The organism is Thalassospira lucentensis (genome assembly GCF_011806425.1).
Classification (GTDB): Bacteria; Pseudomonadota; Alphaproteobacteria; order Rhodospirillales; family Thalassospiraceae; genus Thalassospira; species Thalassospira lucentensis_B.
In genome coordinates this window covers 1-57,671 of the sequence record NZ_JAATOV010000008.1, presented here as the reverse complement: position 1 = coordinate 57,671, position 57,671 = coordinate 1, and the positions used below count along the sequence as shown (strand labels likewise).

58 protein-coding genes (1 of these 58 running past the window's edge) are annotated in these 57,671 nt (G+C 51.2%); 38 read left to right on the top strand and 20 right to left on the bottom strand.

The features are described from left to right. On the bottom strand, positions 1-1,242 hold the 5' portion of the coding sequence (locus HCZ99_RS19650; RefSeq protein WP_167448736.1) for a BCCT family transporter. Its footprint begins 429 nt before the window's first position; only the first 1,242 of its 1,671 coding nucleotides appear in the window; it begins with the start codon at positions 1,240-1,242; the stop codon falls past the left edge of the window. A gap of 63 nt (positions 1,243-1,305) precedes the next feature. Next, positions 1,306-1,719, bottom strand: coding sequence for a universal stress protein (locus tag HCZ99_RS19645; RefSeq protein ID WP_167448735.1), 414 nt, complete (start codon positions 1,717-1,719; stop codon positions 1,306-1,308). Between the two features lie 848 nt (positions 1,720-2,567). Between HCZ99_RS19645 and HCZ99_RS19640 the strand changes: the two genes are divergently transcribed. From HCZ99_RS19640 to HCZ99_RS19620, 5 genes are all read left to right on the top strand, one after another. After that, positions 2,568-4,157 carry an ABC transporter substrate-binding protein gene (locus tag HCZ99_RS19640; RefSeq protein ID WP_167448734.1) on the top strand — a complete coding sequence of 530 codons (1,590 nt, stop codon included), beginning with the start codon at positions 2,568-2,570 and terminating at the stop codon, positions 4,155-4,157. Between the two features lie 188 nt (positions 4,158-4,345). After that, positions 4,346-5,353: an ABC transporter permease gene (locus HCZ99_RS19635; protein WP_167448733.1), complete on the top strand. Its 1,008-nt coding sequence runs from the start codon at positions 4,346-4,348 to the stop codon at positions 5,351-5,353. After that, positions 5,350-6,177, top strand: coding sequence for an ABC transporter permease (locus tag HCZ99_RS19630; RefSeq protein ID WP_167448732.1), 828 nt, complete (start codon positions 5,350-5,352; stop codon positions 6,175-6,177). The genes HCZ99_RS19635 and HCZ99_RS19630 overlap by 4 nt, the downstream gene beginning before the upstream one ends. Continuing rightward, a complete protein-coding gene (locus HCZ99_RS19625; RefSeq protein WP_167448731.1) occupies positions 6,170-7,801 on the top strand; it encodes an ABC transporter ATP-binding protein in 1,632 nt (543 codons plus the stop codon). Before HCZ99_RS19630 ends, HCZ99_RS19625 begins: the two co-directional genes overlap by 8 nt. A 106-nt stretch (positions 7,802-7,907) precedes the next feature. Beyond that, complete coding sequence (locus HCZ99_RS19620; RefSeq protein WP_167448730.1) at positions 7,908-9,914, top strand: CocE/NonD family hydrolase; 2,007 nt, start codon at positions 7,908-7,910, stop codon at positions 9,912-9,914. Between the two features lie 88 nt (positions 9,915-10,002). Here the strand turns inward: HCZ99_RS19620 and HCZ99_RS19615 are convergent, their stop codons facing one another. The 4 genes from HCZ99_RS19615 to HCZ99_RS19600 form a co-directional block, all read right to left on the bottom strand. After that, the gene (locus HCZ99_RS19615; protein ID WP_167448729.1) at positions 10,003-11,829 is read right to left on the bottom strand and encodes an autotransporter outer membrane beta-barrel domain-containing protein; all 1,827 of its coding nucleotides are present in this window, start codon (positions 11,827-11,829) and stop codon (positions 10,003-10,005) included. A 220-nt stretch (positions 11,830-12,049) separates the two neighbouring features. Beyond that, a complete protein-coding gene (locus HCZ99_RS19610) occupies positions 12,050-12,985 on the bottom strand; it encodes an alpha/beta hydrolase (RefSeq protein ID WP_175581594.1) in 936 nt (311 codons plus the stop codon). 108 nt (positions 12,986-13,093) lie between these two features. Further along, positions 13,094-14,551, bottom strand: coding sequence for a carnitine 3-dehydrogenase (locus tag HCZ99_RS19605; protein WP_167448728.1), 1,458 nt, complete (start codon positions 14,549-14,551; stop codon positions 13,094-13,096). Then, on the bottom strand, positions 14,548-15,462 hold the full coding sequence (locus HCZ99_RS19600) for a 3-keto-5-aminohexanoate cleavage protein (protein WP_167448727.1): 915 nt from the start codon (positions 15,460-15,462) through the stop codon (positions 14,548-14,550). Before HCZ99_RS19600 ends, HCZ99_RS19605 begins: the two co-directional genes overlap by 4 nt. Positions 15,463-15,555: 93 nt before the next feature. Between HCZ99_RS19600 and HCZ99_RS19595 the strand changes: the two genes are divergently transcribed. Then, positions 15,556-16,518 (top strand): GlxA family transcriptional regulator, encoded by a 963-nt coding sequence (locus HCZ99_RS19595; protein ID WP_303047873.1) that lies wholly within the window; start codon positions 15,556-15,558, stop codon positions 16,516-16,518. Positions 16,519-16,549: 31 nt separating this feature from the next. Here HCZ99_RS19595 and HCZ99_RS19590 read toward each other — a convergent pair whose 3' ends face one another. Beyond that, on the bottom strand, positions 16,550-17,482 hold the full coding sequence (locus HCZ99_RS19590) for an L-lactate dehydrogenase (RefSeq protein ID WP_167448725.1): 933 nt from the start codon (positions 17,480-17,482) through the stop codon (positions 16,550-16,552). Between the two features lie 460 nt (positions 17,483-17,942). Here HCZ99_RS19590 and HCZ99_RS19585 point away from each other — a divergent pair, with 460 nt between their 5' ends. The 3 genes from HCZ99_RS19585 (at position 17,943) to HCZ99_RS19575 (ending at position 20,883) form a co-directional block, all read left to right on the top strand. Then, positions 17,943-18,434 (top strand): hypothetical protein, encoded by a 492-nt coding sequence (locus tag HCZ99_RS19585; RefSeq protein WP_167448724.1) that lies wholly within the window; start codon positions 17,943-17,945, stop codon positions 18,432-18,434. 526 nt (positions 18,435-18,960) lie between these two features. Next, positions 18,961-19,893 carry a helix-turn-helix transcriptional regulator gene (locus tag HCZ99_RS19580; RefSeq protein WP_167448723.1) on the top strand — a complete coding sequence of 311 codons (933 nt, stop codon included), beginning with the start codon at positions 18,961-18,963 and terminating at the stop codon, positions 19,891-19,893. A gap of 411 nt (positions 19,894-20,304) precedes the next feature. Further along, positions 20,305-20,883 carry an RNA polymerase sigma factor gene (locus HCZ99_RS19575; protein ID WP_167448722.1) on the top strand — a complete coding sequence of 193 codons (579 nt, stop codon included), beginning with the start codon at positions 20,305-20,307 and terminating at the stop codon, positions 20,881-20,883. Positions 20,884-20,955: 72 nt separating this feature from the next. On the opposite strand, the gene HCZ99_RS19570 is transcribed toward HCZ99_RS19575, so the two are convergent. The 6 genes from HCZ99_RS19570 to HCZ99_RS19545 form a co-directional block, all read right to left on the bottom strand. Then, a complete protein-coding gene (locus tag HCZ99_RS19570) occupies positions 20,956-21,291 on the bottom strand; it encodes an STAS domain-containing protein (RefSeq protein WP_167448721.1) in 336 nt (111 codons plus the stop codon). A gap of 71 nt (positions 21,292-21,362) precedes the next feature. Next, on the bottom strand, positions 21,363-23,750 hold the full coding sequence (locus HCZ99_RS19565) for a hypothetical protein (protein ID WP_217701533.1): 2,388 nt from the start codon (positions 23,748-23,750) through the stop codon (positions 21,363-21,365). Between the two features lie 47 nt (positions 23,751-23,797). Next, entirely contained in the window at positions 23,798-24,625 is an 828-nt protein-coding gene (locus tag HCZ99_RS19560; protein WP_167448719.1) for a hypothetical protein, read from the bottom strand. Between the two features lie 45 nt (positions 24,626-24,670). Beyond that, positions 24,671-24,895, bottom strand: a complete 225-nt coding sequence (locus HCZ99_RS19555; RefSeq protein WP_167448718.1) for an EscF/YscF/HrpA family type III secretion system needle major subunit — start codon at positions 24,893-24,895, stop codon at positions 24,671-24,673. 87 nt (positions 24,896-24,982) lie between these two features. Continuing rightward, entirely contained in the window at positions 24,983-25,219 is a 237-nt protein-coding gene (locus HCZ99_RS19550) for an EscE/YscE/SsaE family type III secretion system needle protein co-chaperone (RefSeq protein ID WP_167448717.1), read from the bottom strand. Continuing rightward, positions 25,216-26,661 (bottom strand): AIR synthase related protein, encoded by a 1,446-nt coding sequence (locus HCZ99_RS19545; RefSeq protein ID WP_167448716.1) that lies wholly within the window; start codon positions 26,659-26,661, stop codon positions 25,216-25,218. Before HCZ99_RS19545 ends, HCZ99_RS19550 begins: the two co-directional genes overlap by 4 nt. Positions 26,662-26,847: 186 nt before the next feature. Between HCZ99_RS19545 and HCZ99_RS19540 the strand changes: the two genes are divergently transcribed. From HCZ99_RS19540 to HCZ99_RS19520, 5 genes are all read left to right on the top strand, one after another. After that, positions 26,848-27,327 (top strand): CesT family type III secretion system chaperone, encoded by a 480-nt coding sequence (locus HCZ99_RS19540; protein ID WP_167448715.1) that lies wholly within the window; start codon positions 26,848-26,850, stop codon positions 27,325-27,327. 96 nt (positions 27,328-27,423) lie between these two features. After that, positions 27,424-29,073, top strand: coding sequence for a type III secretion system outer membrane ring subunit SctC (gene sctC / locus HCZ99_RS19535; RefSeq protein WP_254869784.1), 1,650 nt, complete (start codon positions 27,424-27,426; stop codon positions 29,071-29,073). A gap of 2 nt (positions 29,074-29,075) precedes the next feature. After that, positions 29,076-29,537: a type III secretion system chaperone gene (locus HCZ99_RS19530; protein ID WP_167448713.1), complete on the top strand. Its 462-nt coding sequence runs from the start codon at positions 29,076-29,078 to the stop codon at positions 29,535-29,537. 61 nt (positions 29,538-29,598) lie between these two features. Beyond that, positions 29,599-30,180, top strand: a complete 582-nt coding sequence (locus HCZ99_RS19525) for a hypothetical protein (protein ID WP_167448712.1) — start codon at positions 29,599-29,601, stop codon at positions 30,178-30,180. A gap of 12 nt (positions 30,181-30,192) precedes the next feature. After that, on the top strand, positions 30,193-30,816 hold the full coding sequence (locus tag HCZ99_RS19520; RefSeq protein WP_167448711.1) for a hypothetical protein: 624 nt from the start codon (positions 30,193-30,195) through the stop codon (positions 30,814-30,816). A 142-nt stretch (positions 30,817-30,958) separates the two neighbouring features. On the opposite strand, the gene sctV is transcribed toward HCZ99_RS19520, so the two are convergent. Genes sctV through sctW form a run of 5 tightly spaced genes read right to left on the bottom strand, consistent with a single transcriptional unit; the run spans position 30,959 to position 35,496 of the window. Continuing rightward, positions 30,959-33,064: a type III secretion system export apparatus subunit SctV gene (gene sctV, locus HCZ99_RS19515; RefSeq protein WP_167448710.1), complete on the bottom strand. Its 2,106-nt coding sequence runs from the start codon at positions 33,062-33,064 to the stop codon at positions 30,959-30,961. A gap of 20 nt (positions 33,065-33,084) precedes the next feature. Further along, on the bottom strand, positions 33,085-33,558 hold the full coding sequence (locus HCZ99_RS19510) for a hypothetical protein (protein ID WP_167448709.1): 474 nt from the start codon (positions 33,556-33,558) through the stop codon (positions 33,085-33,087). A 12-nt stretch (positions 33,559-33,570) separates the two neighbouring features. Then, positions 33,571-33,963, bottom strand: coding sequence for a hypothetical protein (locus tag HCZ99_RS19505; RefSeq protein ID WP_167448708.1), 393 nt, complete (start codon positions 33,961-33,963; stop codon positions 33,571-33,573). Positions 33,964-34,006: 43 nt separating this feature from the next. Next, positions 34,007-34,393 carry a hypothetical protein gene (locus HCZ99_RS19500; protein ID WP_167448707.1) on the bottom strand — a complete coding sequence of 129 codons (387 nt, stop codon included), beginning with the start codon at positions 34,391-34,393 and terminating at the stop codon, positions 34,007-34,009. Then, positions 34,390-35,496, bottom strand: coding sequence for a type III secretion system gatekeeper subunit SctW (sctW, locus tag HCZ99_RS19495; protein ID WP_167448706.1), 1,107 nt, complete (start codon positions 35,494-35,496; stop codon positions 34,390-34,392). Before sctW ends, HCZ99_RS19500 begins: the two co-directional genes overlap by 4 nt. 224 nt (positions 35,497-35,720) lie before the next feature. Between sctW and HCZ99_RS19490 the strand changes: the two genes are divergently transcribed. The 24 genes from HCZ99_RS19490 (at position 35,721) to HCZ99_RS19375 (ending at position 56,677) form a co-directional block, all read left to right on the top strand. Then, the gene (locus tag HCZ99_RS19490; RefSeq protein ID WP_167448705.1) at positions 35,721-36,020 is read left to right on the top strand and encodes a hypothetical protein; all 300 of its coding nucleotides are present in this window, start codon (positions 35,721-35,723) and stop codon (positions 36,018-36,020) included. An 80-nt stretch (positions 36,021-36,100) separates the two neighbouring features. Further along, positions 36,101-36,604 carry a hypothetical protein gene (locus HCZ99_RS19485; RefSeq protein ID WP_167448704.1) on the top strand — a complete coding sequence of 168 codons (504 nt, stop codon included), beginning with the start codon at positions 36,101-36,103 and terminating at the stop codon, positions 36,602-36,604. A 29-nt stretch (positions 36,605-36,633) separates the two neighbouring features. Further along, positions 36,634-37,248, top strand: coding sequence for a hypothetical protein (locus HCZ99_RS19480; protein ID WP_167448703.1), 615 nt, complete (start codon positions 36,634-36,636; stop codon positions 37,246-37,248). A gap of 21 nt (positions 37,249-37,269) precedes the next feature. Then, complete coding sequence (locus tag HCZ99_RS19475; RefSeq protein WP_167448702.1) at positions 37,270-37,752, top strand: SycD/LcrH family type III secretion system chaperone; 483 nt, start codon at positions 37,270-37,272, stop codon at positions 37,750-37,752. Between the two features lie 36 nt (positions 37,753-37,788). After that, the gene (gene sctE, locus HCZ99_RS19470) at positions 37,789-38,796 is read left to right on the top strand and encodes a type III secretion system translocon subunit SctE (RefSeq protein WP_167448701.1); all 1,008 of its coding nucleotides are present in this window, start codon (positions 37,789-37,791) and stop codon (positions 38,794-38,796) included. Positions 38,797-38,839: 43 nt separating this feature from the next. Next, positions 38,840-39,826: a type III secretion system translocon subunit SctB gene (gene sctB, locus HCZ99_RS19465; RefSeq protein WP_167448700.1), complete on the top strand. Its 987-nt coding sequence runs from the start codon at positions 38,840-38,842 to the stop codon at positions 39,824-39,826. A gap of 20 nt (positions 39,827-39,846) precedes the next feature. After that, a complete protein-coding gene (locus HCZ99_RS19460) occupies positions 39,847-40,224 on the top strand; it encodes a hypothetical protein (RefSeq protein WP_167448699.1) in 378 nt (125 codons plus the stop codon). A gap of 14 nt (positions 40,225-40,238) precedes the next feature. Next, on the top strand, positions 40,239-40,715 hold the full coding sequence (locus HCZ99_RS19455; protein ID WP_167448698.1) for an EscI/YscI/HrpB family type III secretion system inner rod protein: 477 nt from the start codon (positions 40,239-40,241) through the stop codon (positions 40,713-40,715). Positions 40,716-40,722: 7 nt separating this feature from the next. Continuing rightward, positions 40,723-41,517, top strand: coding sequence for a type III secretion system inner membrane ring lipoprotein SctJ (gene sctJ / locus HCZ99_RS19450; RefSeq protein WP_254869783.1), 795 nt, complete (start codon positions 40,723-40,725; stop codon positions 41,515-41,517). Then, positions 41,507-42,193: a SctK family type III secretion system sorting platform protein gene (locus HCZ99_RS19445; protein ID WP_167448696.1), complete on the top strand. Its 687-nt coding sequence runs from the start codon at positions 41,507-41,509 to the stop codon at positions 42,191-42,193. The genes sctJ and HCZ99_RS19445 overlap by 11 nt, the downstream gene beginning before the upstream one ends. Further along, the gene (locus HCZ99_RS19440) at positions 42,178-42,837 is read left to right on the top strand and encodes an HrpE/YscL family type III secretion apparatus protein (protein ID WP_167448695.1); all 660 of its coding nucleotides are present in this window, start codon (positions 42,178-42,180) and stop codon (positions 42,835-42,837) included. The genes HCZ99_RS19445 and HCZ99_RS19440 overlap by 16 nt, the downstream gene beginning before the upstream one ends. Next, a complete protein-coding gene (gene sctN, locus HCZ99_RS19435; protein WP_167448694.1) occupies positions 42,837-44,162 on the top strand; it encodes a type III secretion system ATPase SctN in 1,326 nt (441 codons plus the stop codon). The genes HCZ99_RS19440 and sctN overlap by 1 nt, the downstream gene beginning before the upstream one ends. Continuing rightward, on the top strand, positions 44,162-44,662 hold the full coding sequence (gene sctO / locus HCZ99_RS19430) for a type III secretion system stalk subunit SctO (RefSeq protein WP_167448693.1): 501 nt from the start codon (positions 44,162-44,164) through the stop codon (positions 44,660-44,662). Before sctN ends, sctO begins: the two co-directional genes overlap by 1 nt. Then, entirely contained in the window at positions 44,656-45,381 is a 726-nt protein-coding gene (locus HCZ99_RS19425) for a type III secretion HpaP family protein (protein WP_167448692.1), read from the top strand. Before sctO ends, HCZ99_RS19425 begins: the two co-directional genes overlap by 7 nt. Then, the gene (sctQ, locus tag HCZ99_RS19420) at positions 45,378-46,490 is read left to right on the top strand and encodes a type III secretion system cytoplasmic ring protein SctQ (protein ID WP_167448691.1); all 1,113 of its coding nucleotides are present in this window, start codon (positions 45,378-45,380) and stop codon (positions 46,488-46,490) included. Before HCZ99_RS19425 ends, sctQ begins: the two co-directional genes overlap by 4 nt. Positions 46,491-46,499: 9 nt before the next feature. Beyond that, positions 46,500-47,153 (top strand): type III secretion system export apparatus subunit SctR, encoded by a 654-nt coding sequence (gene sctR, locus HCZ99_RS19415; protein WP_167448690.1) that lies wholly within the window; start codon positions 46,500-46,502, stop codon positions 47,151-47,153. 16 nt (positions 47,154-47,169) lie between these two features. Continuing rightward, positions 47,170-47,439 carry a type III secretion system export apparatus subunit SctS gene (gene sctS, locus HCZ99_RS19410; RefSeq protein WP_167448689.1) on the top strand — a complete coding sequence of 90 codons (270 nt, stop codon included), beginning with the start codon at positions 47,170-47,172 and terminating at the stop codon, positions 47,437-47,439. Between the two features lie 27 nt (positions 47,440-47,466). After that, positions 47,467-48,273 carry a type III secretion system export apparatus subunit SctT gene (gene sctT, locus HCZ99_RS19405; RefSeq protein WP_167448688.1) on the top strand — a complete coding sequence of 269 codons (807 nt, stop codon included), beginning with the start codon at positions 47,467-47,469 and terminating at the stop codon, positions 48,271-48,273. A gap of 5 nt (positions 48,274-48,278) precedes the next feature. Then, positions 48,279-49,322, top strand: a complete 1,044-nt coding sequence (sctU, locus tag HCZ99_RS19400; RefSeq protein WP_167448687.1) for a type III secretion system export apparatus subunit SctU — start codon at positions 48,279-48,281, stop codon at positions 49,320-49,322. Between the two features lie 368 nt (positions 49,323-49,690). Beyond that, positions 49,691-50,548 (top strand): GNAT family N-acetyltransferase, encoded by an 858-nt coding sequence (locus tag HCZ99_RS19395; RefSeq protein WP_167448686.1) that lies wholly within the window; start codon positions 49,691-49,693, stop codon positions 50,546-50,548. Then, the gene (locus HCZ99_RS19390) at positions 50,545-51,690 is read left to right on the top strand and encodes an ABC transporter substrate-binding protein (protein ID WP_167448685.1); all 1,146 of its coding nucleotides are present in this window, start codon (positions 50,545-50,547) and stop codon (positions 51,688-51,690) included. Before HCZ99_RS19395 ends, HCZ99_RS19390 begins: the two co-directional genes overlap by 4 nt. Positions 51,691-51,693: 3 nt before the next feature. After that, entirely contained in the window at positions 51,694-52,509 is an 816-nt protein-coding gene (locus HCZ99_RS19385; protein ID WP_167448684.1) for a hypothetical protein, read from the top strand. Then, positions 52,506-54,584 (top strand): MFS transporter, encoded by a 2,079-nt coding sequence (locus HCZ99_RS19380; protein ID WP_167448683.1) that lies wholly within the window; start codon positions 52,506-52,508, stop codon positions 54,582-54,584. The genes HCZ99_RS19385 and HCZ99_RS19380 overlap by 4 nt, the downstream gene beginning before the upstream one ends. Continuing rightward, the gene (locus tag HCZ99_RS19375; RefSeq protein ID WP_167448682.1) at positions 54,584-56,677 is read left to right on the top strand and encodes a SpoIIE family protein phosphatase; all 2,094 of its coding nucleotides are present in this window, start codon (positions 54,584-54,586) and stop codon (positions 56,675-56,677) included. The genes HCZ99_RS19380 and HCZ99_RS19375 overlap by 1 nt, the downstream gene beginning before the upstream one ends. Positions 56,678-56,766: 89 nt before the next feature. Here HCZ99_RS19375 and HCZ99_RS19370 read toward each other — a convergent pair whose 3' ends face one another. Both HCZ99_RS19370 and HCZ99_RS20565 read right to left on the bottom strand, forming a co-directional pair. Next, positions 56,767-57,195: an ATP-binding protein gene (locus tag HCZ99_RS19370; RefSeq protein WP_167448681.1), complete on the bottom strand. Its 429-nt coding sequence runs from the start codon at positions 57,193-57,195 to the stop codon at positions 56,767-56,769. Positions 57,196-57,391: 196 nt separating this feature from the next. Beyond that, positions 57,392-57,671, bottom strand: a 280-nt coding sequence (locus HCZ99_RS20565; RefSeq protein ID WP_217701532.1) for a hypothetical protein, incomplete at its 5' end; no start/stop codon positions are given.

The window sequence follows — 57,671 nt, the reverse complement described above, 5'->3', positions numbered from 1 at the left end:
ACCAAATGTCGTCATCCAAAGGACACAGACGAGTGACGGAATGATCAGCACACAGGTAATGAATTCACGGACCGTACGCCCACGCGAAACGCGCGCGATGAACATGCCGACAAACGGTGACCAAGAAATCCACCACGCCCAATAGAATGACGTCCAGCCCTGACGGAAGTTGTCGTCCACACGTCCAACTGGGTTGGACAATGCCGGAAGATATTCAACATACGCCACCAAACTGGTGAAGAAGCCCTTGATAATGTCCATTGTCGGACCAACGAGCACAACAAACAGCAACAGCAATGCCGCCAGAACCATGTTGATTTCCGACAACCGTTTAACACCGGCATCAAGCCCGGCCAAAACGGAAATCAGTGCAATCCCGGTGATGCCAATAATCAGCAAGACTTTCGAGACATCACTGACAGGAATACCAAACAGGAAATTCAGACCTGCATTGGCTTGCTCCGCACCAAACCCAAGCGACGTTGCCAAACCAAACAAGGTTGCAAACACAGCCAAGATATCAATGACGTGGCCGGTCCAGCCCCAAACGCGCTCACCAAAAATCGGATAAAAAACCGACCGCATGGTCAGTGGCAGACCCTTGTTAAACGAAAACAGCGCAAGGGCCAGTGCAACCGTGGCATAGATTGCCCACGGATGAAGACCCCAGTGGAAAATGGTCGCAGCCATACCAAGATCAAAGGCCGCGCCCTCGCTCCCGCCGGCTGCGCCAAGCGGCGCCCAGTCGGTTCGAAGACCATCATCACCAAATGTCATCCCACCAAACGAAGACGAGTAGTGCGAGATCGGCTCAGATACGCCGTAAAACATCAAGCCAATGCCCATGCCTGCGGCAAACAGCATCGCAAACCAACCGGAATATGAATAATCCGGAGTGGCATCCGCACCACCAAGGCGCACCCGGCCAAGCGGCGAAACGATCAAAAACAGGCACAATACAACAAAGACATTGGCAACGGATAAGAAGAACCAATCAAACGTTGATGTCAGCCAATTACGCAAATCGTTAAACATCGGCCCGACGCTTTCCTGAAAGGCCAGTGTCAAAAAGACGAATGCAACGATCGACAAACCGGAAATCAAAAAGACCGGATTGTGCACATCAAGGCCAAACGGCCCAATTTCTTTTTGGATGTTGTCTTGCCCGATCTCATAATCTGTATCGATCGGGTTTGCCGCACCATCCGGGCTTTCAATGCCCGTGTCAGCTTCTGACCCCATAAAAAACTCCCTAGGTTATAAAATGCACAGCTACCCCTAGCCGAACAGTCATAAGGCGTGTCTCTAACGCACAAGCATCACAGAAAGATCCGAGTGCGACGCAACATATCCACCATGCGAGGTGAAAATGTGATCTGCGATCCCCGGAACATGTGTTGCCATCACGATCAGATCAGCTTCAAGATCGTCGGCTTTGGCAACAAGTGCCTTGCTTAGATCAACTGAAGGATCGTGCGTAATGTGTGCACACGCTTTGGCAACAACGCCAGATTTCTCACTCTGTTCCTTTGCGAAGGCGGATAACTTTTGTTCAAATTCTTTGGGTGTGTGTGCCACTTGCGACGGCGTGTTACTCCCCACACTCAGAAAACAAATTTCCGCCTTATAATGCGACGCTAGATCGACAGCCGTTTGAATTGCTTTTTCCAATTTCTCAGCGTGGGCCAAATCGATAGGCACGAGTATCTTTTGATACATACATTCCTCCGTTATTTATAGCACCAACATACACAATGAATTGCGGTCACTAAGCCAATTTTCGCAGGGTAACATCGCGCGGAAAATAAAGCAAAATTCCAAAGATCCAAGTCCAATGATGATTAAGCCGAAATATTTTGAAAATTATCTTCGCGCATTCATTGAAGTCGTTTCACAGCGACAATTGATGAGCGAAAACATTTAGTTTGGCGGGTGGTCCGAATCGCATCATCGATTATTTTTTCGACCGTACTGCTGACTTTTGTCAGGAGGCTGAGCAGTTCATGTATACAAAATACGAAAATACGAAAAATTTTTAGCGCTTCTTGTTTCAATGATTTTTAAGCCGGGCGTAAAACGCGACAACACCTTGTAGCACAAGGAATAACGGTAAAAATTATATCGGCTTTCGATACTCTTTTTTAAAGATAAAAATATCCATGAAACTATTTTAAGATGCAAAAACCTATTGGCAGGTGCCGCCACCGGGTTGATGAATAATAAGCACTCATGTCAATATGCACGCGATTTACGCACTATCGGTTTCACATCTTATGACGCTTGCGCGGAAACTTTTATTGTTTCGCCGCGTTTAAGGTGCCCGATGATCTGACCGCGTTGGTCAGCGTCGACGATTGGTACGTATGCCCATCAGGGATTAATTTTGTGGCCAAAAAATGGGGGGTTATCACCGGCTGCACACCAGCAGCGGCATGACACGGTATCGCAGATTTAAAACTGCACCATGCTCCATACGCCTGCTTTCATAAGCAACACAAACGATCAGGGCAGGCAGCCACACCATCACATAAATTCAGCAAGACAAAAGCATCAGAGAAGGAACTGGGATGACTGATCCTATTAAGTATTTTTCGTCACGCGTTAGCGCCCATGAAATGAACCGCCGTGAATTTATCGGTCGTTCGATGGCTGCGGGTCTGACCCTTGCCGCCGCAACCAGCCTTTATGGCAAATCCGCCATGGCGCAGGAGCCAAAGCGCGGCGGACATCTGAAGCTTGGCCTTGAAGGCGGTTCTTCAACCGATGTCATTGATCCGGCGAAATCGTCTTCGCAGTTTACCTTTGCGATGAACAGAAACTGGGGCGATACCCTGGTTGAATCCCATCCCTCAAGCGGCCTTGCTGTTCCTGCACTTGCTGAATCGTGGGAACCAAATGCCGACGCATCCGTATGGACCTTTAAAATCCGCAAAGGTGTGGAATTCCATGACGGCGCGGAACTGACGATTGATGACGTTGTCAAAACCCTTCAACGTCACACCGATGAAAAATCAGAATCTGGTGCCTTGGGCGTTCTTGGCTCGATCAAAGGTATTGAGAACAAGGGCGGCGATCTTGTCATCACCCTTTCCGAAGGCAACGCTGATCTTCCGCTGCTTCTGAGCGATTATCACCTTGTAATCCAGCCGGGCGGCGGTTTTGATGATCCGAATGCCGGTATCGGTACCGGGCCGTTCAAGATTGACAATTTCGAAGCCGGTGTTCGTGCGACCTTCGTTAAAAACGAAAACGACTGGCGCAGCGACCGTGGCTATGTTGATTCTGTTGAAATGATCGTGATGAACGATGCCACCGCCCGTATGGCAGCCCTTTCATCGGGTCAGGTTCACTTTATCAATCGCGTTGATCCGAAAACCGTGAACCTTCTTAAGCGTGCACCGAATGTTGAAATTCAGACCACGTCTGGCCGTGGTCACTATGTCTTCATCATGCATTGCAATACCGCACCGTTTGATAATAACGACCTGCGTCTTGCGCTGAAATATGCGATGGACCGTGAAACGATGGTCGAAAAAATTCTCGGTGGTTACGGTAAAGTCGGTAACGACTTCCCGATCAACGAAACCTATGCCCTGTTCCCAGAAGGCATCGAACAGCGCACCTACGATCCCGACAAAGCTGCGTTCCACTTTAAGAAATCCGGCCATGACGGCTCGGTTCTTCTGCGGACCTCGGATGTCGCCTTCCCGGGTGCTGTTGATGCAGCTGTTCTGTACCAGGAAACCGCGAAAAAAGCCGGGATCGACATCGAAATCAAACGCGAGCCAGGTGATGGTTACTGGTCAAACGTCTGGAACGTTAAACCGTTCAGCACCTCTTACTGGGGTGGTCGTCCTACCCAGGATCAGATGTATTCGACAGCCTACCTGTCGTCTGCTGACTGGAACGACACCCGCTTCTTTAACACCGACTTTGACAAAATCCTGCTCGAAGCGCGTGCGGAACTTGACCAGAACAAACGTAAAGAAATGTATCGCGACATGGCACTGATGGTGCGCGATACCGGCGGTCTTATCCTGCCGATGTTTAACGACTTTGTGAACGCAACCACGACGAATGTTTCTGGGTTCGTACAGGACATTGGTAACGACATGTCGAACGGCTATGTCGCAACGCGTCTGTGGCTCAATAGCTAAGCTTTGATCGGGAATTATCCCGTCTAAAGATATGTGGGATCACGGCTTTGCCGTGATCCCTTAAGTGCTGTTTGATTAATCGATTGATCGACGGTCTGATCGAAAATTCCAGATGGTTGCCAAGAAGGTTCTTTGCAGTCCCATCCGTCTTGAATTTCCGCTCAGCCCCTTAAAAGGAGAATGTGTTTATGGCCAACCCTTTGGCCGGCGTGCACGCCGCGCGACACAGACTGAAAGAAAACCATCCCTTAACGGTTCTTATCGTTGAACGGCTGGGTTTGAGTGTGTTGTTGCTTTGGGCTGTTTCAGTCCTGATTTTCGCAGGGGTCGAAGCCCTGCCGGGCGATTTTGCCCAAACGTATCTTGGCCAATCTGCCACACCACAGGCAATTGCCAATATCCGGGCCGACCTTGGCCTGGATCGTCCAATCACAACCCGTTACTTCGAATGGCTGGGCGGGGTTGTTCAAGGTGACTTCGGCAATAGCTGGGCCAGTGGCGCACCGGTAACCGAACAAATCACCAAACGTCTTGGCAACTCGCTATTTCTTGCATTTTTTGCAGCGGCAATTTCAGTACCGCTTGCGGTTGGCCTAGGCATGGTGGCCGTTCATTTCCGCAACCGTATCCCGGACCGGGTCATTAACATCATCTCGCTTGCGGCAATTTCGTTGCCGGAATTTTTCATCGGTTATTTGCTGATTGTGGTGTTTGCTGTGCAAATGGGGGTCGCGACGTTCCCATCCACTGTCTATGACGGCATGCCATGGACCGAACGCCTTGCGGCGATTGCCCTGCCAACTGCGACGTTGGTTATGGTGGTCTTGGCCCACATGATGCGCATGACACGTGCTGCCATCATCAGTGTGATGTCATCGGCCTACATGGAAACCGCCGAGCTTAAAGGCCTTGGCGCCTTTAAGGCGATCATTAAACATGCTGCGCCCAACGCCATTGCACCAATCGTCAATGTCGTTGCCCTGAACCTGGCCTATCTGGTGGTCGGTGTTGTCGTGGTTGAGGTGGTCTTTGTCTATCCCGGCATGGGGCAATATATGGTCGATGCCGTGACGGTACGCGACATGCCCGTGGTTCAGGCCTGTGGCCTAATCTTTGCCGCGGTTTACATTCTTTTGAACATGGTGGCTGACCTTGTCGCCATTGTCGCCAATCCGAGACTGAGGCACCCGCGATGAGATTACGTGAAATCCCGCTGACCGCCTGGATCGGAATTCTGGGCATTCTGTTTGCATTTTTCTGTGCTGTTTTTGCATCCCTTATCGCGCCGTATGGCGAACGCGAAATTGTCGCGGGCGTTTGGGAACCAGCCAGTGACCTGTACCTCCTGGGCACGGACAACCTTGGACGTGATTTGTTGTCGCGTTTGATTTACGGCGCACAGACAACCTTGTTTGTCTCGCTTGCCGCATCGATCCTGTCCTTTTCAATCGGCATCTTCCTAAGCTTCACGGCCGCCGTTTCCGGGGGCCCGATTGACCAAGGGTTGTCGCGTTTAAACGACTTGATGATGTCGATCCCGACATTGATCTTTGCCTTGGTCGTCTTAGCTGTTCTGCCGCAAAACATCTTCATCCTGATTGCGGTGATGGCCATTTTGGATTCAACGCGGGTGTATCGTTTGGGCCGTGCCGTTGCACTTGATATCGCTGTGATGGAATTTGTCGAAGCCGCCAAACTGCGCGGTGAAGGCCGGATGTGGATCATTTTCCGCGAAATTCTGCCCAATGCGCTTTCGCCCTTGCTGGCAGAATTTGGCCTGCGTTTCGCATTTTCGATCCTGTTCCTGTCGACCCTGTCGTTCCTTGGACTTGGCATTCAGCCGCCAGCAGCCGACTGGGGTGGCATGGTTAAAGATAACAAAGACGGCATCATTTTCGGCATTCAAGCCGCCCTTATCCCGGGCGGGGCGATTGCCGCATTAGCTGTCTGTGTGAACATGGTAGTGGACTGGTTGCTTAAACGTACGTCCAGCCTAAAAGGAGGACGCGGCGATGTCTGATCTTTTATCGGTACGCGATCTGCGCATTGGCGCGACCATCTTTCCACCGGGCGAAGAACCGCAGGATATCGACATTGTGCACGGAGTTTCCTTTGATCTGCAAAAGGGCAAGGTTCTTGGCCTGATCGGCGAATCTGGCGCAGGTAAATCGACCATTGGCTTGGCCGCCCTTGCCTATGGTCGAGGTGGTGTACGCATCACCGGCGGGCAGGTCTTACTCGATGGCGAAGACATCCTGTCGATGAATAAAAAGGGTATCCGCAGCATCCGGGGCGCACGTGTTTGTTACGTTGCCCAGTCAGCCGCCGCATCCTTTAACCCGGCGCACAAGCTGGGCGATCAGGTAATCGAAAGCTCGCTTGAGCATGGCCTGATGACCCGCGAAGAGGCTCGCAAACGGGCAGATTACCTGTTTGAGATTCTTGGCCTTCCTGATCCCCACAACTTTGGCGATCGTTATCCCCATCAGGTTTCTGGTGGTCAGCTTCAGCGCGCCATGACGGCAATGGCACTGTGTTCCAATCCGGAACTTATTGTCTTTGACGAACCAACCACGGCACTGGACGTAACCACCCAGATTGACGTTCTGGCCGCGATCAAAAACGCGATTGAGAAAACCGGAACAGCCGCACTTTACATCACCCATGACCTTGCCGTTGTCGCCCAGGTTTCTGATGACATCATGGTCCTGCGCAATGGGGATACGGTTGAATACGGCCCGGTCCAGCAGATCATTGAAAACCCGCGCCAAGATTATACCAAGGCGCTGGTCAATGTCCGTCAAACCAAATTGGCCGAGGCCCGCGACCAGACCGATGCTTTGCTTAAGGTCGAAAACATTTCGGCGGCTTATGGCAACGGTGTGCAGGTTCTTCATGACGTATCGCTGCATGTGCCGCGGGGGCAAACCCTTGCGGTTGTCGGCGAATCTGGTTCAGGCAAATCAACGCTTGCACGTGTCATCACGGGTCTTTTGCCACCGTTTGAAGGCAAGGTTACTTTTTGTGATGAAGAACTGTCAGCAGGGCAAAACAAACGATCGCGCGATCATCTGCGCCGCATTCAGTTGATTTATCAAATGGCTGATACAGCAATGAATCCGCGCCAAACCGTGGGGCAAATCATTGGTCGCCCCCTGCAATTTTATTTCGGCATGCGGGGTGCTAAGCGCAAAGCAAAAGTCATCGAATTGCTTGATGAGATCGAAATGGGTGCGGAGTTTTATGATCGCTACCCAGCCGAGCTTTCCGGCGGTCAAAAGCAGCGCGTCGCGATTGCCCGTGCGCTTGCAGCCAAACCGGAATTGATCTTGTGTGATGAGCCAACATCCGCCCTTGACCCACTGGTGGCCGAGGGGATTTTGGATCTGCTGATGCGCCTGCAAAAGAACTATCAGGTGTCCTATCTGTTCATCACCCACGACATCGCCATTGTGCGCGCAATTGCCGATTCCGTTGCAGTAATGCTGCAAGGCAAGCTCGTCGATTTCGGCCCAAGATCCGAAGTGCTCAACCCGCCATTTGACGATTACACGGACCTTTTGTTGAAGTCGGTGCCGGAAATGAAACTGGGTTGGCTCGAAAACGTTCTTGCCACGCGCAAAATGGAAAGTGCTGGTCACTGATGAACCGGCGCAAATACGCATAACAAGGCGGCCCATGCCAACGGGCCGCCTTTTCTAATAAGTCACCCTGAACGACAACATTTTAAGCCCCAAAGGACGCCCCACGATGTCCGAACGTAATTTTACCGTTATTGAAAACACCTTCGTCACCTTAAATGATGGCACCCGACTTGCTGCGCGCATGTGGATGCCCGATGGTGCGGATACCGATCCGGTTCCAGCCGTTTTCGAATTCCTGCCTTATCGCAAGGGCGATGGGACCTGTTCACGCGATGAATCGACATATCCCGAATTTGCCAAGGCCGGGATTGCCGGTGTCCGAATTGATATCCGTGGATCGGGTGAATCAGATGGCGTGATTGATGGTGAATATACCGAACTTGAACTGGCCAATGCCTGCGAACTGATTGCATGGCTTGCGGACCAACCCTGGTGCAACGGATCAGTTGGCATGATGGGGATTTCATGGGGCGGATTTAACTGCCTGCAGGTTGCGGCCCTTAATCCCCCTGCACTTAAGGCCGTGATTTCAATTGCGTCGAGTGTCGATCGCTATAACGATGACATTCACTATAAAAATGGCTGCCAACTGGCCGTGCAGCTTTCGTGGGCGGCAACCATGCTGGCCTATCAATCGCGGACACCCGACCCGGCATTGGTCGGCGATGATTGGCGGAAAATGTGGCTGCATCGCCTTGAAGAAGAACCCTTCTTCATGGAGGAATGGCTGTCCCATCAGACCCGTGATGAATTTTGGAAACATGCGTCAATCTGCGAAGATTTCGACGCGGTCAAAATCCCGTCAATGGTATTGGCCGGGTGGGCGGATGGCTATCGCAATACGCCTATACGCGCCATTGAAGGCATGCCCGATCGTTCCAAGGCACTGATCGGCCCATGGGTGCACAAATATCCACATTTCGCATGGCCCAAGCCGCGCGCTGACTTTACCGGTGAAGCGATCAAGTGGTGGAACAAATGGCTGCGTGACGAGGATAATGGCGCGGATGCCCTACCGCAAATGCGCGCCTATATCCTTGAAGGTATCAAACCAGCACCTCGCCGCAATTTTGATCCGGGCTTCTGGATTGCCAAAGACAGCTGGAGCACACCTGAAACCTGTTCGATGTATGTCGCAGACGGCAAGCTATCGTTTGAAGCAGGTGACGATGAAATGCCCGCAGGCGATATCTATTTGAAGTCACCGCTCGATACCGGCACGGCTGCCGGGGAATATTTCACCCTAAAGCCTGACGTTGAAATGGCCATTGACCAACGCGGGGATGATGCCGGGTCCTTGGTGTTTGAAACCGCTCCACTTGATGTCGAGGTCGACCTGTTGGGCCGCCCGGTTCTAACAGTTGATCTTGAATGCGATGCAGATTGGTCCAATCTGTGTGCGCGTCTGGTCGATGTGCATCCCGATGGAACGGCACACCGTGTTTCATTTGGGGTGTTAAACCTTGCGCATCGCGATCCCGCAGGCAATTACGACAACCCTGAACCGATGCCACGCGGCAAAAAAGTCACCATTACGCTGACACTTGATGCATGTGGCTATCGCTTCAAACCGGGGCATCGCATGCGTCTGGCATTGTCGACATCCTATTGGCCGATGATCTTGCCGCCCCCCTTTGATGCCGGCCTGACCATTGCGCCATCATCGATCCAATTTGATTTGCCGCTTTTGGGTGAACACGAAAAGATAGATGTTAAGCAACCCGATAATCCCAATCCGTTGCCGACCTATATCGAACATAAGCCAAGCCGAACGGACCGCAGCGTTCAACGCAACCTGACCCAAAACGAAACCCGTTATCGGATTTACGAAGATACCGGCTTGTTTGAACATCCTGACTCCCGGCTTTCGACCCGTGAAGTGCGCAGCGAGACTTGGACGATCAATCCGCTTGATCCCAACAGCATGCGCGGCGAAGCGGCGTGGACATGCGATCTTGAGCGCGATGACTGGTCAGTGCGCACGGACTGCCATGCCGAACTCAGCTGTGATCGCGACAACTGGTTTGTCAGTGCATGGGTCATCGCCTACGAAGATGGTCAGCAGATCTTTGAAAAACGATGGGACAAAACCATTCCCCGTAATTTCATGTGATCCCCAAACGCCAATTAGAAAAAGGGCCGGTTATCCGGCCCTTTTTTTATGCTTGATCGATCGCCACACCAATAACTTTGCGCAAGTTTCAGAACTTCAGATCAAGAGTGATCAGCATATTGGCTCTGCGTGTGGCCGGATCACCGGTGACATTCAGTTTGCTGGAAAATCTTTCATCAATATCCGTCAGCGTCGCGCCAGCGGAAATTTCAGGCGTGCCACTATCAGACAGGCTGGTGCGTACATAAGGCGACGCAGTTCCGGCAAAGCTTCCATCCCGACCGCTAAACGAAATGCCATAAGCAACCAAACCGCTCAGCGTATATTCGCGGTAATCATCACGCCCGACCATGCGCGTGCCTTCGATTGAACCCGACAGACCAGTCCCGCCCGAGGCAAACCGCAAACCACCGCCAAGGTCAAAGGCCCCGGCATCACCATTGGTCTGGTCAGCAAAATCGTGGATATAGCCCGCCTTCACATATGGCGTCAGAGACGTCTCGCTTATCTGGAAATCATAAGCCAGCTCGGCATTCGGCTTTAACTGAACGGTATTGACCGAGGATTCCGCGACCCGGTTTCCGTCACTTTCGGTGTAGGCATCAAGCGTATTGCGCGACGTCAACGCCCCCAGCCCACCCGTCACACGAAACGGGCGATCTGCAATCGGCTGGAAAGTCTGGCGTGCATCAACCTGCAGATACCAGGTCTGGCTGTCGGTGTTTCCCGTCACAGTGCTATTGCGGCTTCTGGCAACATCCCCGAACGCATACCCCCCAATAGCCGAGAAGTTTAGCATGTCCGACGGTCTATAGATCACATAAGGCGAAAGGTTCCACGTATCCTCGTCATACGTGCCGCCATCAAAGGTGGTCGTAATGTCGGTTTGAGCGTAGCCGACAGACATACCCGCCACAAGTGCGGGCGAAAAACGATAGTCCGCACCGAGGTTGTACCCCCAGACGCTACCGTCATAACGGCTGTCATCGCCCGTCCGGTTGCGCGTATTCTCGATATCGGTAAAGGACCCATGCCCCCAGATCGTAATCGGACTTTCGCGAGACAGCAGCGTCCGTTGTTCCGGCCCATCCGTCGGACTATCAGCGGTTTGCGCCGCCGCAAGCACACGCGACGTATCGAAAGACGCAAGCATCGCCAGCCCGCTTAGGGTTGTCCCCTCCGTGCGCGTTTTCCTGCCCATTGGATCATCAAGCAAGCTTGATGAAGCAAAACCGAATTGCTGTGTCGGTGCCGCGGTATCTGTCACTGTTCCGAGATCTCGACCGGTCGTCGCATTGGCCACCCGCGCCCCAAAATTCTGCCCGAGTATCACGGATTGCGCCCGTGTTGCCGAACCTTGAAGCGCGCGCAGCGCCGCGGCCGAGGTGCCCGAAGACGCAGCATCAGCAGTCGTGATTGTGACCAATGCACTTTTGAAGTTCACAGTACCTGTTGCCCCTGATCCGGTAAGCTCATAATTGACGGTCATCCGGATCGTCGCCCCGTTCTCCCCATCAATCGTGACCGTCGCGGTTTCATCAGTACCAGCGCGATCGCTTTGGCAAGCAGTACCAGCGGCGGCGTTAAAACCACCCATGCTACATCCGCTATGCGCTGTATTGTTGCTGCCACTGCCGATTCCGATCTTGAATTGCTCGTCTACGAGGTTGTTGTTGTTGACTTCGAAGACGATGTCGCGCGAATCATTGCTGGAGCCACTACCGTTTACTGCGACGCAGGTACCGGCACTGTCGTCGTAGAACACACGAGAGATCGGTGCATTGGCTGCTGCGAGGTTGGTGCAGGGGATTGTCGTCGTTGCCGCAAATGCGTCACGCCCATCACCGATCATAAAGCCACAAAAGATGATCATCGCCAAAAGCAGCGACGATGGCAATTTAACGATATTGATCATACTGGCTCCCCCGAACCATTCCGCACCCAACAGCTTAATCGCAGGCAACCCTGCATTGCATCGTAGCCTAAATAACTAAAGTTATTATTGAGATCAACATTTTATAAGCAACAAAAAACAACGCGCGGTTCAACCGCGCGCAGACTTTAGGCCCTCTGTCGCTTTTTTGGCCGGGAGCACATATTCAACCCAAGGTCGCTTAGCCGGTATTGTATGCGATTTAAAGCATATCCGAAATGGCTTTGCACAGATGCCCGAAAGCTGTTTTCGCCCCTGGGCTCATATGCCGGGCACGCAGCCAGCCATGAATCATTTGCGGTTCTTCACGGTATTGAACTGAAATGCCGGCTCGGGCCAGTTGGGCGGTAAATTCACGCCCATCATCGCGCAAAGGATCAAAATAAGCCGTGGTAATATAGGTTGGCGGAAGACCGCGCAAATCATCGACTGACAGCGCATGCGCAAATGGATCATCCATCGGCGCCTTAAGCACATCGCGGTAATAAATCACGTCATCCGTGCTTAATCCCGGCGCATTCGCCATCTGGCCATAGCTTGGCCAGTTCAAATCGCCGCCAAGGGCCGGGTATATTAAGGCCTGCCCTAAAATCTGGTCGCCAAATCCCTCTTCGCGTGCACGAACGGCAAGACCAGCGGCCAACATTCCCCCGGCACTATCGCCCACCAAAACCAACTTATGGCCATCGGACAAAAAGCTTTGCGCCACGTTAAAGCAATCATCATGCTGTGCGGGCCAGACATGTTCCGGGGCCAGTCGATAATCGATTGCGATCAGTTCCGCCGCGGCAGCTTGGGCAATTTCAGCACAGATTGAATCATGGCTGTCTCGTGATCCGACGACAAAACCGCCACCATGCATGTAAACAATCTTATGCGCGGATTTCATTTCTGCGGGACGATAATGGCGCACCGGGACTCCGGCGATCATATCGTCATCGACCTGCATTCCGCCAGGATGCGGAAAGGAAAATTGCGCACAAAGGGCATCGTACCATTTGCGTTGCTGATCGATCCCTGCCGCAACCGCATCTGGGGGAAAGAAGCCATCGCATTTGGCGATAAACGAACGAATGCCTTCTTCTTCGGGCATTGGGTCGTACATCACGCCTGAAGAAACCTGATCAGAATTCGACATCACCGGGACCTCTTTGGGGACAAGTTGCATCAGCGTAACGCGTATGCCCCCGCAGTTAAAGACTGCAGGGGGCATACGACCATTATTGTTGTAAACGCCGCGTTCTAGCTATGCGCCAATCGCACGACCAATCTGCTCGGGTCGGGGCATTGCACGATGCTTTTCTGTCACATCGGCCAGCTTGGCCTGAACGGCCCCAGCTGGGACGGACGTCCTGCGCGTGCCAAGGTCAACATGCAGCAGCATGGTTTCGACCGTTGCCGCAACCACACCTGACGTGGTGATCAGACGATGGAATAAATGCAGTTTTTTCCCTTCCCCGGCGATAACCTGCGTGGTCACGCAAATGCGATCACCAGCCGTAATTTCCTGTAGATAACAAACGTGGTTTTCCACCGTGAAATAGCTGCTACCACTGGCAATATACGCGGCGTCTGCACCAATCATCTCCATGAAGCGATCGCTGGCTTGGGAACTGATTTCGATATAATGGGCTTCGTTCATATGCCCGTTATAATCTGTCCAGCTTTGCGGGATTTGGCGATCCACCGTCACCGGCAGGTCGTCGATTTCTGCGTCACTTTGCAAAATTGCTTCGTGATCGTTGATCGTGCCCCCGGCGCCACTGCCGGATTTTTTAAGCGCACGCATCATCCCTACCAGATTGTCATCACGCAGACGTTCCAGTTCGCGGATCGACATATGGCCAGATTGATCATCAGATTGCTGAGCTATCCGGGCGATTAATTCCGGGGTCAGGTCCGGCACATCCATCAATTTGGTCCATGGCCATTTCAAGGCCGGGCCAAATTGACTGATAAAGTGCTCCATCCCTGCTTCGCCGCCGGCAATGCGATAGGTTTCAAAAAGCCCCATCTGCGCCCAGCGCAGGCCAAAGCCAAACCGGATCGCATCATCAATTTCCTGCGTGGTCGCAACCCCGTCATTCACCAGCCACAGACCTTCGCGCCAAACCGCTTCAAGCAAACGGTCGGCGATATGCGCATCAATTTCCTTGCGCACGACAAGCGGCTTTAGCCCAACCGATTTCAGGATATTGCATCCTGCTTCAACCGCACTGGGATCGGTTGCCTTGGACGGTACCACTTCGATCAATGGCAACAGGTAAACCGGGTTAAATGGATGGGCGACAACGATCTGCCCCGGATTGGATGACCCCTCCTGCAATTCGCTTGGTTTAAACCCAGATGTCGACGACCCGATCAGACAGTCGGTCGGCGCATGTTTTTGAATGTCGCCAAGGATCTTACGCTTTAGCGCCAGTTGCTCTGGCGCGCTTTCCTGAATCCAATCCGCATTCGACACCGCCTCTGCCAGATCATCATGGAATGTCAAAACACCTTCGCGCGGCAACGCCCGGTCATACAGGGCTGGCAAACTCCGCCGGGCATTTTCAATTACTTCACCAATTTTGCGTTCGGCTTGCGGATCGGGATCAAATACTGACACGTCCCAACCGTTAAGCAAAAAGCGCGCTGCCCAGCCACCACCAATGACGCCACCGCCGATGATTACTGCCTTTTTTGACTGTGAACGATGGGTCATGAGCGCGGCTCACGCTTGGTCAGACCAAGTTTCTCGCGAACGGCTTCTGGGCCGATCAATTTTGCCCCCATGCCTTCAATAATACCCGCTGCGCGTTCGACCAGTTGGGCGTTGGTCGCAAGAACACCTTTGGAAAGATAAATATTATCTTCAAGACCGACACGGACATTGCCGCCGGCCAAAACCGATGCCGCAACATAGGGCATCTGATCACGCCCGATCGAAAAGGCTGACCAATTCCAATTGGATGGCACATTATTGACCATCGCCATAAAGGTGTTCAAATCGTTGGGCGCCCCCCACGGGATCCCCATACAAAGCTGTACCAATGCCGGGCTGGTCAGGATGCCTTCGTCAACCAGCTGCTTGGCAAACCAAAGATGGCCGGTATCAAATGCTTCAATCTCGGGCTTTACGCCAAGATCGGTCATCATCTGCCCCATTGCGCGCAACATGCCCGGTGTATTGGTCATGACATAGTCCGCTTCGGCGAAATTCATCGTCCCACAATCAAGCGTGCAGATTTCCGGCAGACAATCGGCAATATGGGCCATACGTTCAGTGGCCCCGATCATATCAGTGGCCTCTTGGTTGACCGGCAGTGGCGCCTCGGTCGATCCAAAAACGATATCACCGCCCATACCTGCCGTCAGGTTCAAGACAACATCGACGTCAGCGGCACGCACCCGTTCGGTCAATTCCCGGTAATGACCCAAATCACGTGATGGTGCACCGGTTTTAGGATCGCGCACATGGCAATGCACAACCGCTGCCCCGGCCTTGGCCGCATCAATCGCACTTGCCGCGATTTGTTCGGGTGATCGTGGCACATGCTGGGATTTATCTTGCGTAGCACCTGATCCGGTGACGGCAGCAGTGATGAAAACCTCACGGTTCATGGTAAGCGGCATTTGGACCTCAGCTTTATCTGAAAAAATCTGAAGCAATAGTATCCAAACACAACTCGATTGATTTTGCCAATCCCGCCGCTTATTTTGCTATTCATGCCAAATGATCCGCAAAGATTTGTTTTTGTCCTGTTTGACGGTTTTTCCAATATGGTCCTGGCCAGCGCCCTTGAACCGCTTCGCGCGGCGAAGGGATTGCCGAATGGGCCGGGTATCAACTGGGATATCTGTACGATTGACGGTGCGCCTGTTATCAGCTCCAGCGGCCTGATCATCACGCCGCAGAGCGCGCTGCCAAAGATATCAAACGCATCGAATGTAGATTATCTTGTGATCGTATCGGGCTATGGCATGCGCGACCATGCCACGGCAAAAGTGCGCGCGCGTCTTCAAAATGCTGCGCAGCATGCGCGCAACATTATCGGCCTTGATACCGCGGCTTGGATACTTGGCCGCTGCGACATGCTACGCGGCAGGGCCGCAACCATTCACTGGCAGGAACTTGATCAATTCGCCGAGCATTTTCCTGATATCGCGGTATCTCACGATCGTTTTGTTCAGGATGGGAAACTAATCACCTCTGGTGGGGCATCCACAGTGATGGAACTGATGCTTCATATTCTGGCACAGCAATTTGGGCCCGCAGTCGCCTTTGATGTCAGCAACCTATTTGTCTATGACGCGGAAAACCAATATCACCTGACCCGGGGGGCGGACCGCCTACATGGTTCAGGTGGTGATGACTTGCGCCGTGCGGTTGGCGCGATGATGTCATCCATCGAAACGCCCGTCCCGCTTGCCGATATCGCAAAAAAAGCCGGATGCTCGCTGCGTACCCTTGATCGGATATTTCAGAACAATTTGCACATGTCCCCGGGCAAATATTATCAAATGCTGCGGCTCGGGCGCGCCCGCGACCTTGCACGGGCAACCGACCTGCCGCTGAGTACAATTGCCCTTCAAACCGGCTTTACCAGCAGCGCGACACTTAGCCGCGCCTTTTCGAAAACCTTTAACACCACCATCCGCGCCATCCGCGCCATCCGCAAGATTCAATAACACGGCGTCGGCCCGCGATGACCTGCACCAATCAAAGGCTGATGGTTTCAACGCTCTCTTTAAGGATCGTGGCACTCTGATGCAAACCGTCACGTTCACTTGCGTTTATATCCGGCATCAAGTCCGCAACGATCCCATTTGCACCAATCACACGCGGGATCGATAACGCCACGTCTTTCACGCCAGTGACATCGGGCGTCACAGACGATACCGTCAAAACGTCCTGCTGGTCATGGGCAATGGCCTTAACAATCCGCGCCAAACCGGCACCAATGCCATAATAGGTCGCACCTTTGCCCTTAATGATCTTATAGGCCGCGTTGCGCACACCATCATCAATCGTTTCGCGCACATCCTGCGTTATCGCCGATCCCAGCTGTGCGGCGACCTCGGTTAAAGACAGCGATCCAACCTTGGCATTCGACCAGGCCAAAACTTCGCTATCACCATGCTCCCCCAACACATAGGCGTGCACAGACTGCGGCGAAACACCAAGATGCCGACCAAGCAGGTTCCGAAAACGCGCTGTATCAAGGATCGTGCCCGATCCGATAACACGACTGCTCGGCAGACCGGAAATACGCTGGGTAATCTGGGTCATGATATCGACCGGATTGGACGCAATCAGTAAAATTGCATCGGGTGCGACCTGCAAAACCTTGCCAACCACATCACGAAATACCGCCGCATTACGCTCCAACAGGGCCAACCGCGTTTCGCCGGGCTTCTGACTAACGCCGGCGGCAATAATCACCACGCCGGCCCCAGCCAGCCCGTCATAGTCTGCCGCTTCGACATGGGTCGATGATAAAAACGGCACCGCATGGGCGATGTCTTCTGCCTGCGCGACGGCAAGGTCGTAATCACGATCCACCAACACGACCGAGCTCGCCAATCCCATGACGGCAAGCGCATAACCAGCCGAACTCCCAACCATTCCCGCACCGACAATTCCAACTTTCATTGCATCCGTCCCTGATTTCTTCTGCGTGATCAAAAGGATAATGCCATTGATGTCGTAAGTGGTCAAAAGAAGGGCGGAGGAAACCCAACCTCTCCCACTCAAATTTATCCGGTCTTTATTGCTTATACGAACTGCCCCACATAAACCGCCTGCGTCAAATTACGTGGTCTTTTCACTTAACGGCACGTGGTCTGGAACCGTCGCAGCATTCAAATATTACCAGCGGGCCGCCCGTATTTTTTCGGAACTAAACCGCTTAAAACGTCACTTAAGTTTATGGAAACATCAATACGTCGGAGAGTTTTCGACCTTGATGCATGATTAAGGACACCCATGCATCAAGTCACTTTCAGCAGTGCCCCACTGTTTACCGAACTTGATAAAAACAGGATTCAACTATTGATCGCGTCGGCTCATAACTGAGCGTTAAAAACGCTACGAGGATCAGAGGAGAGAAAAAATGGTAGGCTCTATTAACGGCTCAAACTCGAGCAGTAATCTGCTGCAGGTGATGAACGAACCGGCTCACAATACCGGCGACCAAAATGACGGTATCATCGCGCGCGGTGTCGGCATTATGAAAAGAGCCTTTTTACACCTCACGGGCCAAGCTGGAGCCGCGCATACGCAGCAGCTCACAAACCTCAAGGCGCAGGTTCAACAGGAAATGGGCGAAGCCGGTCTTGCGGCGCTAAACAACAAAATATCGACAAGTAACTTGGACAGCGCGAAGTCCACAAAACTGTTCTCCACCAAAGAACTGAACTCCCTGCGCGATGACGTTAGAACAGCGGTCCGCGGTGGCTTCGATGGAGATGATTTTGCCGCGCTCGAAGAACAAGAAGCCCCACAAATGCGCTTTAGTGAATCTTTGAGTGATGACGCAAGAATGGAACTACGCCGGGGCTTCGATGCAGAGGATTTTGCAGCTCTCAATGACAAAGGCGATTAGAATGCAATTATAAAAAACGCTTTTCGATGTTGTCAGACGGCGCTATTGAAGCTTAAAGCGTTTTTATAGCGGTCCTGTTTAACGCGGCGAAATCGCACAGTTATGATGCGCGCAATGCGGCCATTGTCCAAGACCCAAGAAACGTCATTGAAGAAATATGTACGGGGAAAATGGCGGATAAGGGATAGTTATCCCTTGATCAGGACGGACATTGATCAGTGTAAATTGCACCTGCGCAGCCAACCGCTCCAAAGCAGAGTTCTCTCCAGCTAAAAGAGACAAATCATTAGCAACACAGACAACCATTATATCAATTGCAGATGAGAGCAAAACATCCACATATAATTATAGTATAATATTTAACACTGTTATTATTTTATTTAAATTATCTTCTTCAAACAATCATATTATCAATTATGCATGTCGCTTGGATTATTAGATATTCAAAATATCAAATTGCACGAACTTAAGTGCATTAAATGATCTACCACCCCATAAACGAAAAATTTAAACGCTCAGGTATGTTATGAAACATCATACGAGTATTGGCCATGACGGTGAAGGCTCAATCTTTAGCGTTTCGGGGACGCGCGGCTGCGTCGGCCGTTCAGTATTTAAAAATGAACTCACGCTTTATAGGGCGGAACTTAGAGCGCTCGAAGACTGCGAAATTGCGGCTCGACCTCCACATGTAGAACCAAGTGTAATCTTAAGTAAATATTTGGTGGGCGAGTCCGTTCTAACCGTCCCAACTCAGCAGTCTATTCCTCAAAGCCCGCATGTAACTTTTATCAGGCGCGTTGATAAAATCGAGACCACCTACAGCATCGAAAAGGGGCAAACGATCCGCTACGCTTCGGTGATGATACCAGCACGTGTCTTGTCTCAACAAATTGGCCCCAACGTTCCGCCTGTGCTATCTCCGTTCGTATCGGAACAGGACGATATTTGCCACGTGAGTACGGTGGCATCTAACAGGAAAATTCATGGACTTGCCAACAAGCTTTTCATGACAAATAGCACCGATATCACCCAAAACCTTATTGCTAACGGCTTGGCATCTCTTTTCATTGCCGAGATAATTTCAGCACTTTGCGGGCAATGCCATACCAAACCTGACTCTGTACTTGATTGGGAAACTCATGTGTTTTCGGACTTGAAAGCATATATTGATGCAAATCTTGGAAACCCACTGTCACGGGCATTGTTAGCTGCAAAATTTAGCATTTCCGAAAGCAACTTGAACCGGATGTTCGTCAAACGTACCGGCCAGACTTATAGCGATTATGTCCGTGAAAAAAGGCTAGAAGCAGCCCATTCTGCGCTTCAAAATACAACAATGACAATCAGTCAGATCGCACAAAGTGTCGGCTATAATCACCTTAGCAATTTCAGCCGTGCTTATAGCCAAAGATATGGTGAAGTACCTTCACGCATCGCCTTAAGGTCGCGCATCTGAGACAACCGCAAGCAGACATCGCTGGCAAGCGTGTTTATGTCGTCGAATATCTGTCAGTCTTGCCCGATACGCAGCACGCAAACGCAGTTCACAGCGTCAGAAAGCCTCCCTCGGGTGAATATTGAATCCAAATATTTAGAATAAGAAAAGTGCCAAAGCTAATTCTATAAACCTATAGGCTATCCATCCAATATTATTAATAACTAATAATTGTAATCATATTTTTCTGAAGCAAAAATGATAAACCTTTCAAAAATGATAAATAATATACATTCACCAATACGTACATCTGGTGGTAGCGTTCACAAATTCAAAACAAGCAAGAACAGCCTTTGCGGAAATAGCAATGGCGTGGTTGGGGTTGTTCTGCCCCTCGTTTAGAAGCATGTGGATTTAAGCAGCGGTGCTGAAATGACGGTCGAGCAACGAGCAGGACTCGCAGAACAAACACGACAGCATGACACTGTGGAAGTTTCTGATGACACGTATGTTTCGTGCGTTAAGGACTGCCAGGCCAGCTTGTACCACTTTGTTCTAAAGCATATTGGCAACCCAACCGATGCGCAGGATATTACGCAGCAGGCGTTGACAGAAGCTTATAGGTCACTTGCGAAATTCAAGGGTGAATCCGAACTGGCAACGTGGCTTTTTGGAATTGCGATGAACATTGTTCGTAATTTCATTCAGCGCAGTCCGCACAAAAAATACAATTTTGTTAGCGATGACGTGCTGTCCTATCATGCCCAAGAAGCCGTTGGTCAGGATGAGAAGATTGCATTTGAAAAGGTCATGCGCGACCTTGATGCTGAATTGCAATGTATTCCTGATGATCTACGTAAGATGCTGTTATTGGTTGCCGTTGACGGCCTGACCTATGAAGAAGTTGCAACCATGTTGTCGGTTCCAATTGGAACCGTAAGGTCGCGTTTGTCTCGCGTCAGAAAGTCGCTCAAAGAAAAAATGCCCGAAATCGATGAGCTTCTTGCTTAGCAACGTAACCAAGATCCCCATTATCATTTGAAGTTCCTGCACCGTCAGACTTTCGATTTTGAAGCACTAAAATTACGCAAGTGCGGCCTTTGCTTCAGTCTCTGTATCGAAAACTTGAAGTATTTTCAAAAAGCCTGTCATTTCGAACACTTCACGCACCGACGGCGACATGCCGCAAATCGCCATAGCTCCACCGGCTTTATGCAAGCTCTTGGCGGCAATCAGCACCACGCGTAGCCCGGCGCTCGAAATATATGCCAAATCAGACATATCAACCAAAAGCTTGGTGGCGCCCAGATCAAGTACTCTTTTTACGTTGCTTTCCGCCTCACCCGCAGATGAGCTGTCCAGGCGCCCGGTCATGACAATGATTTGAATGTCACCGTCGGACTTGTTTTCAACAGCCATTTTTTACTCCTTTTTCCAGCGTCCCAAAGGCAACAACCCCGGACGCCCTATCGATTTTTATAAACGAATGGCTACGGACATGCTTCTTCCGCCATTTGCATTTTAAGTTTTTCATTGGCCAAATTCATCGCCAATGACCGGTTCGCGCCAAAGACTGCGCACATGCCGAGATGCTCATCGCCGTTAGATCGCGCCATGACATCCCCCATAGGAACAGCATCTTTCCAACGCAGCACAACCGGGGAATTGGCAAGCTCACCTTGCCGATCAAGTTGCGCAATTACAGACAACAAAGGCTTTGCTGCAAGGGCGAGTTTATCAATCCCACGCGCTGCATTGGCCATGTCTTCAGACGCAACCGATTGCTGTGGGCCATCATCTAACGCAGTCGAGTGGGGCAGCTCAATGCTCCGCATTAAATTCTGCCCTTTTTGGTCAACATGCTCGAGCTCGTGCATTACCGTAACAATCAGCGCCCACTGATAATCTTCGGCAATATCTGCTGAATATGAACGTGTCATATCGCGCAATCTCATCGCGCTTGAAAAATAGTGCCTGTAGTCGTCCGGCTTAATTTGCCGTGGCACCATGTCCGAACCAAACAGATGATCCGTGATTGCGGCATATGCGGCATTTTCAAGAACACCCGATAGCGAGTGTTCGCTGATTTCTAGCTGTGAACGCACAGCCTTAAAATATTTTGCAAGTTCTAACGCATCATCAAGGCCATCAAGACCAGGCAAACCTGAGCTCGTCGGTGTCACGACATTCATGCCAATGTGCGCCAAAATGTCGCGCCCCAACCGGTCTTCGTTCAACGATATCAATGGCGCAACGGCACGACGACCATCTCCATAATCGCCCGCCAATCCAAAACCGTCCGAGCCCCTAGCCCAAGTAGATGAAAGATCAACCTGATTGAGTGCCGCTTCAAGCTCAAGGCTAGCCTTAAGGCGCAAACCATACAGCCAATTTTGGCCAATGAGCGGCGTACCATCTAACATTGCAAAAAGTTCATCAGGCTTTTTAGCATCTTCGGACAGCATACTCAGTTGCCTGCGGCTATCTTCAACTGTCGCATAGGCTGTAATTAAATCACGGATATTTTCATGCGTAACGTCATCGGGACTTGTCGAAATCTGCAGACCCAAATTATTAAACAACTGCCCTGCTGAAACAATTTCTGGCCCCCGGCCAATCCCCCAATGATAACCAACCACAGTTTCGAGCAAAGTGCGAATACGTACGACAAACTCGTTCTGCCATTCAGGTGGACTGATCGGCCTTTTGCCCACGATCTCCGAAAGAAGGGGAGAAACGCTCGAAAGTAGTGAATGGTCAATTACTCCGTTCTCCGCCAGTAAGGACCACCAACTGCGGTTCGGCTCAACTTCACCATCATCAGAAAAAGCCGCAGGTTTATCGCGCAGCACCGGACCGGCAGAAAAGAGGCTTACATCCGCCAGTAATTTCACAGCACGCGCGACCACCACGTCCGATGTTGCTGTCAGGGCACCTTTCTCGACCCTTTCCAACCGTAATTCAAGCGCATCGCGTGCAGGCGTCAACAAAACCCGATCTGTCAAATTGCTAATCCGGGCGTTCAGATCTTCAAATGGAGTACCTGGAACAACTGAAATCAAATCACTTCCCGGTGTCGCAGCCAAGCTCGCCACCAACGACCATAGATGATCAATGTCATCGGCCCGGGCAGGACGGGATGTTTCGCCGCGCAAAGCTGCCCCATGCTTCCACGCCAAAACGCCGCCGCAGGCCAATGCAAGGAATGCAGATGCCACAACCAGATGGCGGGTTTTAAAACCACTATCACGCGGAACGTGGCGATACGGCCCTGCAAAATGTTCAAGTTCCTGATGAAGTCGCACCAAACGTCCAGGCGCGACAGCACCAAGAGCAACATCGCCAGTCATGAAAACACCAGACGCCTGCCAAGCAGGCTTAGCCGTTTCAAGCAGAAACTCCAGCCCTCGAAAGACAGATTGGCACCCTACAATTACGTCGCGGGGTGGCGCGTCATCCTGATTGGATATGTTATCGGGTCCACAAAGATATAGCGATGAAGACTCGGATACTCCGGCCTTATGATTGCTGGTTAATGCAAGCGCCTTAATCCCGCTGGTAACACTCGATCCCAGCCAGCCAATGACATTTGTTCCGGATGGCAAAACGCCACCGCCGCGCAGGCAATCTGCGACTTCGCGGTCACCACGCCCACATAGCAGCAGAATAATTGGGCGCCCAATGGCCTCAAAGGAGGCTGCCAGTTTATGAACACGTGCCCCAAGCTGGGAAATATAATCTGCAGCGCGCAAACCATCGGTCGGAAGTACAATCACAAGACCGCGGTACTTTCTCGCCTTTTTGGTGGTTCCGGCGCGTCGCAGGATCTGATCGGCAACAAACCAACTCGGCGCACCACGATCTTCCAGATCACGCATGATCTGACGGCGACTGACACCTGGGCAGAAATGAAAGAACCACTTGCTCACGCGCTGATCCCTGTCGCAAAGAAGGACTGTCCCGCAGACGCAAGGATAAGCTGCCCCTGATACATCCAGCCCAACACAAAACCGATCAGGACGAAAACGCTGATCGTGGCTACGAGCAGCAAAGACCGCGAAAGGAATTTCGATATAAATGACCGCATTTCAGGCTTACGCGGCAAGGTATCAAGGGCCTCTAAGCGCGCGCTAGGAAGGGTCACAAAGCCATTGAATTCACGGATGTAGGTCGGGAAACACGCCGATAGCATTGCCCGGCACGTAGCATCTGGCGCGACAAGTGCCTTGTCGGAAGGAATATCTCCCGCACGCACTCCGAGGTCACCGTATATCTGCTGAGCCAATCCATACATCTTCGCCAAATCATTGCTAAGCGGCAAGTTTCTGCACGCCAGGACTTGGTTCACTGTCGGAGGATTGGGACAAAACCGTGATGCGAGCGCCCCAAAAGACCATTTCAGATCTTTCGCTAGGGCAACACGATGCGCTTCGCCGTCAAGAACCGTCAAAGCAAGCCAGATCGCGCAGTTGGCCTGCTCCTGTTTAACCAGGTCTTCACGAGAGGCAAAATGTGCAAACTGTCCCCCATCATGCGACGTGACAGAGGCACGATAAAGGTACGAGCCAAAGTGATTTGCAATAACGTTGCGTAAAAGGCCCGACAACTGATCAACCGTTTTAAGGTCTTTTGTGACAGCGCTGCTGGACAGGGCGGCGTTCGCAGACATGAGCGCAGACAAGATATCTGCTTCGCCGGTCTCATCAATGCCATCGTCCGAAGGCAAAAATGCATGTCGATCGGCGGCCAGCACGACCGATTGCCGTCTTGCAGTCATTGCCTGAAACCCTTACGCAAATCAGCCCATCTTCTGCACAACGCCATGCAATGCGTCGCCAAGCGACTTGATGGTCGTAGTTTGCATTTGAACCGAAAGGGTCCATTCCTGCATTTTTTGCTGCATTTGGATCATCTGGCTGGGATCCGAAGAATCCATGTTTTGCATGAAGTTTTCGAAATCGCTCTCGGTGGCTTTCATATTCTGGCCAAGCGACTGACCCACAGAGCTAAAGTTCAACGACATAGCAATCATCCGTTCTTTAATGGGGCACATCAGTTTAATGTGCCAGTTGACCTAGAGAGTGCCCAAAAGAATGGGCCTCGACGACTATTACTTTTGTGCGGTGCCAGAGACAATGCGCACAACTTTTTGCGCGGCCTCATAGGATTCAAGCAATCGTGACAGAATACGGTACTGATCGGGCGCAACCCCCTTGTCTAGATCTCGCTTGACTTGCTGGGCAGCGGCTTCAAGCCGCGCGCAATAACTATCCGCATTCGCGGCACGGTCATCACCCGAAAGCTTTTCTTCGATATCCAGAACATGTTTTGGCGCTTGCTCGTTCATTCTGCCTCTCTGATATCAATCATGTAATCTCTGGCGGCATGGGTAATCACCAAGGCACCATCGGCAACAGACTTCAAGATATAGCCGGGGGCCACTTCCCCACCCACATGCACCTTGTTCTGTCCTGACAAAAACAGAAAACCATTTTCGCCCCCGACTGCCGCCACCAGTTCAAATGGCATGTCGTCCCCGTCCAAAACGAGCGGGCTCGCATCCCGAAATTTTAGTCCATATTCAGCAGTCCACTTTGACAGAAGACTTTCCCAAGCCCCAAGCTGCGCCCAACGCAAGCGCCCGGAGACAATAATTTCATCGCGCAAACTGCGCAAAGAAATCCGAGAAAGCCCCTGCTGCTTTAATTGGTCACCAAAAACGTCGATCAGTTCCCGAATTTCGTAAACTTTTTCCGCATCAATGGCGGCAGCATCAGTCAACTCCTCCTGCGCAAAGGCGACCAACTGCTCGCGCGCACCGGGATCAGACACAACACCTTCGACATAGACAACCCCATCCTCAACCTTATTCACCTTAGCATCACGGCGCGCGAGAATGCTGGCGGCCTTTTGCTCAAGATCGCTATCGGCAATGACATTGATCTGCGCGTCCGGCGCGACACTTAAAACGGCGTCTGAAATCATTTTAATCGTCTGAGGTGTCGGTGCGTAACCGGTGACATTTACCTCACCATTGACCAAGCTTGCCTTAACATCACTCACATCCGCAATGCCGGTCAAAAGCCCCTCAATTTCGCCGAACTGTTTTTCCGCTTCAACCACCCCGGCGCTGGGGCCTGGCATGACTGATGTTTGTTCATCATCAACGAACAGAACCGTCAACAAACCAATGATAACAGCAACAGCCACGATCGAAATCGGAATAACAAAACCTGGCTTCCATGTCCGGGTTGGCGAAGACGCCTCAGCTATTGGATGCTCCCCCGCGACGGACGCAAAGCTATCTGCATTTGCGGCATCATCGCCATCATGCGCAACAACCTGGCGTGACGAACCCGTAAGGCTATCTTTGCTGTCAGCATTCTTCGGCGCTGACGATATCACTTGATCCCCCTCAGCCGACGAGGACACTGTTTGCGACATTTTAGCGTTTGCAGCATGAGGCGACTGCGCAAATTGTGGCTCATCCCAACGCGTTTCAAGATCACCGATGCCGATGACAACGTCACTCAGCCAGAATTTTTGTGGTAAATTGATCTGATCACCGGGCGCGAGCGAACGCGCACCCTCGGCAAAAACATCGCTTGAACACGCGCCGACTGTCAGCTGCCCGGTTTCAGCATCCAGTTCAAATCGAAAATGCGCCTCTGCCACGCCCCGCCCCATAACGACGACATCTTCGTCCTCGCCTGACCCAACAACATATGAGCCGGAATATAACGTGACATGCGCCCCAGCCTGAGGCCCAAACAGAACGACAAACTGCACCTGAAATCCTACTACTATCTAAAGAATCAATAGCTTGATAGTCGCAAACAAGACGTCCCTCACCAAGGAAAAAAAATGTGGAACTCTATTGTTTGAATTGCCACTAAAGAGGTTGATAGGGTCCATCTACCCAGTGAAAACTCACAATGCACTTTAATTTGAATCGACCGAAAACCGGGAAGTTCCATGTCAGAAAAAGCGCTAGACACACTTGTTTCCGAACTTGCCCGATCTCTTCGGATTGAAGTGCCTGCCAAACGTCGTGACGGGTCGTACAAACTACGTTTTGATAATCGTCACAATGTCACACTTTCGTCTGCTCCCGGTGGCGATATCTTGATCGCTGGTCGCCTTTCCCGATTGCCAAATGATCAAACGACCCGCAACGTGATCGTGCGCGAATGTATGCAGTTTGCATTGGGCCGCGCCGGTTCAAGCAAAGCTTGCCTAAGCCTCGACAAGCAAACCAACGCTCTGTTTTTGCACCGTTTGGTCGCCCCTGATACGGCAGCGATGGTGTTCGAAGAAAATGTAAGCGATTTCGTTAACGACCTTTTCTGGTGGAAGTCCAATGTAGGTAGCCAGAAGGCTGACACATCCGCGCCAAATGCCAGCGCGACGACGACGCCAATGCAATTTTTACACCCGAATATGCTGGTCAGATAAATGCCCCTTGTCGCCTTCAACACACTACCGGGCATGCCACACACCCCTTCGTGCAAAACCACACGGTTCGCTGCCATACGGCGTCACGTGACTGCGATGCTTGTCGCGGGGATGACGGTTGCGGCCATGTTGACGGTGTCGGCACCGTCCAAAGCCCAGGATTCCACAGATCTAAGCACGGTCAATCAACCTGACTGGCCCCAAACAAGCTTTTCGGTTTATGCACGAAACGAACCGCTGCGTGACATTTTACAATCGTTTGCCGCTGCTTATGGCATTAATATCAAGATCGGTCGGAATGTTTCTGGCACAGCCAACGGGCGCCTCTTTGCAGCGACCCCCAACCAGTTTCTTGATGATCTGGCGCAGACCAACGGTCTGGTCTGGTTTTATTACGGCGGCACACTTTATGTGAACCCGCGCAGCGAAATGAGCCGAAGCCGCATTGACGTACCGCGCGGGGCTGCGCGTACAGCACGCAATGCGCTTGAGGAACTCGGTCTAATTTTCCCCCAATTTGGCGTCACGGCTTTCCCTGAAAACGACGCTGTTATCGTTGCTGGACCTCCGCCTTATGTTGGGCTTGTGCGTGAAGTGCTGACGATGCTGCCCGAAGATGCCGCATCCGCAGAAACGTCGATTTATGTGTATCGCCTCAAACATGCCTCAGCCGAGGATCGGACATTTTATTATCGTGACAAGGAAGTCACCATCCCTGGCGTTACAACCATCCTTAGGAACCTGATGCAGACCGGCAATTCCGGTGCCGCGATCAAGGTCCGTGACAACCAAGGACGCCAAGACGGTCAAAAATCGATCGACCACCTTAAGGGTGTCGGCCTGAATGGTAAAGATCGGGTTGATGTCGCAAACAATGACGACGGGTACACACAAAACAATAATAGCTCCGGCCCGTCACAAATGCGCATACAATCAGACCCAAGGTTAAACGCGGTGATTATCCGCGATACGCAGGATCGCATAAGCCAATATGAAAGCCTGCTCGCCACAATTGATATCCCGGTTGCTCTGATTGAAATCGAAGCGGCAGTGGTTGACGTCAATGTTTCCAAGCTCGAAGAACTGGGTGTGGATTGGCGCGGTCAAAGAAATAACGTTTCCGGCGGGTTTGGCAATATGGATACCGCTCAACCGAGTGACGGTGAGCTATCCATCGCGGTCGGACCTGATGCAAACCTAAATACAATTCTCACATCAGCAGGAAGCTATTTCCTGACCAAAATCAGAGCGCTTGAAAACAGTGGTGACGCCCGTATTTCATCGCGGCCATCTGTCCTGACGGTCGATAATCTTGAGGCTGTCCTTGATCTTAGCCGCACCATTTACGTTCGGGTATCGGGCGAACGGGTCGCAAATCTTTTCCCTGTCACTGCGGGGATTATGTTGCGGGTAACGCCGCGGCTGATTTCGCAAAATAATTCGCATTCTGTTCAGTTGAATGTCGATATTGAAGATGGATCGATTGATGATCAGACGACGGTTGATGAAATCCCGTCGGTCCAACGCAGCACGATAAGCACCCAAGCCGTTGTTGGACGCGATCAAAGCCTTTTGATCGGCGGGTACGTCTATGAAACCGAGGTCGATAACGAGTCTAAAGTGCCCTTGCTTGGGGATATTCCCGGCCTTGGCGTCCTGTTCCGGTCCACAGAGAAAAGCAGCGAGCGGCGTGAGCGTTTCTTCATGATCACCCCAAAAATTGTTAACCTTCCAGCAGCTTCATAGAAATGACAGAAATCATTGAAAATTTAGATGCACAGAAACTGATTGCTGATTTCGGCAAAAGCATCGGCATTGATACGCTTTCATTTGATGCGTTTGGGTGCTGCATGCTGGCGTTCGATGATGATGTGGTTGTCAATATAGCGTTTGAACGTGCCAATCAAAGACTGCTGTTCTTTGGATATGTTGGCAGCGTTGACGCTGCCATGAAGCCATATCGGACGTTGCTAAAATCAAATTTCTATTGGCGGGCAACAGGCGGTTCGACGTTATCCCTTGATCAAGATGATGGCGCGATTTGCTTAACCAAGCCCTTTGCGATTTCGGAAATGGACGCGCAAAAAATGACCCAAGAACTGGAAGTTTTCGTCGCCAATATAGAAAAATGGCGCGACTGGACAAAAGAAGGCGCCGATTTCCAAGAATTGATACCACAAGAAAAGGAACCAATTGGCTCCTTTGTGTAACAAAGTACAAAGAGATACCGCCTACCCCCTTTATTGACATAGGCTTCCGCAGCATAAATCAATGACCGGTATTAATAACAATAATACGCCAATAAAAAGCATCTCTAGCCAAGAGAGCATTGGACCCGCACGCGCAGACAAAGCGGATGCCCAAACCCCGTCCCAAGCCGGTCACATGGGCGGTTTGTCGGTTCGCGTTGTCACGCAAGCCATGCTTGGGTCGGATGACACTGTGCTCAGCCGCTGTGATTCCGTCGAGAGATCAAAGATCTCCAAATTACATCAGGAATTTTCCCAGATGAACGGTCATGTGGAATCTTCAAACGCGGCTGCCCCACTATCGGACAAAGTAATTACGCAGGTATCCCTTGAAGCCGATCCAATCATGCATAGATCATTTGTCACCACCAGTTTCTTGAATGCGGTCGGTAATGGTGATGGTTATGTCGCAGCATGCGGCTTGGCACAGGTTGATCCGCAAGCACTGAACCTTGATCAACGTGAAGAACTAGATCACCGACTACACGAACTTCTCAAACATGACTCTCATGTCCCTGCGAACGAAATCACAGACGCTGCTTTGTTGATTGCGAAATCATCAGAGATAATTCGACAGTTTGTTTCGACTGAATCAAAAGAATAAACTCGCAATCCTTTGTTTTTGAGGGCCTGGTTTACAGGAAAGAAAATGATTAATATCTCGGCGCCAATTGATGTAATTCTTAGCGCGGCACAAGAAGATAAATATGTCTTTTTCCATCCCGCGAATGGAACGCTAAAGGTCGAAGCCATTGGTGAACTTCCCGACAGTGGACGGCGCGTGCAGTGGGTTCGCAGCAACGACGCCAATCACACCCCAAACACTGCAGAGCGGGATGCCCACGACGTATTTACAAATGAAATGCAAAATGCTTTTGGCGATAAAATCAGCACCATAGCATTTAAGAACAACCCCATGAGCGTTCAGCCGAACGCGCGCGTTCTTAAATCCAGCGAGATCAAGGAAGCCGTTTTGCGCGCGAAGAAAATCCAGTCGCTTTACGAAGGGATTATGCTCCCGACGCGATTGGAATTATCCGCCGTCCGCCAAACGCCACAGTTTGTCGCCTGCTGCAAGGAACTTGGTCTAAATGCCCAGGACCTTCCAGCCGAAACCGTCGATATGTTACTTGAACAATCTCTTATGCAATATTGCGCGGATCACGGGCCGATGATCGATCACCATACAGCTTATAGTCTTTTGGCCGATGTCATCAAAAGCGTATCAAGTAATCCTTGAACTGCGCCAAAACCATCAACCTGATGTAATCTCTGAAAGGTCCATCAAGCATAGGGCTTTTCTCTCTACCTGAAAACTCGCAGCCCCACCCACCGGACACACAATCACGCGCGCCGAACTAAGACGTGACGTGAGATCCATACTAGAGGGTGACACGCCCCAATGGCTGCGTGTTTATTTCTGCGGTCAGTTCCTGATACGACAGTACAGGCAACTCATACAGATCCCCTTCAATCAGCTTTCGGACATATCTGCGAATATCCATTGATGTCAGCAGGACCGGTTTGTGCGACGAACTTGAGATGTCCGAGACGGTTTTCTTGATATTCTCAAGCAACCTGGCAGATACATCTGGTTCGAGTGCCAGGTAACTCCCCGCCGAGGTTTGACGAATCGCGTTACGGATCGTGTCTTCAACATCCGGTGTGAAAAGATAGGCCGGAAGAATATTGTTGCCCCCACTATATTTGTGACTGATATAGCGGCTTAGCGACGTTCTGATATATTCGGACAAAAGAACAGTGTCCTTTTCTTTTTGCCCCCAAATAATCAAGGCTTCAAGAATAGCACGCAGGTTCCGGATGGAAACTTCTTCGGAAACCAGTCGCTGGAAAATCTCGGCAATGCGCTGCAAAGGCAGCACGCGCTGCACTTCCTTAACCAGTTCAGAGAAATGATCTTCAACACTGGCCAGAAGATATCGTGTTTCCTGAATTCCGACAAAGTCCGCCGCATACTTCTTCAACACGAAAGCCAGATGGTAGGTCAAAATACCATCCAGCGTCAGATAGGACAGCTTGCCCCTATCGAGAACTGCCTGACTAGTCTTGTCGACCCAAAGGGTATTAACGCCTGGCAAGAAACGTTCTTCTTGCGTGTAGGTGATATTAAGCGCCTGAAGGTTTGCAGCTGGCTCGCGGACCAAAAGCTGTTCCGGACGCAAACGTCCCTGAGACACCGGAACTTCGTGCAGCAAAATCCGATAAGAATCCTTGGCCAAATTTTCATTGAACCGCAGATGAATACCCGGGAACGGGACGCCAAGATCGTAATAAAGCGCACGTCGGACTTTCATCAGTTCCTTATTGAGGCTTTCAGGACTGAGTGACTGTTTAACATTGGCCGCAACATCAAGAAGTAACGGCACCGTCAAGACCACTTCGTCACCGGTATCGTCCTCGTCACGTTCGGAATAGGGTTGCCCCGCAGGCGCCATAGATGACAACGCCTTATTATCCCCAGCGGCTTTCTTTGTATCGATGTCGCGTTGCGTCTTAAACAGTACAGCCCCAACCCCGCCAAAGATCAAAGCGAGAATGACAAATATCCCCGTAGGCATGCCCGGGATAAGACCAAATCCCATCATGATGCATGCGCCGATGATCAACGCACGCGGCTGCGCAAGAATCTGACCGCCGATGTCCTTACCGACGTTACTTGGCGTGACACCGTCTTCGTCGGTCGAAACGCGGGTAACGATAATACCGGCCGTAATCGCAATAAACAGGGCGGGGATCTGCCCAATCAGACCATCGCCGATGGTCAAGATCGAATAGATGTTGACCGCACCCCCCGCCGATAGATCGCGTTGCATCACCCCGATTGCCATCCCCCCAATCAGGTTGACGGCAACAATGATCAGGCCAGCGATCGCATCGCCCTTCACAAACTTCATGGCACCATCCATGGCGCCATAAAGTTGACTTTCCTTCTCGACCAAACTGCGGCGACGGCGTGCTTCGTTCATATCGATCACGCCAGCACGCATGTCGCCGTCAATAGACATCTGCTTGCCCGGCATCGCATCAAGCGAGAAACGCGCGCCAACTTCGGCCACACGTTCGGCACCCTTGGTGATGACCACAAACTGAACAATCGTCAGGATCAAAAAGACCACCAGACCGACAACCAGGTTGCCACCAACCACAAAGTTACCAAAGGTCTTAACAATGCTGCCGGCATCCGCCTGCAAAAGAATAAGGCGGGTGGTCGAAATCGACAGCGCCAACCGGAAAAGTGTCGTAACGAGAAGAACAGCCGGGAAAGAAGCAAATGCCAGCGGGCTTGGCAAATACATCGCCACCATCAGCAAAATGGCCGCCAACCCCATATTGGTTGCAATCAGTGCATCAACCAGCCCGGTCGGCAATGGCAGGATCATCATAAAGATGATCGCAACAAGCAAGATCGCAAGGACGATATCCGTCCGGTTGGTCGCAAGCAAAAGCAGTTTTTGAAGTCTTGCCATCAAGTGTTCTTACTCTTTTCTCAAATACCCGAAGAGCCGGATGTGTTCGATAGTTGTTCAGTACGCTCAAAGAACGCCTCGACGGCTGTTTTGGCTTCCTGCGTGTGACCAAGCGCATGATGCGCGCGCGCCATCAAGAAAAAAGCGCTCGGCGAAGGATTTTCTAATCCGCCAAGATACGTCGCCAATTTCAGACACCCTTCGAAATCCTCGCACGCCAGCCGCGCACTTGCCAGCCCCAGACCAAAACGACGGTTTTTCGGAAACTGTGCATACAGCGCTGCATACAGGGCGCGCGCGTGACGAGATTTGCCATACTGCGCATAGAAATAAGCCAGCGCGTCGACGACACGCCAGCTGTTTTCCTTGCGGTCAACGATAAAGTCCGCATCAGCGGCCTCTGCCATTATTGCCGCGTCCGTCGCATGATCCCCATTGTCCTTCGCATCGCGCTTTTTAATCTCGCCGCCCGGTTCTGCAGCTATTTGTTCCAAAACACTAATCCCCTAGCCCTTGAACAGGGCACGCACATAATTTTGCAGCATACCCTCTATTTCACGGTTTTCATTCAAAACCCGAATTGCTGCGCGGTATGCTTTTTCATTCTGACTGTCTTCCGTCCGCAGTTTTTCAAGTTCAGAAATCGCATCACCAAGCGCCTGCTTAAAGGCCCCGGGTGCGAGTAAACCACGATCGTTGATGACCGGCTTGAGTTCAGCTTCGAGTATGTCCTTGATACCAGGCTTGTTCAACACAGATGCCAAACGATCCATGCCAACATCTTCTGCAGGTGGCAAAGAGCTTGTCTGAGGCAGCTTCTTGCTGAGGTCTTCGGACTGATTGATGATGCGGTCAATTCCTTGATTAAAATTGAACCCGCCAATTCGGATATCTACCATGGTCATCTCGTCCTGCTTAGCGATTACTCAATGACTTGATCGCCTATCGGCCATCAAGGGCGTCATGTGCTGACTGGAGTATTTCAAGTGATTGTTCCAGGTTGGTCTGCGACACTTGGACCGAGGGAATGCGCGTTAAAAACACCAGCGTTTTCTCCCCGCGCAAAGCCGCCTGTACGCCGGCTGTACGGTTGTTGCGAAAATGACCAACCGACAGGGCATCAGTAAGATCAATATCATCCATATGGCTCAGCTCACGTGTCAGATAGACCAAAAGGTCATCATCTTGTTTCTCAAAACAAATTGAGCGCGTGCCATCATCAATATCAAGAACCAGCCCAAACCGACCATCAGGCATTTCCGACAAACCGAGTTCATTGATCCCGATATCCGCGCCGAACCGTTTAAGCGTGTCGTCGATCCAATTCACAGCAATTCATCCTCTTCGCGTTCGATCACGTCATCGAGCCCTTGTTGCAGCGCCATTACCACCTTCTCCTTCGCTTCCTGATCAGCAAACGCTCGGAGTGGCATTTCGCGGACCACTGTTTTGATTTCCTGAAGGAAGCCAATTTGCGCCTCGGTATCGGAAATACCCGCACTGTCGACCAGTCGGTTAAAGGCATCCTTGCTTGTCCAACTTGACGCGGCGATATCAAGCAGTCCCTGCATCACGCCGACCGCATCAATAGACTGGCAGTCAAACCGACGTTCCATGCTGTCGACCACCATGTCGCAATGATCAAGCCCCGTAACGATAACTTCTGCGGCATAAAGTTCATCAATCAGCGACTTCAAAAGAACAGGATCGCTGGACGGCCCCTGCGATCCTAGGTCATCGCCCACCGCGCGAAGTAGTTTTTCGACAACGTTGGGCAGATCATCGCGCCCGAAACGTTCACAAATATCAGAGAACGACTGCGCCAGAGTTTGTCCCTCGGCGATCAGACCACGATAGCAATCACGAAATGACTGCGTGCGCGCACTGTCACCATTGCCAAACAGGCTTGCGGTTGAGGCGATATTAAACCCGGCGCGAATATCGGGACCAAAATCATCGTCCAGCTCTTCAAGCGCGTCGTGAATGTTTTCAAGAACATCCTCAAACCCGCCTTCAGCTTCAAGCTTGTGATACGCCGAAGCCAGTGCCGCATATTGATCGGTAATATCGCCAAATTCCGACGCCGCTTCATACGGCGTCGCACCCGCGCGCAATTTCGCGACAAGCTGTTCAAGTTTACCCTGATTAAGGTTTTCACTCGCGGCTTGAAGGTACTCATTGATCTTCTCGACAGTTGGTATCTGTCGCGATGCTGCCTGCTGGACAGTGCGCTCCTGAATGTTTTTGGATTCCTCTTTTTCAGAGGCAGCAAAGGTCAGTTCCTCTGCGGCATCAGCCAGCATAGACGTTGGGTTCTGACGGACCGTAATGTTCTGCCCATGCCATGAACCGGTCTGCTGACCAACATCAGACTGGGCCGCAGAATTCCGGTTCTGAATGCTGGCCGACTGAATATTGTCAATCCCAACCATTAGACGCCAATTCCCTTCAATCATTTTCGCGCACGCACGTACTGCTTAGTAAGTGTCCATTTGCGCCAAACAGTTCCCCGCTTTTTTGACGGAAAAAATACACATCGCACGGAACTGATCGTAACGGGCTGTTACTTAATCAGCAGAAAGTTTTGCTGGGCTTTTCGAAATAGAGGTCTGGCAATGACAATACGTTTTCGAAAAGCAAACCAAGAGGACTGAAAATGTCTGTTGAACCAGAAGTACAGGCACTGGAAATCGTTAAGCAACTCGAAGAGATTTGCTCTCAGGCAGAAAGTGCGATCGCAGAAACCGATGCGCTTCTGGAAAAAAGTGGTGTCAGCCGCGAAACGATGACGAAGGCCTTCGCAAACATGCCAAGTGACGGGCGTTCCAAAGGTCAAGAAGCTGTGGCTGCCGATCTTGAAGAGATCGAGAAAGAAGTCAACGCAGCCCGGCAGAGCTTGGGGCAAGTAAATGCCAAAGCGGGTACATCAATGAAACGCATGCGCCGCATGATCTGAGACCCACGCGGGTTATCGGAACGCAGGCAAACAAACAATTATTGGCACTCCCAGTTAGTCGATTTTCGCAGGAGCTTATGATGACAACCGTGAACGGAACAAACGCCGCCGCCGGCGTTCAGGGGTTTGAGCCTGGTATGGGCATCGAAGAGATGATGATGCTTGTGCAGGCCCAACGGGCCGACAATCTCGAAAAGCAGATGGCTGACCAGATCAAGGAAATTCAGTCTCGCAACGAGCAGGTAGGTCAGCTCAACAACTTGCTAAGTTCTTTACGTGCGGATCGACCTTCGGGGGACAACCCGGATAAAAAGGCCACCTACGCTATGAGCACCGCTAGCGCTCTTGCTGATGCCGGGGTTACAGGCGCGGACAAGAAGGCGACCGAAATCGATCAAAAAACGATTGATACTTATATCAATGATATCAAGGGCAAAATTGACAGCCTGAATTCAACCGGCCAACTCGATATGATCCGCATGCAGAGCCTGATGAACAAACGCAACGAAGCCTTCGATACATTATCGAACCTGCTGCAAAAAGTTCAGAAGACGCTCGATTCAATCGTCGGCAACATGCGCTAGTTTTTGCGGATAGGAAAGGGTGCACGAAGATGATTGATGGCATTGGTGTGAATGGCGCCAGCAGCGTATCAGGCCTTGAACAGGGCCTTGGCATCGAAGAAATGATGATGCTTGTGCAGGCCCAACGGGCCGAAAATCTTGAAAGTCAGATGGCTGACCAGATCAAGGAAATTCAGTCTCGCAACCAACAGGTAAGTCAACTCAACGACCTGCTGAGCTCTTTGCGTGCGGTGCGCCCATCTGGTGACAACCCCGATAAATGGGCAGACCTTGGTGCGACAGAAAAGCAAGCCACCGAGATGGTTATGCAGCTCGCAAAAGCCGGCGTTAATATCGATATCCAGTTGCCCAAGGACGGCAGTTTAGATGAGCTGAAAGGCTATCCGAACGTTAATACCGACAGCAAGGATAAAGCCCGCTTGAGTATGCCTGGCACGGGGAAGTTCGATGCGCGTCAGAATACCATCGATACTTGGGTCAATGACATCAAGGGCAAAATTGACAGCCTGAATTCAACCGGCCAGCTCGACATGATCCGTATGCAGAGCCTGATGAACAAACGCAACGAAGCCTTCGATACGCTATCGAACCTGTTGCAGAAAGTTCAAAAGACACTCGACTCAGTCGTCGGCAACATGCGTTGATCCGCGGAAGGAAACAATATTATGACCACCGAGCAAACTGCCGAAGCATTCAACCCTGAAGTCCTCGAAACGATGACGCAGGAATTGTTCGACAACAAAAGTACCATCGCCGCCCTGCGGGGCATGGGCGAGGACGAGCTTGAAGCGATCTATACCTTGGGCTTCAACGCCTATTCGCAGGGCAAATATCACGATGCGGCACAAACATTTTCGATGCTCAGCGTCTATAACCATCTCGAGCCCAAATACCACAAGGGCTTGGGCGCATGCTGCCAGATGTTGCAAATGTTCCCCGAAGCGATCCAGTCCTATGGCGCAGCCTTAACGCTGGCCCCGTTGGATGCCGATCCGAAACTTCACATCGCGGAATGCCTGATTGCGATTGGTGAAATTGACGATGCCAAGGAAATGCTTGCCTATGTGCTTGAGGAAGTCGAAGACATTGGCGAAAGCCCGGTTCGTGATCGCGCCAATGTCCTACTTGACGCTCTAGAAGGCATCTAATCCGTCCGTTCTTGCCCTGATCTGTGAGGAAAACCAATGAGTACCATCGGCGTCAATACCAACAGTGCCACACCGCTTCCGGGGAATCGCGGTACCGAAACCCCTGAAGGTATCCAATCAGCCCAGACGGCCAAGGCAGGATCAACATTCGGGGTTTCCAACGTTCTCCCCCCGGAACTGACCGGACCGTCCAGCGCACCGACGCTTGAGGCCCCCGTCACGCAGGATTTCGAAAGTCTGGTGATGCTGTTGCAGCAGGCCAAGTCGAAACTCAATGACGCGATGTCCAAGGCCACATCAGAGGAAGTGCGCAACAACGGCGAGATCAAGAAAGAGCACAACGAAAAGCTCCTGAAGAAGATGGAAGAACAGTGGGATAAAATCGCTGAATCCAATAAGAAGAGCAAAATCGGCAAGATTTTTGGCATTATCGGCAAGATTGCCGCTGTGGTTGCGTCTGTCGCACTCGCCGTCATAACGGCAGGGGCCGCGGCTCCTGCGGTCACAGGTATTCTCATCGCCGTTTCGGCGATTTCGGTTGTAGATCTGGCCTCTACCATTTCTGTCACCGCGGGCGGCCCTGACTTCTCGCTTCAGGCCGGTGCGAGCAAGCTTGGGCAGGCGATTTATCCCAATGATGAAGAAAAGGCGCAAAAATTCGGAATGATCATGGGGATTACCTTGACGGTCGGCGTTGCCGTCGCCGGACTCGGTGCAGCTGTTGTCGGTGCAAGTGCACTGGCCGAGGTCCCCGCCATGTTCGCAAAGATTTCAATCGCGGCAGGCGTGGTTGGCGGTACGGCCAATGCAACAGCAGGTGGTGTCGGAATCGCCGCAGCTGCCGATAAACGTGATGCTGACCAATTGGCAGCTGACCAGATTGATATCAAAAAGTTCCTGTCCAAGCTGCAAGCCCTGATGGAGGAAGACAGCGAACGCCTGCAGGAAATTGTCGAACAGGCCCAAGACAGCATGCAAAAGGTCGCGTCGATGATTTCATCGACTGCCGAAACCAAAATGCAGATCACGCGCCGAATGATTTGATCACGCGATCTGGTTGGGGGTGCCCCCCGGAAAGGACGAGATTATGAGCAACACCATATCAAATACCAATGCATCAAATCCGCTGGCTAATCTTGATCAGCTTGACGCAACGCAAAAGACAAAAGAAACAGAAACCGTCGGCCGTTCAGCAACGGCGCGTGCAGGCACAATCGGTGACATCCAAGAAGATATCATTGCCAATGGATCAACCCGCCCAAATCTTGAGCCCCCAACGGGCAACATAACCAAAGACATCGCCGGGCTGCTTTCCAAATTGCCCAGCAGCGGTGACAGCGCATCTACCGACATGTACGCTGTCATGGCGTTGATGCATAAAGTTGCTGTAGAAAACCGCATGGCTGACCGCGAAGACCGTTTAAACCGTATGGATGAAATGGTCACGGCAATGGAAAGCCGGGTCGAAAACATGCGCAAGTCTGCCGAAAAGGCCTTTAGTGCGGCTATTGTGCAGGGCGCTGTCCAGATTGGTGCTGGCATGATACAGATCGCGGCATCGGGAATGTCGATGAAATCGGCTAATCAAAGTGCCGATTTCAGCAAACAGTCTTCCAACCTGACAAGTGACGCCGCAAAAAAAATGGCCATGTCGACCGAGGCTGGCGCCAAAGCAAGCGCAAACCCAGCACATTCACTTTCCAAAAGATTTCAGGAAATGTCTGATAGTTGGGCGAAGCAATCAAGCAACATGACAAAGCAGGCAACCGAAGCTGCACAAAAAGCGACGACGCTGAGTGCCCAAGCACAAGGCTATGTCCAGATTGGTGCGGGCCTGTCCGGGGCAGCAAATGGCCTCGGGCAAATCGGGTCTGCTGCATTCAGCCGCGATTCTGAACTTGCCAAGGCCGACGCAGAAGCCGACCAATCCCATTCGGATATCAGCCGCCAGCAAATGGATAATCTGCGCGAGGCAGAGGGCGAATGGCGCGATATGATGAAAGACATTCGTTCGCAGCTTGAACAACAAATCCAGCAGGACAGCCAGACCCGGCGCAACATCCTGCAAATCTGATCATAACAAGAGGTTACGGGATGACTTCCCTTAAAGTACCGGAAAGCAAACTCCTTGCAGAAATAGGATTTCTGGCAGCGGGACGCGGATTACCAAGCGTTGCCAGAAATATTATGGAAGCTCTCTTGGAAGCTAATCCCAGCGAAAGCGGGGCCGTTATCGGCCTCGCTATTGCTGATTTAGCAGAAAAGAAGTTTGATCAGGCAATCATAACGCTTCAGAAGAAGATTCTGGACCATGATCCTGACCATGATATGGCCCTCGCATTTTACGGAATGAGCCTGAAGATGGCCGGTCGCGCAGCAGAAAGCGAAAAACCGCTTGACCACGTGATTGCCCGGGATGCTGATCCGCAGGCCGTTGCGTTGGCCAAATCAATCAAATCAGAAACCGTCTAGACGGAGGCACCCACATGGCATTGATCAACGGTTTGGCCACTTCAATCCCAGGCTCCGGTCCCGGTGCAATTACCGAGGCGGCTGCAAATCTGCCTCAGGCACTGATTCCTGCGGCGGAAAATGATGTCGAGATGTTTAACGCTGCCATGACGGGTCCTGTAACCGCGACGAGTGAGGCCGCTAGCGCTGCAAACGTTTCATCGGTGACAGAAATTGTGCCCAATGCCCTTGGCGATCAGGTGACAACCAAGGTCACATCGATTGGCGACCATATCCTTGGTGGATTGGAAAAAATGCGCGCCGACATGAGTGGACAAGAAAACAACATTCTCAACACTCTGCACACATCGTCCTCATCTGGTGCGATGCAAGTCCAAGACATGATCGAATTGCAGATGCAGGTGACTGGCTGGGCCATTCAGCAGGAATTGGTCAGTAAAGTCGTTTCCAAATCAACGCAAACCGTCGACCAGTTGATGAAGGCCCAATAAATTGAAGATGCTCAGAAAGTCGATCCTTGCTGTTTTAATGACACTGACACTCGCTGCCTGTAGTGAGCAGGTCGAATTGGTTTCCGGTCTTAAAGAAGATGAAGCCAACCAAATTCTTTCTGTGCTTCTCAATACAGGCATTGCTGCGCAAAAAACGACCGGTGCCGAAGGCATGGTTATTTCGGTTGAGTCCGAAGAAGTTGCTGAGGCGCTTGGCATTATGCGTGCCAAGGGATTGCCACAACAGCAATTCGTTAAAATGGGGGATGTCTTCAAAAAGGAAGGCCTGATTTCCTCGCCGCTTGAGGAAAAAGTTCGCTACATCTATGCGCTGTCGCAGGAACTTTCCGAGACCATTTCCCAGATCGACGGCGTTGTAACCGCACGTGTTCATGTGGTTCTGCCCAGTGAAAGTACCGGTCTGTCAGCCGCCAGCGACCCCGCCTCAGCATCCGTTTTCATCAAACATGAACCCAACTCTGTTGTGGAAAACGTCGTACCTCAGATCAAACGACTGGTGGTGAACAGCATTTCGCAACTGGCCTATGACAATGTATCGGTCATTCTTGTGCCAGCAGCAGTCATGCCGCCATCGGGGAATACCGATATGCGCCCTGTGACCCGGGTTATGGGGTTTGATGTCGCGATATCATCGGCCAGGGACTTAAACATTGCGATGATCGGTTTGCTTGTAACCTTGTTTGCCAGCTTCATCGCTATTGGCGTTTTGGCAATTCTTTGGAAAAAACCGGCTTTATTGAACTTCAAGTCTGCTGGGCGTGAGGCTGCCAATGCCGAATGATCATTCCCAATCTCAGTTCGACTTCTCAGCAGCACTGCGCCAATCGGGTGATTGGCAGCAAACATATGCGTTTAACTTCCTCCCTCTGGAATATATCCATCAAACGCGCCTGCCCGAAACGCTTGGCGTCTCCGTCATAAAAGCCGCTGGTCAATCAGCGTCAGTTTCAGGTCATCTGAACAAATATCTGCTCGAAGAATTTGATCTTTTGGGACGATGGATTACCGGTTTTGATAACGCTTTGTCGCGCGCGCTGGCTCTGATGCCGTCGAGTTTGTTTAACGATGTGGTTCGTTTTCTTGGGCTATGTAGTGCTGGGCAAACCATCCGGAATTTGATGATCCCGGATGACGTTCGCCAATGTCGCAAACAAATCGGCACCGCAGAATTCGACTTTGTTCTGAGTAAATCACCCCTGATTGCGCCGCAAAAAATCCTGCCCGAAAGCAACATGCCCATTGACGAGATCACCAATGAAAATCTGCTGGCAAGCGGTGCTGCCGTACTCAAATGCGGTATTGAACCCTGTTCTGATGCGTTAATGCGACGTCTGGAACTGAAGCTTCCCAAAACAGTTTTGCTAGAATCCGGGGATATCGATCTGTCTCATTCTGTTGCAAGCGGGATTATCAAACGCGTAATACGAGAGGTCGCCCCGCAATGGCATTCCGCATAAGAAACAGCCTGAGCACTGCATCGGTTGATCCGTCTGCCCGCGTCATGAAGGGTGACCAAGTGAACGCGATTGCCAGCGCCAAGGATATTATCGCCAAAGCAGAAGAGCAGGCAGAACAGATCCGAAAAGATGCACAAGACGCATTTGAAGCCGAGAAGAAACGTGGCTTTGAACAGGGCATCGCGGAGGCCCGCATGGAAGAAGCGGAACGGATGCTTGATAACGTCTCGCGCATGGTCAATTACTTCGAAAAAGTCGAAACCAATATTGTTGATCTGGTAACCACAGCCGTCGGCAAAGTCATTGGTGAACTTGACGACCATGACGTCATTTTCAGGATTGTACGCAATGCGCTTGCAGCAGTTCGCACCCAAAATCAGGTCACAGTGCGTCTTAATCCGTCCGAATGCGAAGCGGTCAAAGAAAAATTGAATGACTTGCTGACACTTTATCCAGCGATTTCTTATCTGTCGGTTGAGCCCGATATCCGCCTGTCCTCAGGTGACTGCATTCTGGAAACCGATATTGGAACCGTCGAAGCAGGCATCGACACCCAACTTCAGGCCATTCGAAATTCATTTGAACGCGTTCTGGGAAGTCAGGACCCTACCGTCACCAAACCCATGGTTAGCGGGAGAAAGTGATGCGTGATTTTTCCTATATCACGGACATGATGGCGCTTGCCTTGAACGAAGCTCAGACGCTGACAATCAAGGGCCGGGTCGCGCAGGTGGTTGGAACCATCATTCGCGCGGTTGTACCGTCTGTCCGGATTGGGGAAATCTGTATCCTGCGCACCCCCGGCGAGCCGTTTGAATTGCAGGCTGAGGTTGTCGGTTTTGCCAAGGACGCGGCGCTTTTGACGCCCATCGGGGATATGTATGGCATTTCAACAGCGACCGAAGTCATTCCGACAGGGCGTGCGCATATGGTGCCGGTTGGCCCAGGACTTCTCGGGCGGACTCTTGACGGCCTTGGCCGCCCCCTTGACGCGGCAGAACGCGGGCCGCTGAGCGTCGAACAGTATTATCCTGTTTATCAAGAAGCCCCAGATCCGCTGACACGCCGGATTATTTCCTCACCGTTGTCGTTAGGAGTGCGGGTTCTTGACGGCGTACTGACGTGCGGTGAAGGTCAAAGGATCGGTGTATTTGCCGCTGCTGGCGGGGGGAAAAGTACCCTACTTGGCATGTTGGTGAAGGGGGCTGACGTTGATGTTACGGTTATTGCCCTAATTGGTGAACGTGGTCGAGAAGTCCGCGAATTTATCGAACACGAACTTGGTGAAGAAGGCCGCCGTAAGTCCGTTCTGGTCGTTGCGACATCGGATAAATCGTCGATGGAGCGTGCCAAGGCCGCCTATGTTGCCACGGCGATTGCCGAATATTTCAGGGATCAGGGTAAAAAGGTTCTTTTCCTGATGGATTCCGTCACCCGTTTTGGCCGTGCACAACGCGAAATCGGCCTTGCTGCGGGCGAGCCGCCGACCAGACGCGGTTATCCGCCATCGGTTTTTGCCACCTTGCCCAAATTGATGGAGCGGGTCGGCATGAATGACAAAGGCTCGATCACCGCACTTTATACCGTTCTGGTCGAAGGCGATGATATGAACGAACCGATCGCCGACGAAACCCGTTCGATTCTTGACGGTCACATCGTTCTGTCACGCAAACTTGCGTCAGCAAACCATTATCCTGCTGTTGATGTGATGGCGTCCGCCAGCCGGGTCATGAATGCAGTGATTACGCCAGAGCACCGTGCTGCCGCGGGTCGCCTGCGTGAATTGATGGCGAAATTTCAAGAGATCGAACTTCTGGTCAAGGTTGGTGAATATCAACGTGGAACCGACCCTGCCACAGATGAGGCCCTTGATAAAATCGGCCCTATTCGTGAATTCCTGCAGCAAAAAACAGACGAACTGATGCCATTTGACGAAACCCTAAAACGCTTGCAGGAGGTCGTCGGTTAATGTCGAACGTCTTCGCAGAATTATTGCAGCTAAAGATCCGGCGCGAACAAGGTGCGGAACGTCGCCTTATCCTGTCGCGGCTAGAGGCAAGAAACGCTGCTGAAAACGTGACAAAACTTGAAACCCGACTTCAAGAATACCGAGACTGGATGGTCGAACGTCAGGATCAGATGTTCGACGATATTTGCGAGAAAACAGTCAAGGTGCGCGCCATCGAAGAGCTGCGCACCCGAATATTGATGCTGCGTGACGAAGAGCAAATTATCGAAACATCTATTGATGACGCCCGCAAAGCCCATCAGGCCGCACTAGAAGAAGTCCATTCCTGCGAGCAGCGCCTGAAAGAGGCCACCCGACAGCGCGAAAAGTTCGAAGATTTAGCCGAAAGCTACGATACCGAACTGCGCGAGGCACTTGCCTATAAGGAAGAAATGGAAATGGAAGAGTTCACTTCCCCGGTCATGATCGAAAGCTGGGAAGAGGAGCAACATGGATGGTAAGTACAAGCGGACCGACCCCACCAGCAACCCCAACGTCATCAAGCAAAGAGACGTCAACCGACACCAGCACCAGTGTCGAGCGCGAAGCCCCAGGTCAGGGTGACGTCAAACGTTTCAATGATTCCTTGGAACGGCGCGAACAGGGTCAACAAGAACAGAATGGACGTCAATCTGACGAGCAGTCTGGCGAAAAAGGTGGCGATCAAGGCCGTGACGGCAAACAGCAAGACCGTCACAAAACCGGTGAAGCAGCCGGTGAACCACTCTCACCCATGCAGCTCTTTGGCAAAACACCGCAAAACCAGCCGGTTAATCCTGTGCAACCTTCTGCAGCAATGACAGGTGAAAGCCGCATTGGTGAACTCGCCCAAAATTTAACGTCTCGCATTTTGGTCGGTGAAACCAATGGCATCGCCGAAGTTCGCATCCAACTAAATGACGCCATTTTGCCGGGTACGGAAGTCCGCATTGCCGAGCGTGATGGGAAACTTGTCGCGGAATTTATCATCAGCAACGCCGACAGTGCCAATTTCCTAAATCAAAGGCAGGATGATTTGGCCGCACGTCTTTCCAAGGTGCTGCAAAAAGACGTTGAGGTCATCACCATTCAAGATAGCGGCACAGGAAATAATGAAGGCGATCCCAATCGTCGCTCCAGTCAGGAATATCAGCGTGAGAACGACGAAGAGGAAAATGACGATGGAGATGTCGGCCTATGAGTGAAATGCGTTCACTTGTGACCCGAAGGATCAACGCCGAAACCCATAAGGCATTGAACATTCTTGCGACACCGCGTCATGGCATCGACGTCACTTTCGCCGGTCATGCGTGGCAGGTCCAAAGTCGCATGGTGGTCCGTGCCGATCTCGATCAAAAGCAGCTTGAAGCAGCCTTCACGCTTGAAGCCACTTTGTCCGGGCATGATATTTCTTTACGTGTTCCGACCTGCATACTGGCTACCCTGCTTGGTGCAACGTTGCCTGCTGGCACCCCGATCAGCCACATACCGGAATCATTGTCATTGGCCCTGATTGAAATGGCACTGGGTGAACTGGTGGCACACCTGTCGGCAGTTGGGATAGGTTTTGAATTGCGGGGACTGACACAAAATGACGTCCTTCCCGATCAAGAACATATACTGTCTGTTTCATTGACAGATGTGACACTGGACGAAAGTACAGCCAACCGTATTTTGGTGTTTGCATCGGATGGCGCTTTGCCAGCGCTGGCGTCTCTTTATGGACGCATGCCTGCCGATGACGTCCTTGACGTACCAAACATTCCGACAATGCTTCGCCTTGAAGTTGGCGAAAGCAATATTTCACTTTCTGACTTGCGCGGTCTTCGCGCTGGCGATGCGATTTTTCCCGACACAATCAACGTTCCTGACAGTGCAGGCGGGATTTTGTTGCGGGTTTCAAAAAAACTCGGCTTGCGTGGCGTCTGGCACGGAAGCCAAATCACAATCCAAGAGGTCATTACCGTGAGCTTGCCGCCTTCTGATGCACCTGAAATTGTCGATGAAGACAGTGACATTCCAGAAATAGACGGTGAACCCCCGTCAGGGTCCGATCCACTAGAACTCAGCAGCTTCGCCGATATTCCCGTGCGCTTGACCTTTGATCTTGGTCATCATGAAATATCGTTGGCCGATCTTCAAAAAACCGGCGTTGGTAGTGTTTTTGAGACCGGTCGCGAAGCAGAAAATATGGTGACAATCCGTGCGAACGGCGCGGCAATTGGGCGTGGCGAGATGGTCAATATTGACGACCGTATTGGGCTGCGTATCACCCGGTGGAACATCACGCCAGACGGCGAAAAGGATTAAGCTCACAAGATGTTCAATATTCCTGATCCGTTAACCCTTGCGCTACTCCTCGCCATGCTGGCGCTCATTCCGTTTGTCATCGTGATCACGACGTCGTTTGTCAAAATCGCTGTTGTGCTCTCGCTGGTCCGGAACGCACTGGGTGTTCAGCAGATCCCGCCAAACATGGCACTTTATGGTCTGGCGCTTATTCTAACGGTTTACATAATGGCCCCTGTCGGCGTGTCGGTCTTCGACATTCTGCGCGACAGCAATATATCGTTTGATGACACCAGCAATCTGTTTGACCTTTTGGCGCAGGCGTTTGAGCCATTCCGTTATTTTCTTTTGCAGCACACCGATGAAAGCCAGCGGGAATTCTTTGTTCAGACCATTGCGCAAATATGGCCGGCCGACCTTGCAGCAAAGCTTGGCTCAGACAGCTTTCTTGTCCTTGCACCTGCCTTTACGGTTGCCGAGCTGACATCCGCATTTGAAGTCGGTTTCTTGCTCTATCTGCCGTTCGTGGTCATTGATTTGATCGTCTCGAACATCTTGCTTGCCATGGGCATGATGATGGTCTCACCCATGACGATTTCGCTACCTCTCAAACTGTTTTTGTTTGTGATGATTGATGGTTGGTCACGCCTGATCCACGGGCTTGTCCTAAGTTACGTGAACTAGCGGTAGGGAACAGCAAATGTTCGAAGGCGACATTATTAGTTTTCTAACCCGTGCACTGGTTTTGACATTGATGTTGTCATTACCCCCCATTATCGCAGCGGCCGTTGTTGGCACACTTGTCAGCCTTCTGCAGGCGCTAACACAGGTGCAGGAACAGACACTTTCCTTTGGCTTCAAACTCGCTGCCGTTGGAATTGTTATTTTTATGACAGCAACGTGGATTGGCGGGGAATTATATCGCTTCGCCCTAAGCATCTTTACCGATTTTCCGCATCTGACAAGCTGACACTGTGAAAATGGCGCACACATACACATGGTAATCGGACAGCTTCAAAATTGGGGTGTTTATGACCTGCACACGGTTGCAGTTGCGCTGTCGTTTGCAGTGGCCCGTTTTTTGGGCTTGTTCATTGTTCTGCCAATGTTTGGCAAAGCAATCTTGCCGGGTTTATTGCGCAACAGCATTGCCGCTGTTTTTGCGTTGGCCGTTATTCCGCTAACAATTCCTGTGGTCATCGAAACCAAGGACAGCCCCCTGATGGTCATGGCGATTATCGGCAAAGAAGCCTTTGTCGGCTTTGTCATGGGGTATCTGGTCGCGATCCTTTTTTGGGCGATTGAGGCGATCGGTTTCATCATCGACAACCAACGCGGTGCAACGATGTCGAGTTCGATGAGCCCCTTGACCGGAGTCACGACATCCCCTCTTGCGATCCTGCTTAATCAGGCCGCCAGCGTATTCTTTCTGGTCAGTGGTGGGTTACTTGTGCTCCTGCGTGCGATCTACGAAAGCTATATCTATTGGCCGATAGGGTCATTCTGGCCGCAATTTTCCAACGGTAACGGGCTGTTCTTCCTCCAGCAGCTTGATCGTTTCATGTATATCGCGATGATCATGGCTGCACCGGTACTGATTGCCATGTTCCTGTCCGAGTTGGGACTTGCCATGATCAGCCGCTTTGCCCCGCAGCTTCAGGTATTTTTCCTGTCGATGCCGATTAAAAGTGCCGTCGGCCTTTTCGTCCTGATCCTGTATGTCGGGTTTCTGTTTGAATATCTTGGCCCGGAACTCCGTGCCATTACCGAACAGTTCCAGCAATTACGCGGCGTACTGGAATAAATGGCATGAATGAAAAGACAGAAGATCCAACTCCCAAGAAACTACGCGACGCCCGCAACAAGGGCCAAGTCGCGAAATCAAAGGACTTTACCCAAACAGTCCTGTTGATTGCGCTGATGGGTTATTTTATCGCCAACGGTGCCAACATTATCGAAGAACTAATGGCGATGATGGTTTTGCCCGCTGAAATGTACGGCCATCCGGTGCGCGCAATGATCGCACCGATCACCACCGAAATCCTAAATCGTGCCATTACGATTATTGTCCCACCGATCCTGATTGCACTGATCTTGGGTGTTTTTGCGGAAATGGTTCAAACCGGGGTTTTATTTGCATTTGAATCGCTTAAGCCAAGTGCAAAGAAACTCAATATTGGTGCAAACGCCAAGAACATGGTTTCGGCCAAAAACATGGTCGAATTCCTGAAGAACCTGATCAAGGTTATCTTCCTGTCGATCCTGATCTATCTGGTTGTCTATAATTCACTCGGCCCCCTCATGAAGGTGCCGCCAAGCGGACTTTCTGGGGTCACAGCTGTCCTTGCCGAGACGGTCACACAGGTCATGATTTATACCGCACTGGCTTATATGATCGTCGGCTTTTTCGACATCGCCTTTCAGCGTTTCCAGCACAAAAAGCAGTTGATGATGACAAAGGATGAGGTCAAACGCGAATACAAGGAATCTGAGGGCGACCCGCATATCAAAGGCAAGCGGAAACAGCTTCATCAAGAAATGATGCAGAATTCGACCATCGAACGCACCCGAAAGGCAAAAGTTCTTGTGACCAATCCAACACATATCGCAATCGCATTATATTACGACGCAGAAGAAACACCTTTGCCCGTTGTTATATCCGCAGGCGAAGGTGCTGTTGCCAAACGCATGATGGAGGTTGCGGAACAAGAAGGCATCCCTATCATGCGCAATGTTCCGCTTGCCCGCTCGCTCTATGAAACAGCGACAATTGATCAATATATTCCCGGCGATCTGATCGAACCGGTTGCGGAAATATTGCGGTGGCTTGAGAACGAAGCAACCCCTCACTAGCGTTGCATGGCAGCTAAAGCTGCATTCCGATTGGATTGGCAGATTTGTCGGGTTTTAGTCCTTTGCGACCTGACAACCGCATATAGAACACGCGGCCAGTGGTTCACGCCAAAAAAACTGTAATTTCCAAACATTTCTGGGAACTAACACTGCCATACCTGCCACTTAATGATCAGGCGCTTATTTGATCTCAGGAAATAGCAGTACATGCACGGCCTTGAACGTAAACACCATGTTGCCCGAATAACCACTCACGACGGCACATATTGAAGTCCCACAAACTGGCCGAATTACACTCTTTCACTGATTGCCAAAATTCACTCGCACCACCGTGCACAGTGCTCTGATCTGGGAGCAGGATTAAAAACGTGACGTATTTACTGAACCCCAAAATTACCGAACCGCAAGATGCCAGGATTCCGCCGCCATGGCCAATTGATGACGCCGCATTATTTGCGTTCCGCGAAGATCAATGGCACAGCCAAGTTTCAAAACGTACAGAACCGTCGGACAAACATCACGACGTCGTTTTACGCTTTCTATCGCACGACGACCTTGCTGAACTGGTTGATTTGCACCGGAAAGTCGTTGAAAATCTGCCTGACCGAGAGATCTTTCGTGCGGATCGGCCTGATTTCATCGCAGACCATATTTCACGTCGCGGCGCGACAGTAGGATCATTTGTCGGCAATCAGTTGATCGGCTATGCGATTGTATCCTTTCCTCATAAAGATGCGGACAACCTGTCGCGGTTTACCGAACTTTCTGCGCAGTCCGCATTGCGGGTCGCTCATTTTGACGGTGCAGCAGTGCATCCCAACTTTCGTGGAAGCAGCCTTCATCAAACAATGAACCGTATTCGCGGTCACTACGCTCTTTTGGCCGGCTATCATCATTTGATGGGCACCGTATCGCCGCTTAACCCATATAGCCTTGGCAACCACCTTCGAACTGGTTTCCGGGTGAAGGCACATGCCATTTGCTATGGTGATATGCGCCGCTACATCATTCATCGCGATGGCATCCCGACCACCAATCACCGCGTGGTGGACGGTTCTGATCGCGTTGTAAAATGTCCGGTAGACGATTTTGAAACCGTAAACCGCTATCTTGACCAAGGTCTTGTAGGTTTTGACGTTCATCGCACCGAAGAAAAGAACTACGAGCTTCTTATGGCTTCCCCAGACAGCATCGTGTCCGACACGGATCAGGTACGCCCCGAATGATGGCCAGAATTCTGTTTTTTTCCAAACCAGATTTTTGTACGCCACCCCTTTTTAGAGGCAAACTTTTTGCCTTAGCCTTCGGGATATCTTGCCTCGTGTCGATACCCCTCTGGGCCCAGGAAAGTTATTCTAGCTCCCCTGAGGTAAAAACAGCGACCTCCACACCCGCCGACGTCCCCCAGCAAGTTTCCGAAGCAGGACATGAACGACCATTTAGGATTTTCATGGTTCAATGGCGTGGGAATACGGTCACGGATCAGGGGTTCATTGACTATTTCGCCAACCGGCATATTCCGATTGAAACCGTTATTCGAAATCCGGCACAAAACCCAGCCGAGTTCGAAGAGATCCGTGCCGAAATTCGTAAAACGCGTCCTGACCTTGTCTATACCTGGAGTATGGCAAGCGCGCAGAATATCTCAGGCAAGATGGACGACTTGGCCAGCGCAGATTTCATATCCGACATCCCGACGGTTAACTGCATGGTCTCCGATCCCGTTGTCGGAGGTCTGACAAAAGACTGGAAAACGTCGGGACGCAATATGACTGGTGTTTCACATATTCCCCAGACGTCAGCGCAGCTACAGACAATCCAAAGCTATATGAATGTAAAAAAAATAGCGGCAATCTATGATTCTACCCAATCCAGTCCCAGAAGCGCGGTTAGATCCCTTGAGGCAAACGCAGCAAAACTGGGGCTTGAGGTCGAAAAGTTCCCAATTCCTGTCGATGAAAATGGCGCATCACGTATCGATGCAATCGCTGAAACCGTGGATACTCTAGCGAAATCCGCCCCTGATATTGTCTATATCGGCCCTGATACGTTTCTGTTGCGCAATCAAAAGACGCTTTTTGATGCCATTGCCAAATATGAGCTGCCAACTTTTGCGGCTGCGGATCCATTCCTCTCGCAGGGGCAGGCATTGTTTGGACTGGTTGGAAACTATTATATCGCCGGTCAATATTGCGCGGAAAAAGCCATCCGAATTCTAAGCGATCACACCCAACCACGCGATATCCCCTTTGACGCGCTTCCGCAATTCACCCTAAAAATCAATATGGACGTCGCGCGCGAACTGGACAGATATCCACCGTTGGGTTTGCTGTCATTTGCCGAACTCCTTCACGCGCCAGGAAACTAAAAAATGCTGTTCAAAAAGCTTCCTGTCCTCATCGTGGTCAATCTTCTGGTCGTCAGCATCGCCGCCATGGCACTGATGCTGATGATCAATATGTATAAATTCGAAAAAGCAATCGATCAGGTTGTGAATGATCGGTTTTACTTTCTGATGGAAGGTGTACGTAGTTCGCTTGAGACCGAGATGAGCTTAAGTGGCGTTCTCTTGGCTCGCCTAACGACGGGCACCCAGCAACTTCTTGCCGCCAAGGGCCAGGACGATGCCATCCTTTCAATTGAGGTTTTCGATCATAACGGCCAGACGGTTCTAAGTACCGAACCAAGCTTTGTTGGCGATATCATCCCAACCAGCTGGGAAGAAGCGTGGAAAGCGCACAAGCATTCAGGCTGGTCAGTTGCCGAATCCCGGGGTGCAAAGGTGCTTGGACTTGGCATTACCGATACCCTTGGTAATCCGGCAGGAAGTATCGTTTTGCGCTATTCTCCGGAAAAACAAACCGCTCTTGTTTCAACGGTGAACCAAGATCTAATTCATGATGGTATCTGGATTTGGGGCGGCGGTTTCGCCGCCATGGCGGCCCTTGTGTTTTTTGTAACCTACCCCATCAGTTCTTATCTCAATGGCTTGAGTACTCATTTGTCAAAGCTTCTCGAACAGGCTGGCCCGCAGCAAGCACCGACGTTGCAAGAACCTTCTATCGCCGCAGCAGCAGCAACTGACACCGATGATTTTGGCTTTGCAAAGGGTTATTGCAAGGCACACGACACGATCAATCAGGCAGAAGCGGAACTTCGCAAAATTGACGGGGAGATCGGGCTATGAGCAAGCCTACTCTGTCGTCAAAAACCACCGATCTTGCGCGTTATAAATCGCAGTTGCTTATTTGGCTTCTGGTTGGCTCACTTGGTCTGCTTTGCCTGACGCTTGCGACATTCTCTTACCGGGCTTTGACAACATTCGAGGCACGCCTCGTACCGGAATTCCAAAACAAGGCCGAACTTGTTGCCAGCAACATCAGCAGAGATATCGAACGTGCCGTTTCCGTCGGAATTGAACCGCGCAAGCTGGTTGGTGTTGAGGAATATTTGTCAAATATATTGGCTGAGAACTCAGATATCGCGGCCATTCGAATAATCTCCCCTGCGGAAGATGTTCAGCCAAACTTCACCTACAACGCGGGGCAGTTTGACTCTGATGCACCGGGTGTTTCTCAAGACATCCGCTTTAAAGGCGCTACCGTCGCCCGCATAGAAATCGCCCTAAACCCGGACCATATCAGCCGTCAGCGCGAAGAAGTAACCTACGAGGTTTTAACGACACTTCTGATCACCATGCTTGTCACGTACGAACTCTTGGCATTTTTGATTTATGGGCGTTTGCTCAATCCTTTACAATCGGTGGTGAGCGTCCTTAAAGACGGCGCTATCGGACGTTTTTCGCATTCGGTACATGCTTCCGCAACGGCAGAGCTTACCCGGGTTGAAAGCATCCTGAACAAAGTGTTGTATCTGATAGCAGTGCGTGCACGGCTGTTTTTTGATGATTCCAGCGAATTGCGCGCAGCCCAAATTGCCCCCGAAAAGACCAAACGTATTGATCAGGCAATTCAAACCATTCGCACGAAATTCGAATTTGCCAATCCGTTCGAATTCCGGGAACGTGAAGCCAGCAATATTCGATCTCTTCGGTTGCCACTTTTCCTGTTCATGTTCGCCGAGGAACTCTCACGCGCGTTCTTGCCGGTCTATGTCAAAAAACTTGGACTGCCAGTCTCATTGCAAGACGTACCTGATTTTGCTGCCGGTCTTCCGATCATGGCCTTTATGGCGGTTCTCGCCGCCGTATCGCTGTTAACTGCACCAATTGCAGACCGGATTGGGTCGCGAAAAATGTTCCTGATTGGTCTGATACCAGCGGTCGCGGGCTATGTCGGAAGTTATATATCGACCGATTTCACCCTTTTTGTCACATCTCGGATGCTGTCAGCACTTGGGTACGGGTTCATATTTGTCGCCTGCCAAAGCTACGTTGCCGCACGTTCAGAACCAGAAAACCGCGCAACCAACATGGCGATTTTTGTTGGCGCTATTCTTGTTGCAGGGATTTGTGGGCCGGCAATCGGTGGTATTTTAGCCGATCGAATTGGATATGCATCCACCTTCCTGGTGTCAGCCGGACTGGCTTTAACGTCAGGATTCCTCTTGGGATCCACCCTTGATAACCACATCGCTCCACCAAAAGCCAGCCGTACACGACGCCGTAGAATTCCAGCTTTGCCAAACTTCTCGCTATTGGGAAATATGCGCTTTACCGCATTGACCGTTTTATGCGCCATTCCATCAAAGATCATGCTAACCGGCGTGATTTTCCTGCTCGTTCCGATCTATCTGTCGGGATTGGATACCGGCGATTCCGCCATCGGCCGTGTGGTGATGATGTATGGCATTGCGGTTGTCGTTTTGATGCCTCAAGCATCACAAATTGCCGACAGACGTCATCAGCATGCATTCTTTGTCATTTTGGGTGGGGTTCTGGCCGGCCTTGGTGCCATTAGCCTCTCGGTTTGGGATGGCGTATGGGCGATTGTCGGTGTGGTTGGCCTAATCGGTTTGGGACAGGCCCTAAGCATTTCACCCCAACTGGCACTGGTTCAAAACATCATTCTAAACAGTCAGACCGAAACCACCCCAGCTGAGGGCTTAAGCCTATTTAGGTTTGTCGAACGACTTGGAAATGTGGTTGGACCACTTATCGCAGGCAGCCTTGCGACCATCTACGGTGCGCAGACTGCTGTTGTGGTTATAGGCGCCATTGGGTTGCTTGGCGCGGTCGGGTTCTGGATCATTGCAGGCCCAACCGTCCTCAGAAACACCCTCGCTGAGATGGGAGGCAAATAATGCTGCTGCGGAACCGTCTAAGCGTCTTTTCATGTGTAAGCCTGCTAATTGTCGCATGCGGCCTATTTTGGGCATTCAGCTATCGCGAAAATCTGCTTCAGGTTGAATTTGGCAGATCAGCCGCCCATCAGCAAGGTAGCCTCTGGAGCAAAATTGTCGACGGTGCAATTCTGTCACTTACCGATAAAATCTGGCTTTTGCGTGAAGACAAGGACCTGATTGATGCCCTTGAAAAACAAGATACAAAAGCTATCCATACTGCCGCACGTAAAATTGCCCGCGGTGCCATTACTGAAAACAACTACTTCGACCGGATCGAGATTTATCAATATGACGGGCAGCTCGCATATACGTCCGAGGCAAGCTATTTCCCCAGTCCACTGATTAACAAGGACCAGCTATTCTTTTTGGAAACTGGAGTTCGCAAAAGGTTTTCTGGTGCATCCGCAACAAGTAACCGTCAGACATTCATCGCCTTCGCAGTCCCTCTGTTGACTGACGCGGAAAAAAGTCCCGTTGTGGTCGTTGCTGTTCGTATTGAACGATTGCTTGATGAGTTATCCGAGCTGCAAAAAAGCAAGACGTTTCTAATCAATCGCCGCGGCCGCTATCTTACCGGACAGGACGAGGCGCTTTGGCAAGACATCCGCGACAAAGTTGAATTTAGCACCTCGGCAGAAGAACGTATCGCCCTTGGAAATCAAATGTTTGGCGTTACAAGCAACCCTGTTTACGGGTTTTCTGATCAGGTCGGCTATGTGGTCAGTGCCCAGGATATCAGCAAGAGCTTCCATAGCTTTGCACGTTTTGAACAAATCATCTTTGCCGGCGCGATCAGCTTCCTAATCTGTTCTGCACTTGGGTTATGGTTTTATATTCGTCGCTCGCTTAGTCCGCTTGAAGGCGTTATTGGCGTCCTTTCTGGCGTTTCAGAAGGTGACTTTTCCAAACATCTTGAGCAACCCAACAGCAACGACGAAGTTGCCGAAATTTCCAATGCAATCGTAAAGCTTCGTAATGATTTGATGCGCTTGGACCGTATGACACGTTCACGTCGCAATCGAAGCCAGCGTCAGGCGCAGGTCATTCGCGAGCAAATGACACAACTTGCCGAAACGCTTGATACCGAGGCAAGAGACCAAATTCTGGGCGATTTGCACCGCATTGAAGAACGTCTAAATGCCGATACAGCCCTCACCGAGAATGAGGATGTTAAAGCTGCAAGCGAACTTGCCGTTGTTACCCTGACATTAACCAGCCTGAAGGAACGCATTCACCAGCAGCATGGTACGTTGCAATCAACGATTTCCGAACTGGAAGACGCGCTTAAATCAAAGACAGCCTATCTTTCGCTTCAACAGGAACTCGATATCGCCGGGCGTGTCCAACTTGCCATGTTGCCCGAACAATTGCCGCCCAGTGAACGTCTCAGCATCTCAGGATTAATGGTGCCGGCAAAAGATGTTGGGGGTGATTTCTATGACTTCTTCTATCTCGATGATGACAGGCTCGCTGTTGTTGTTGCAGATGTATCGGGCAAAGGTGTTCCAGCTGCACTCTTCATGGCCATTGCGCGTTCGATTATGCGCGCGATTGCACCACGCTTTGCCAACCCGTCCGACTGCATCGCAGCTTTAAATGATGCTCTGTGCCAGAACAATAGCGAGGAACTCTTCGTAACGATGTTCTATGGTATTTTGCACCTTACCTCGGGCACCTTCACATATTGCAATGCCGGTCACAATCCGCCCTATCATCTGCCATCCGGTTCGTCCACCTGCTCTCCAATTCCCGGAACAGGTGACATGGCCCTTGGCGTTATGGATGCAATGCCCTACTCAAATGCAAGCTTTGACATTAAAAGTGGCGATCGCGTCTTCCTGTTCACCGACGGGGTGAACGAAGCCACTAATCCAAAACAAGAAGAATTTGGTACAGACCGTCTGGAAGCGACATTGTCCAGCGCGTTTAAGGACGTCTCAAGCCTTCAGGAAAACGTTGTATCGACGGTCAAAACATTTGCCGATGGCGCGCCACAGGCTGATGACATTACCTGTGTGACGTTTGAGTATCGGAAACCTCAGCAGGGCTGACCAAATACGCGCCCCCAAATACCCATAGCACTGCGCAAACCGGCGAACGCCCCTATTTGGAGGTGCGTTCCCGTTTGCCATCCAGCAGTTTATGACAGGGGAATCCAGAACCGATTGATATTACGGTTAGTTTGTCGCTGATGGTCAACGCGACTGGCCATGTTTTTGACGATATGTATTCCTAGACCGCCAATTTCCCGATCTTCAATATCAAGATCCAGGCTATCAAGGTCATCACGGGTAAACGGATCAAATGGCACCCCGTCATCTGTCACAGAAACGACGATTTCATCGGTCTCATAGGTAATAGAAACCTCGATCTGACCTGTTTTTTCGGGTGGATAGCCATACTTGATCGCATTTGACAGCATTTCATCAAGGCAAACCTGCACACGTGTCGCAACGACAAGCTCCAACTCGATCTCTTCAAGCCGACTTCCGAGTGTTTCCAAAAATTGGTTCAAATCTTTTGGATTGTTTGAAATCACGGAATGGATGCAGGTGGGGTACTGACCCATATTAAGTATTTCCCAGACAAAATGATAAAGGCCGAACCATTGCGGTTCGCATTTCTTCATTGCACTGCGTCGGCCTCATAAAGTCAAGACAACGCCATCACATATACCGACAACATCTGCGTGGACAATCAAACCCGTTCCGTATGACCATCTAAATCAAACAAAAACACCGTCATTCAACCGTGCCAGCGTTCTCTTAGAAGAGAAAGAAATTCGATGCCACGCAAGCAAAGAAATAAGTAACCTTCAGCGGGAAAAAGTTCCAAGAAATTTCACACGAGTTGTGGTTTGTGTCGGAGCGATCCGATAGGTGAACTAAAAAAGCCCGCCACAAGGGCGAGCGGATGATGATGGATGGTTTGGAGCATGTGGCGCAACGCAGTCTGCGCGCGACTTCGTCGTGCTCGACCTTCGGCTTAAAATCGCTCCACTGGAGCGATTTCTTAACAGCCTCAGCCTTCAAGTTATGAGCACAG

Excerpts from the sequence above, each read along its gene's own strand:
- HCZ99_RS19645 (WP_167448735.1), bottom strand. The coding sequence starts at position 1,719 with ATGTATCAAAAGATACTCGTGCCTATCGATTTGGCCCACGCTGAGAAA.
- HCZ99_RS19640 (WP_167448734.1), top strand. The coding sequence starts at position 2,568 with ATGACTGATCCTATTAAGTATTTTTCGTCACGCGTTAGCGCCCATGAA.
- HCZ99_RS19635 (WP_167448733.1), top strand. The coding sequence starts at position 4,346 with ATGGCCAACCCTTTGGCCGGCGTGCACGCCGCGCGACACAGACTGAAA.
- HCZ99_RS19630 (WP_167448732.1), top strand. The coding sequence starts at position 5,350 with ATGAGATTACGTGAAATCCCGCTGACCGCCTGGATCGGAATTCTGGGC.
- HCZ99_RS19625 (WP_167448731.1), top strand. The coding sequence starts at position 6,170 with ATGTCTGATCTTTTATCGGTACGCGATCTGCGCATTGGCGCGACCATC.
- HCZ99_RS19620 (WP_167448730.1), top strand. The coding sequence starts at position 7,908 with ATGTCCGAACGTAATTTTACCGTTATTGAAAACACCTTCGTCACCTTA.
- HCZ99_RS19615 (WP_167448729.1), bottom strand. The coding sequence starts at position 11,829 with ATGATCAATATCGTTAAATTGCCATCGTCGCTGCTTTTGGCGATGATC.
- HCZ99_RS19610 (WP_175581594.1), bottom strand. The coding sequence starts at position 12,985 with ATGTCGAATTCTGATCAGGTTTCTTCAGGCGTGATGTACGACCCAATG.
- HCZ99_RS19605 (WP_167448728.1), bottom strand. The coding sequence starts at position 14,551 with ATGACCCATCGTTCACAGTCAAAAAAGGCAGTAATCATCGGCGGTGGC.
- HCZ99_RS19600 (WP_167448727.1), bottom strand. The coding sequence starts at position 15,462 with ATGCCGCTTACCATGAACCGTGAGGTTTTCATCACTGCTGCCGTCACC.
- HCZ99_RS19595 (WP_303047873.1), top strand. The coding sequence starts at position 15,556 with ATGCCAAATGATCCGCAAAGATTTGTTTTTGTCCTGTTTGACGGTTTT.
- HCZ99_RS19590 (WP_167448725.1), bottom strand. The coding sequence starts at position 17,482 with ATGAAAGTTGGAATTGTCGGTGCGGGAATGGTTGGGAGTTCGGCTGGT.
- HCZ99_RS19585 (WP_167448724.1), top strand. The coding sequence starts at position 17,943 with ATGGTAGGCTCTATTAACGGCTCAAACTCGAGCAGTAATCTGCTGCAG.
- HCZ99_RS19580 (WP_167448723.1), top strand. The coding sequence starts at position 18,961 with ATGAAACATCATACGAGTATTGGCCATGACGGTGAAGGCTCAATCTTT.
- HCZ99_RS19575 (WP_167448722.1), top strand. The coding sequence starts at position 20,305 with ATGACGGTCGAGCAACGAGCAGGACTCGCAGAACAAACACGACAGCAT.
- HCZ99_RS19570 (WP_167448721.1), bottom strand. The coding sequence starts at position 21,291 with ATGGCTGTTGAAAACAAGTCCGACGGTGACATTCAAATCATTGTCATG.
- HCZ99_RS19565 (WP_217701533.1), bottom strand. The coding sequence starts at position 23,750 with ATGCGTGATCTGGAAGATCGTGGTGCGCCGAGTTGGTTTGTTGCCGAT.
- HCZ99_RS19555 (WP_167448718.1), bottom strand. The coding sequence starts at position 24,895 with ATGTCGTTGAACTTTAGCTCTGTGGGTCAGTCGCTTGGCCAGAATATG.
- HCZ99_RS19550 (WP_167448717.1), bottom strand. The coding sequence starts at position 25,219 with ATGAACGAGCAAGCGCCAAAACATGTTCTGGATATCGAAGAAAAGCTT.
- HCZ99_RS19540 (WP_167448715.1), top strand. The coding sequence starts at position 26,848 with ATGTCAGAAAAAGCGCTAGACACACTTGTTTCCGAACTTGCCCGATCT.
- sctC (WP_254869784.1), top strand. The coding sequence starts at position 27,424 with ATGCTTGTCGCGGGGATGACGGTTGCGGCCATGTTGACGGTGTCGGCA.
- HCZ99_RS19530 (WP_167448713.1), top strand. The coding sequence starts at position 29,076 with ATGACAGAAATCATTGAAAATTTAGATGCACAGAAACTGATTGCTGAT.
- HCZ99_RS19525 (WP_167448712.1), top strand. The coding sequence starts at position 29,599 with ATGACCGGTATTAATAACAATAATACGCCAATAAAAAGCATCTCTAGC.
- sctV (WP_167448710.1), bottom strand. The coding sequence starts at position 33,064 with ATGGCAAGACTTCAAAAACTGCTTTTGCTTGCGACCAACCGGACGGAT.
- HCZ99_RS19505 (WP_167448708.1), bottom strand. The coding sequence starts at position 33,963 with ATGGTAGATATCCGAATTGGCGGGTTCAATTTTAATCAAGGAATTGAC.
- sctW (WP_167448706.1), bottom strand. The coding sequence starts at position 35,496 with ATGGTTGGGATTGACAATATTCAGTCGGCCAGCATTCAGAACCGGAAT.
- HCZ99_RS19490 (WP_167448705.1), top strand. The coding sequence starts at position 35,721 with ATGTCTGTTGAACCAGAAGTACAGGCACTGGAAATCGTTAAGCAACTC.
- HCZ99_RS19485 (WP_167448704.1), top strand. The coding sequence starts at position 36,101 with ATGACAACCGTGAACGGAACAAACGCCGCCGCCGGCGTTCAGGGGTTT.
- HCZ99_RS19480 (WP_167448703.1), top strand. The coding sequence starts at position 36,634 with ATGATTGATGGCATTGGTGTGAATGGCGCCAGCAGCGTATCAGGCCTT.
- HCZ99_RS19475 (WP_167448702.1), top strand. The coding sequence starts at position 37,270 with ATGACCACCGAGCAAACTGCCGAAGCATTCAACCCTGAAGTCCTCGAA.
- sctE (WP_167448701.1), top strand. The coding sequence starts at position 37,789 with ATGAGTACCATCGGCGTCAATACCAACAGTGCCACACCGCTTCCGGGG.
- sctB (WP_167448700.1), top strand. The coding sequence starts at position 38,840 with ATGAGCAACACCATATCAAATACCAATGCATCAAATCCGCTGGCTAAT.
- HCZ99_RS19460 (WP_167448699.1), top strand. The coding sequence starts at position 39,847 with ATGACTTCCCTTAAAGTACCGGAAAGCAAACTCCTTGCAGAAATAGGA.
- HCZ99_RS19455 (WP_167448698.1), top strand. The coding sequence starts at position 40,239 with ATGGCATTGATCAACGGTTTGGCCACTTCAATCCCAGGCTCCGGTCCC.
- sctJ (WP_254869783.1), top strand. The coding sequence starts at position 40,723 with ATGCTCAGAAAGTCGATCCTTGCTGTTTTAATGACACTGACACTCGCT.
- HCZ99_RS19445 (WP_167448696.1), top strand. The coding sequence starts at position 41,507 with ATGCCGAATGATCATTCCCAATCTCAGTTCGACTTCTCAGCAGCACTG.
- HCZ99_RS19440 (WP_167448695.1), top strand. The coding sequence starts at position 42,178 with ATGGCATTCCGCATAAGAAACAGCCTGAGCACTGCATCGGTTGATCCG.
- sctN (WP_167448694.1), top strand. The coding sequence starts at position 42,837 with ATGCGTGATTTTTCCTATATCACGGACATGATGGCGCTTGCCTTGAAC.
- sctO (WP_167448693.1), top strand. The coding sequence starts at position 44,162 with ATGTCGAACGTCTTCGCAGAATTATTGCAGCTAAAGATCCGGCGCGAA.
- HCZ99_RS19425 (WP_167448692.1), top strand. The coding sequence starts at position 44,656 with ATGGTAAGTACAAGCGGACCGACCCCACCAGCAACCCCAACGTCATCA.
- sctQ (WP_167448691.1), top strand. The coding sequence starts at position 45,378 with ATGAGTGAAATGCGTTCACTTGTGACCCGAAGGATCAACGCCGAAACC.
- sctR (WP_167448690.1), top strand. The coding sequence starts at position 46,500 with ATGTTCAATATTCCTGATCCGTTAACCCTTGCGCTACTCCTCGCCATG.
- sctS (WP_167448689.1), top strand. The coding sequence starts at position 47,170 with ATGTTCGAAGGCGACATTATTAGTTTTCTAACCCGTGCACTGGTTTTG.
- sctT (WP_167448688.1), top strand. The coding sequence starts at position 47,467 with ATGGTAATCGGACAGCTTCAAAATTGGGGTGTTTATGACCTGCACACG.
- sctU (WP_167448687.1), top strand. The coding sequence starts at position 48,279 with ATGAATGAAAAGACAGAAGATCCAACTCCCAAGAAACTACGCGACGCC.
- HCZ99_RS19390 (WP_167448685.1), top strand. The coding sequence starts at position 50,545 with ATGATGGCCAGAATTCTGTTTTTTTCCAAACCAGATTTTTGTACGCCA.
- HCZ99_RS19385 (WP_167448684.1), top strand. The coding sequence starts at position 51,694 with ATGCTGTTCAAAAAGCTTCCTGTCCTCATCGTGGTCAATCTTCTGGTC.
- HCZ99_RS19380 (WP_167448683.1), top strand. The coding sequence starts at position 52,506 with ATGAGCAAGCCTACTCTGTCGTCAAAAACCACCGATCTTGCGCGTTAT.
- HCZ99_RS19375 (WP_167448682.1), top strand. The coding sequence starts at position 54,584 with ATGCTGCTGCGGAACCGTCTAAGCGTCTTTTCATGTGTAAGCCTGCTA.
- HCZ99_RS19370 (WP_167448681.1), bottom strand. The coding sequence starts at position 57,195 with ATGGGTCAGTACCCCACCTGCATCCATTCCGTGATTTCAAACAATCCA.